Raw genomic sequence first — 57671 nt, 5'->3', positions numbered from 1 at the left:
ACGGCGCGGGCTACTTCGGCTGCGCGGGCGGGTGCGTCGTCGAACGTCGTGGCGCGCGAGAGTCGCACCACCGGGATACCGGATGCTTCTAGTTGGGCGAGGGTGCCTTCCGCCCCGCGAATGGTGCCGTCGGTGAGAATGAGGGTGGGTGCAAGGCGCAATACCGCTTCGGCATTGACGGTGTGCCCGCTTTCGGTGACGACCGGCACGCTCGCGAGGCTCGGCTCGGTATCGGATATGGTGCGGCCCGCGATGGTGTGGCCCAGCCCGAGGGCGAGAAGCGTTTGCGAAATCGCGGCGGACATATCGAGCGTGACAACACGCGATGCATCGGTCACGGTAACTTTCGCGCCGCTGGCATCCGTGATCGTGACGGGAAGGTTGACCGCTGCCGGTACGGTCGGATGCGGTTCGGGGAGCGGGGCAACGGTCGCCATCCCGGTGAGGCTACGCGGATCGGATACGGGCGCCGCGGTGGTGGGCGTGGGCGCCGTTGCCTCCGCCTCCGCTGCTGATGCGCCGGGCTGCTGCGGGGCATGTCCCTCTGTTGTCGCGGTTGTCCCGCATGCGCTCAAGGCGAGTGTGAGCACCGCGCACAGCGCTCCCCAACGTTTCATTCTTACCTCCATTTCTCCTCTACCTTAGGGTACGACGACGCAGCTAAGCCCCGCGAGCAACCCCGCGAGTATGTCGCTATCCAGGGCTGCGCCAATCATGTATCGGACGGTACCACACCCATCGGGCAAGGTTGAGCCCTGGCGACGCATCCGCCTAACTGTCGCTATGTGAGCGCCTCTTTCGGGCTGTTTCCGCCTTATAGGCCGGTTTTTGGGTCAGCCTCGTTGCTGGCCCCTCATAAGCATCGTTCCGAACGCGTGTGTTCTCACTAGTTAAACGCGTGTGGGGTGTTACCCAACCAGGCAACACCCCACACACTAAGAAACATGGCGGCAGCAACCTACTCTCCCACACCCCACCGAGTGCAGTACCATCAGCGCAAACAACCTTAGCTACCCGAGTTCGAACCCGATTCGAGCCTGCTAGCAAGCCGAAAAGTCCGGATAAAACCAACACCAAGTGTCCTATAGGCCACATATTGAAAGCATTATCGTAAAAGTGGGCCATATCCTTGCCGAGGCAGGGTTACGCGATCACGAGAAAGAAAAAGGGTGAAATACTGAGATGAGTCCGCACTATATTAACGAAAAGTATGGAGCGAGTGAGGAGAATCGAACTCCCATCATCAGCTTGGAAGGCTGAGGTTTTACCACTAAACTACACTCGCACGCGGCCGCTTGCGCGAACGCTACCCGAAGAGAATACCACCCCACCCCCAAGACTTCCACCCCGGTGGCGCCCACTAGCCGCATGGGCATTGCGGGCCAGAATCCATTACACTAGGCACGTTGCCTAGGTGCGGCTGGAAACCTTCAGTTTTAGCGCATGGCAGCTACATACAATAACTAGCACGGGACGTGGCGCAGTTTGGTAGCGCACCCGCTTTGGGAGCGGGGGGTCGCGGGTTCAAGTCCCGCCGTCCCGACCGTGTGATGTTCCGAACGTGCACTGTTCCTTTTCGTGGAGCCTCGCCTTATTTTTATGAACGACGCCGCCGCAGGCCGCCGCCAACACCCGCCGCACACGTGCCGTAAAATCCACCCCGCCGGGACATACGTCCTTAATTTACGCACCCACCCTTCGGGAGCTACGTCAACCGATCACACCCACCATCCAGCCCACTTTTCCGCGTATTTTCACGTAATTCTTATACAGCACTCGCGTGATCAAACTTACACAACCCACCGTGGCACACCCTTTCCATAGGTCTTTCGTCCCGCTAGATTGGATTGCGTGGCGCCAGTCACGGCACCGCACTTACCAGAGCGACTCAATGAGGAGAAAATTATGAAGGCTCTTGTCTACGGAGGTCCGGGAATTAAGGAATGGAAAGAAGTTCCAGATCCGCAAATCCAGCAACCCACCGACGTCATCGTCAAGATGGAAGCAACCACGATCTGCGGCACCGACCTCCACATCCTCAAGGGTGACACCCCGGAAGTCGAACCCGGGCGCATTTTGGGCCACGAAGGAATTGGCCGCATCACCGAAGTCGGGTCGAACGTGACAAATCTCAAGGTCGGTGATCGGGTCATCCTCTCCTGCGTGAGCTCCTGCGGGCATTGCTCCTACTGCCGCACCGGCATGTACGCCCACTGCATGGATCCCGAAGGCATGCCCGGCGTCGGCTGGATTTTCGGCTACATGATTGACGGCACCCAGGCCGAATACGTGCGCGTGCCGTTCGCGGAAAACTCCGTATACAAGATTCCGGAAGGTGTGAGCGATGCGGAGGGTATTCTGCTTTCCGATATCCTCCCCACCGGTTTCGAAATCGGGGTGCAGAACGGCAAAGTCAAGCCGGGCGACGTCGTCGCGGTGGTCGGCTCGGGTCCCGTGGGTCTGGCCGCGGTGATGACGGCGCGCCTGTACGGGCCGGCCAAGGTTATCGCCATTGACCTGGATGATAAGCGCCTGGATCGCGCCCGTGATTTCGGCGCCACCCACACGGTCAATAACAGCTCCTCCGATTGGAAGGAGCAGGTTATGGCCCTCACCGATGGTTTAGGGGTCGACGTCGCCATCGAAGCGGTGGGCGTGCCGGCTACCTTCGATACCTGCCTCCAGATCGTGCGCCCGGGTGGCCACGTGGCAAATGTGGGCGTGCACGGTAAGCCGGTTGACCTGCCTATCGACAAGCTGTGGATCGCCAATATCAATATTTCTATGGGTCTGGTGTCCACCAATACTCTGGAAATGCTGCTCAAGCTGGTGGCCGCTAAGAAGCTGCCCGCCGATAAGTTCGTCACCCACGAGTTTGCCTTCGAGGACATCCTGGAAGCCTACGAGGCTTTCGCCCACGCTGCGGATACCAACGCCCTCAAGGTTCTCATCCACTAAAGTAACTGGCCACCCATGTGACCTGTCCCCTCGTATAACCAGAACTGTCCTCGGGTTCCTAACAGCCTTCCCTCGTTTAGTAGCCCGAGGACGCATCCCCTACGGCCGGGCGCTCCCGTAAGCGCCCGGCCGTAGGTCCGCGGTGGCGCCCGAGGAGCTGCTCCGCCCCGCTCAGAAGCGCGAGCCCGGCCAGGTCATTGGGCTGATAGGGGATGGAGAGAAGCCCGCCATCCAAGGCGCGGTCGGTTAGGAAACTGGTGGAGGAAGCGGTGGCCTCCGGATGGTGCAGATCCCATACCAGCAGACCAGCGAGGAGAGCCGCTGCGGTATCCGCGGCGAGGGGCGGGTATCCCAGCCGCTCCAGGCCGGCGTACCCAGCGCGCAGCGGCTGGGAAATGAGCACCGATTCGGTGCGGGACATCGGGGCAATCGTGTAGGAAATAGTGCGGCCGGCTTCCCGCTCCACGGTGGCACGCCACCGTCCGATGCGTTTCGCGGCCGCGTAATTGGGGCCCTGGATATCTTGGAGCAGATTGACGACGCCGCCCTCGCGGGCGGGCCGCGCCCCGGAAAGTTTCGCCCAGCTGCGGATCGCCGTTCGGGAAACCACCCCGCCGGGGAGCTCAGCGGCGCCAGCCGCTGCGTCGTCGTTCCCCGGAATCGGGTAGGCATCCGTGGGCGAACCGTACCAGGCGAACGCAGCGTTACTTTCCTCCCCTACCATGCGCAGCACGGCATCCGCTCCCGCTTCCACCAGCAGGAATTTATATCCGGGCGCGTAAAGGGTATCCACCACCACGAGGTCACCGGGCAGCGAGAGGAGCCAACCGGCCACCGCGTCCGGGGCTGCGGTCACGTCGCCGAAACCCGCGGGCGCAATATGGAGATCACCGGCAGCTTCCAGCGCCCGGGCTCGCAAGGTGCGCATGCGCCGCGACTCGCTGCGCCCCACTCCCGCCACCTGCGCTCCGGTGGCCAGCAGCGTAGGCGCGGGGGATAGCTCCGCACCGGCACCCAGGACCGCCACAGTGCGCCCCTCCAAGCGCATCATCTCCGGGTGATGCACCACCTCGGTGAGCGCGGCGAGCACCCCGGGCTGCACCCGCCCCTGTTCTTCCCACCGAGCCAGGTGGTCAAGGAGCTCCGTGCCGCTCAGGTACACGTAGTCGCCGCGAGCATCCCGACGGGTCGCGGCGCGCCAGCGCTCGGGAATCTCCCGGCCCCGGAAAGGAACCGTGAAGGGGCAGGGCACCGTGGTACCCCGGACGATTTCGCCCCGGGGTGTCCCGCCGCGCGGGCGCAGCTTGGCGAGCGGCGTACCGTCATGCAAGGTGAGCGTATGGTGCACGAAGTTCAACCCGGCATGCGCCGCATCCGCCCCGCGGGCCGGATCGTCGAGGCGGGTCAGCTGCGCGTAGGGCTCCCGGTAGGTACGGCGCCAAGGAATAGCATCCTCGAGGGCCGTGGCAAGCGCGGCGTCCCCGGCCGCGAAAACCTCGACCATGCCCCGCGAAACCGCGGTGCTGGAGGGTTTCCCATCCCGAATGGGGAGCACGATACCTCCCTGCGCCTCATGTAATTCCGCACTGGTGTAGCGCAGATGGACGAGGTCGCGCCCCGTGCGTTCCTCGACAACGGCGACGGCGCCTTCCTCCCCCACGGCGCGCAGTACCACCTTTTGAGGCAGTACCAGGGGCGCACGGAAGGTAACTTCCCCGCGGCCCGGTGCATCCCCGCGCAGGCCAAGCTGGCCGCAGGCCCAGGCGTCGGTAGCGGCACCGTGCAGCACCGCCCCGCTAAAGCCGAAGAGGCGGGCGGTTGCTCCGGAGAGGTGAATCGGGTTGATATCTCCGGTCAGGCGGGCCCAGTGGCGCGCATCCGCGGCAGTGAAGCGCCGTTCCGCCAGCGCGTGGGGACTGGCGTAGCGCAGATGCCCGGCCTCATCCACCCCGAATTCGGTGCGGAAATCGAGATCAGCGCCCCCGAGCTGCGGTTCTTCTCCGGTCACGCGCACGGGACTCCCGGTGCTGCCCCGATCCAGGTAACGTGCGATTTCTCGGTAACACACTGCGCCGTCGTACGAAATATCAGCCGCGAGGCGCAGCGCCGTACCTTTTTCATCACGCTCAAAACTGGCAGCCCACGCCCGCACCGTAAGCGGGCGCCCGAAAGGAACGGGGCTGAGAATCTCCCACCGCAGGTCGGTGATAACGGCACCGGTGGCGACCAGGGGCAGGCTGGTATCGGCAAGAATATCGAGAGTGGGCCCCAGGCATAGTTGGTGCAGCAGAGCAGCCGGGGCATGCCCGCCCACTCCCCCGCCGGCAAAACGGGCAATACCTTCCCCCACGGGGCGCTCGGCAACCGCGTGGACCTTCACCCGCGGCAGCTCATCAGCACGAGGAACGGCGCGGCGGCTGAGTTTTTGGCGGGCCGCGGCGGCAAGGATAGCGGCGTAGCGACGGGCTTGCATGGGAACCCCTTTCGTCGGTGTCCCTTCCATTTTAGGAAAAGAGCCGCCCTGCTGCCGGCAGCGCGCTCGCGGCCAAGCGTGCAGCCCCGTCGCCCCGTCGCACCGTCGCACCGTCGCCCCGTCGCACCGTCGCCCCGTCGCACCGTCGCACCGTCGCACCGTCGCACCGCGGCGGCACCGAAACATAAAAATACCCTCGTGAGATAACCTCACGAGGGTAAGCAAGCTTGAGCTTCCCGCGGACTTAGTCCGAGAGCAGACCCTTCTTGTAAGCCTTGGCCAGCTTGCGCGGGATGCGCACTTCGCGGCCCCGCACGCGGACGGTCTGGAGCTCGGTGAGCTCGGCCTTCCACTGGGAGCGACGAGAGCGGGTGTTGCTGCGGGACATCTTGCGCTTAGGTACTGCCATGTCAACCGCTCCTCTCTACTTTCCGGGCCGCCCTGCGCAGCCGCTACGAATCTTCGTGAATATCCACGCCGAAACCGACGCTTCAATAACACACAGCGAATGAGTCTACCTCATCACCTCCACGCCGCGCCAGAGCGAGCATGTGAGATATCAAGCATCGCCACGCCACGCGTCAGCACCGGTGATGAGACAATACCACTATGTCGGATGTGCTATTAGAGGCCGGGGCGCGCTACGAAACTGAACTTGAGATCAAACGTTCTCGTTTTATTACAGTGCTGGCGCGGGTTTCCACCGAGGCGGAGGCGCGCGCTGTGATTGACGGCGAAAAGCGCCGTTTCCCCGATGCCCGCCACCATTGCAGCGCCTACGTGGTCTCCGTTGCCGGCAGCGCTCCGATCCACCGTTCTTCTGACGACGGTGAACCCTCCGGCACCGCCGGGCGCCCCATGCTCGACACCCTCCTCGGCGCGGGAATCACCGATGTTGTTGCGGTAGTCACCCGATATTTCGGGGGAACCCTGCTGGGCACAGGAGGACTGGTGCGGGCGTATTCGGATTCGGTCACCCAGGCACTCGGCCAGGCCCGGCTGGTGGAACGGCGCATCGTGCCCCGTTATCGGGCTTTTCTCCCGCACTCCGACGCCGGCAGATATATCGCCACCCTCTCAGGCGCGGGTTTCACCCCGGAGATGGACTACCACAACGATGGTGTTGAACTGCGCATATCCACTGAGCGCGGGGTATCTCTGGCCGCTATGATGGCAGAGTTGTCCGCGGGGAATGTCGGCGTCGAACAAATTGATGACGCGATTATCGAGGTTCCTTACCTGGATAAACATGACGACTCTTCTATAGCGCGTTAAAATAAACAAAAACGGCCGCATCGTGCAGTGCCGTATCGACACACGTCAACCACTGAATGCGGTGATGCCATGAGAAGCCCTTTACGGTCACACAAGAAAACCGGCCCCAAACCGACTTTCACTGCCGATGAAGCAATCGATGCAGTCTTCGAGATCGGTTTGGATCGGTTCACGCTCGGCCAGGTTGCCGAGAAGCTCGGCGTAGCGACCTCGGCTCTCTATCGTCTCTTCAAAAGCCGCGAAGATCTCATGGAAGCGTGTCTGGCGCGCGTTTCGAGCGAATATCCTCCGCCCGAAGGAGAGAGCGCGGATGCCCTGCTGCGTGATTATGCGAATAAAGTGTGGGAACTTATGGATACCCACCCGGGGCTTGATCTGCTTTTCGTGCAGTTCTCCGCAACCTCGCGTTTTATTGCCCCGCACCTCAATGCCCTTATTAATGCGCTCGAAGATATCGCCGGATGGGATGTGGAAATCGGGCTGCTCGCGGTAGACACCGTTACCAATATCATTATGGCCACCCACGCGGCGGCGGCCTCTTTCAACAACGTCAAAGACGGTACCCATATTGCTCAGCCTGCCCGCGGGAATATCGTGCTATTCTCCCGCCTGAAATGGCGCGACCGGGCCAATCTCGATACCAAACTCGACTTCCTTATTCCCGCTTTCACCGCGGAGGCCGAACGACGCGCGCGGGAATCGGATACCACTCCCCGCGATTAGCGGTTAGATGGGGTATCTGCCCAGGTCTATCCATATCTCGGGCCACGCCGAGCCACTCGCGTTCCAGAAAATAACATGGAGCCGCGGGAACAATATGGCTCGCAGCCGCGTTAGCGTACCCGAGGAGGAACTATGACCATTTTCAATGACGCTACTGAACTTGTGGGGCATACGCCCCTCGTCCGTATCAATAAGCTCGCGGAGGGTAGCTCCGCGGAAGTCCTCGCCAAGCTTGAGTTTTACAATCCCGCTAATTCGGTGAAAGACCGGGTGGCGGTGGCCATTATCGATGCCGCGGAAGAGTCTGGCGCGCTGCGCCCCGGTGGCACCATTGTGGAAGGAACCTCGGGGAATACCGGGATCGGCCTGGCCTGGGTGGGTGCCGCGCGCGGCTACAAGGTTATTTTGACGATGCCGGCCTCCATGTCCGTGGAGCGGCGTATGCTGCTGCGGGCTTTCGGGGCGCGTCTGGAGCTGACCGACCCGAAGGAAGGCATGCGCGGGGCGGTGGCCCGCGCCGAAGAAATCGTGGCGAATACCGAGAACGCGATTCTGGCCAGCCAGTTCACCAACGTGGCCAACCCCGCGATTCACGAAAAGACCACGGGTGAGGAAATCTGGGCGGATACCGAGGGCAAGGTGGATTACTTTGTGGCGGGTATCGGAACCGGCGGCACCATTACCGGGGCGGGGCGGGCACTGCGCCGCCATAATCCGGACGTGAAGATCATTGCGGTGGAGCCGGCCGAATCGCCGCTGCTCTCCGAGGGGAAGGCCGGTTCGCACGGTATCCAGGGCATCGGCGCGAATTTCGTTCCCGAGGTGCTCGACACCGAGCTGTACAACGAAGTTTTCCCGGTTCCCACGGCGACGGCGCTTGAGGTGGCGCGCGCGGCTGCCACCTCGGAGGGGCTGCTCCTAGGGATTTCGGGAGGCGCCGCTCTCCACGCCGCACTCGAGGTCGCGAAGCGTGACGAGGCTGCCGGTAAGCGCATCGTCGTCATCATCCCCGATTTCGGGGAGCGCTACGCCTCCACTCCCCTTTTCGATCCCTACCGCGATTAGGGAAAGGATAGGTACGACGGCGCAGGCCCACGTGGCGCGGGGACTCAGCTCACGGCGCGGGGCCGGCTAGAGTAGGTTCTATGGGTTTATCTCGAGCACTCCGGATGATGCGGGAAGATATTGATACCGCGCGCCGGCGCGATCCGGCGGCGCGCTCCCGCCTGGAAGTAGTACTGGCTTACTCCGGCGTGCATGCCGTGTGGGGGCACCGGGTGGCACACGCGATGTGGGAGGCGACGCCGCGGCTGCGGCTACCGGCGCGCCTCCTCTCGCAAGCCACCCGGTTGCTCACCGGGGTGGAAATCCACCCCGGTGCTCGCATCGGCCGCCGTTTCTTCATTGACCACGGCATGGGCGTGGTCATCGGAGAAACCACAGAGATCGGCGATGATTGCATGATCTACCACGGGGTGACCCTGGGTGGGTCATCAGCCGAACCGGTCAAACGCCACCCCACCTTGGGAAATGGCGTCATGGTGGGAGCGGGCGCGAAAATACTCGGCCCTGTCCGCATTGGGGACGGTTCCCAGGTGGGCGCTAACGCCGTCGTCGTTCATGATGTGCCGGCGGAAGCGACCGCGGTGGGAATCCCCGCACGGGTACGCACCCCGGCCCATCACGAACCGCTCATCGATCCGGCGATCTATATTTAGGGCTTTTTAGGCGCCTTCGTAACGCGCGATCTGGTCGATGCGGCGCTGGTGGCGCTCATCTTCGCTGAAGGGTGTTTCCAGGAAAAGCTTGACGAGGTTCCACGCCTCTTCCGGGGTATGCTGGCGCGCTCCAATGGAAATAACGTTGGCGTTATTGTGTTCGCGCCCGAGCTTGGCGGTGGCCTCATTCCAGGCGAGGATCGCGCGCACGCCGCGCACTTTATTCGCTGAAATCTGCTCGCCGTTCCCGGACCCGCCCAATACAATTCCTAGCGACCCGGCATCATCTACGACGCCCTGCCCGCAGGCAATACACGGGGCGGGGTAATCATCGAGCGCGTCATAGGTTTTAGCGCCGTGGTCCACCACTTCGTAGCCACTTTCTTCCAGTTTCTCCACCAGGAATTCCTTGAGCTCGAAACCGGCATGATCTGTTCCAATATGTACTCGCATGCAGCAATCCTATCCTATTGTGCCGCTTGTCACTTTTACTTTGGGGTGGTGCGCCGGTGGCGATGCGCTATTTAAAGTGTCGTAGGCGTCCACTACCCTGGACACATGACTGATACTGCTTTGCATGCTGTGCTTTCGGGTGCCGATACGTCGGTGCGCCCCCAGGATGATCTTTTCCGTGCCGTCAATGGCACCTGGTTGCGTGAGAAGGAAATTCCAGCCGATCAGGTCTCGGTCGGTTCTTTCATTGATCTACGCGATGAGGCGGAACTTCACGTACGTGAACTTATTGAGAAAGCTGCGGATGCCGCGGGCACTGCCGGTTCGGAAACGGCCGCTGGCGATAAGGCCGCCGCTGCGGATGCCGCACCGGGCGTTCCTGCGGAATCCCTCGCGAAGGTTGTGGCCCTCTACCGTTCTTTTATTGATACCGCTGCAATTAATGAGAAGGGCACCGCTCCCCTCACCGCTGATCTTGATCCGGTAGCCCAGGCGGAAACAAAGGAGGATCTGGCCCGCGTTATTGGCGCCCTCATGCGCACCGGGGTGGATAGTTTCTTCGGGGTGGATGTGGCCCCCAGCCTGGTCAATCCCAATGTCCATGAGTTCTCCATCGGCCAGTCCGGCCTGGGTTTGCCCGATGAAGCCTATTACCGCGAAGCGCAATTCGCTCCGGTCCTGAGCGCCTACCGGGATTTCGTGCCGCAACTGGCCCAGCTCGCTTTTGATGAGAAGGCCACCGAACCCAGCGCTGCTATCACAGCCGCCGCCGGGCGCGTCATCGATGTGGAAACAAAACTCGCCGCCGCGCATATGAGCCGCACGGATGCCCGGGATATGGATAAGGTCAATAACCCGATGTCCTTCGCGGATTTCGTGGCTTCGGCCCCGCAGTTCCCCTGGGCCACCGCGCTGCGCGCTATCGGTTACGATCCTGATGGGCTCGGTACCATTATTGTCACCACCCCGCAGGCGTTGCGGGCCGCCGCGCAGCTGTGGGAAGAAACTCCGCTGGAAACCTTGCGGGAATACACTCGCTGGCGCATTCTGCTCGCGCGTGCTTCCTACCTGCCCGAAGTGATTGATGCCAAGAACTTCGATTTCTACGGCAAGGTGCTCGCCGGTACCACCCAGCAACGTGACCGCTGGAAGCGTGCGGTGCAATTGGTCAATGGCGTGCTCGGTGAGGCAGTAGGCCAGCTTTACGTGGCCTCCTACTTCCCGCCCGAACACAAGGCCACCATGGATCAGCTGGTGGCTGACCTCTTGGATGCCTACCGCCTGTCCATCCGGAATCTGGATTGGATGAGCGATGCCACCAAGGAGCGCGCCCTGGCCAAACTGGATACTTTCGCCCCGAAGATCGGCTATCCCGATAAGTGGAAGGATTATTCCTCCATGCAGATCGGTACGGATCTGCTGGCCAATATTCGCGCTGCGTGCGAATTTGAGGTGGAGGAAAACATCGCGAAGCTCGGCAAGGAAGTTGACCGCAGCGAATGGCATATGAATCCGCAAACGGTCAATGCCTACTACAACCCGCAGTGGAATGAGATCGTATTCCCGGCGGCGATTTTGCAATGGCCTTTCTTCGAGCAGGATCGCGATGCGGCTTTCAATTACGGCGGTATTGGCGCGGTTATCGGCCACGAAATCGGGCACGGTTTCGATGACCAGGGCTCCAAGTTCGATGCGGATGGTTCCCTCAATAACTGGTGGACGGATGAGGATCGGGCGGAATTTGAGAAGCGCACCGCGGCTCTTATCGCGCAATTCAATTCCTATATCCCGGCCCAGTTGAACGGTGATGAGGCTTTCCACGTCAACGGTGAACTCACCCAGGGTGAAAACATCGGGGATCTAGGTGGCCTGTCCATCGCGCTCAAGGCTTATGAAATCCACTTGGCGCGCGAAGGTCTCACGCTGGAGAGTGCTCCGGTTATTGATGGCTACACCGGCGCGCAGCGCGTCTTCCTCTCCTTCGCCAAGATCTGGCAGGGGAAGAACCGTGACGAATGGGCCCGCCAGCTCATCGCCATTGACCCGCATTCCCCCTCCGAATTCCGCTGCAATGGCACGGTGAAGAATATCGATGCCTTCGCGCAGGCTTTCGGTTTGGAAGAAGGCGACGGCCTCTACCTCGCCCCGGAAGAACGCGTGCGTATTTGGTAAACGTGCTTCGTGCCTCCGTGCGAATACGTGCGGAAGTAGTACGACGCCGGCGCTAGCGCGCGCCTAGTTGCCAGAGTGCCACGGCGGCGGGGTGCCGGACTGACCAGGCCACCTATCCATGACATCTGTCATGAAGAAGTGGTGATTCTTGGCAGTTCCGGTACCCCGCCGCCCATTTTTACACTGATGGCATGAACACAATACCCGGGGCCAACCCGCCCCATCCGGTCCCTACCGCGCACCCCGTTGTTGCGGCCCGCGCCCTCAGCCGTTCTTTCGGACAAGTGCGCGCCGTAGATAATCTGTCGCTCACGATCACTACCGGGGAAATCGTGGCACTCCTAGGCCCCAACGGAGCCGGGAAAACCACACTCCTCGATATGGTTCTCGGCTTCACCAAGCCCAGCAGCGGCACCCTTGACGTTCTCGGCCAGGCTCCCGGCTCCCCGGCCCTCACCGGGCACATTGGGGCCATGTTGCAGACCGGCGGGATGCTACGCGATCTCACCGCCGCGGAAACCCTCCATTTCCTTGCCGATTGCCTTCCCTCCCACCTACCGGTCGCTGATGTCATTGAGCGCGCCGGCATGAGCGACTTCGCCTCCCGGAAAATCGCGAAATGCTCCGGCGGCCAAATCCAGCGCATCCGTTTCGGTGCCGCACTGCTATCAGACCCGGAGCTGCTTATCCTCGATGAGCCCACCGCGGGGCTGGATGCCACGGCGCGCCGTGACTTCTGGGCGCATATTCGGGCCGACGCCGCCCGCGGGCGCACCATTATCTTCGCCACCCATTACCTCCAGGAAGCCCAAGACCTTGCCGAGCGAGTCATCCTCATGAATAACGGACGCATCGTCGCGGACGGGAGCGTTGCTGATATTACCGCCCAGCAACGCCACCACCTCACCGTCACCTGGAATCCGCAATCCAGCATCACCCCGGAGGAACTGGCCCGGCGCACGGGCGCTGACACCATAGAGCGGGACGGGGAGCTGGTGCGTTTCACCGTGGCAGATTCTGATCGGCTTGCCGCCGTGATTCTCAACGAAGGTCTCGGCTCCCATCTTCAGATTTCTGCCGCCAGCCTCGAAGATGCTTTCTTCACCCTCACAGCCTCCCCGCACACCGATTCACCCGCCACTGCGGCACCCGAAGGAGCCCGCTCATGACCACTCCCGTAACCAGTCCGGCTACGCCCCGTTCCCGCACCAGTATTTTCTTCTCCTATATCCGACACGAGCTCTGGCGTAATTTGCGGATGGTGGATTCCCTGATCTTCCTTATTGCCCTCCCCCTCGTGATCTTCGCGGTTTTCGGGGTGGCCTCACCGGGAACCGATAAGCACATTCCTGGCGGCACCATCGCCGCCTACGTCATGGTGAGCTTGGCCCTCTACGGGGCGGCAACCGCCGCGACGTCTATGGCGGGGGCTGCCGCCGTGGAACATGACAGTGGCTGGGGCCGCCACCTAGCCCTCACCGGGATGCGCCGCGGGGACTATCTGGCAGGCAAAATCATTGTCAGCCTCCTCATCGCCTGCCTCCCCATCGGCGCGACCTTCCTCCTCGGTATTCTCACCACGGCGCAATTTGATACCCCCGGAATCTGGCTCGCGAGCGCCGGACTGTGCCTGGTAGGCGTATTTCCCTTCGCGTTCTTCGGTCTGGCCGTAGCCCTGGCATTACGCAGTGAAACCGCGGTGTCCATTGCCTCCGGCGTGGTGGTGCTTCTCGCTTTCCTCGGTAATCTTTTCATGCCGCTGAGCGGGGCAATGATGGAGATGGCCCGCTACACGCCCTTCTACGGGGCAGGCGTGCTGGCCCACTGGCCCCAGAACGGGGAGGTTATTATTACCGGTGCTTTCGCCACGCCGGGTATGCCAGAGATCCTTCCCACCGAATCCTTCGCCTGGGCAATCGGGAATGTGGTGGTGTGGACGCTTATTTTCGCGGCGCTGGCATTCCTCGCCCTGCGCCGTTCGACGGTGCGGCGCTAGAGTACGGGCGCTAAGGTACGGCTAACGTGCGAGCACAGCACCGGGCACGAGCGGCGGCCGCGGAAGAGCTTCGCGACCGCTATGCTCGTTCTATGGCCCCATCCCCCGCCGCGTCGTCTCCCACAGTCTCATCGACCACCGCCGCGCCGCGGACCTCCGCGCCGTCCCCAGCTAGCCATTATCTAAATCGCATGTGGCGCACCGCCAACCAGATACCGGCAGCCCCCACCACTCGCCGCGAGCGCCTGACCATGCTCTTCGGCAGCGGGATCTGGCTCATCTTCCTGGTCTTTCCTTTCGCTGGAGTTCTCTTAACGCCAAGTCTCACTCCACTTGAGCGCGGCCTCGGTTACGCGGGAATCTGTGGGTTTGGACTGACATATATTCTGATTTTCCAATTTCCGGATATGCGTCCCTCGTGGCCCCGCTGGGTATCCCTAACGTTATGGAGCATTCCGCTGCTTGCCTGCGCGGCACTTATCCACCCTTTCCCCTTTGGCTTCGCCTACACGGCACCTTTCTTCGCGGCAATATGGATTTTTTCGCTCCCGCTCATACCCGGGATTCCGTGCGGGCTTCTCTGTTTCGCGGGCGGAGCGGCGGCCCATATCTTGGCGCCGTATGATTTCGTGTGGGCAGCGTTTCTGGGCAGCATTATTATCCCAATGATCCCCATTCTCATCTCTCGCTTGCTGGAAGAATTTGCCGCGCGGTCGGCACGGATGCGCGCAGAGCTCATCCTTTCGGAGCAACGCTCCGAGCTGGCCTCCGTGGTTCATGATGTGCTGGGGCATTCGCTGACCGCCATCACCGTGAAAACTCAATCGGCCTCGCGACTAATGGAGACCAACCCGGATGCGGCGCGTGCCGAATTAGAAGAAAGTCTCAAAATTTCGCGCGATGCTATCGACACGGTGCGGGCCACCGTGACCGACCTGCGCCAGCCCACTCTTGATGCTGAGCTGGATTCCGCCTGCGCACTGCTCCGTTCCGCGCGTATCGCCGCGCATGTCACGCCTCCCCCGGAACTTCCCCTCCTCACCGCCCAGCTTTTCGCGTGGGTGGTGCGGGAAGCGGTCACGAATACGGTGCGCCATTCGGGTGCGCACACCTGCACCATCACTATTGAGGACAGGGAGAGTGGCACGCGCTTGCGGGTGGAGGACGACGGCGTAGGTATCCCCGCGGAAACTTCGGCAGGTACCGGACTGACCGGACTGCGCGAACGTGTTGAAGCTGCTGGTGGGACCCTATCGATCACCCGGCTAGAACCGGGAACTCGCGTGGAGGTACGGCTATGACTGGTAGTACGGGAATAAGCAACGGGGCGTGGGCAACCGCCGATGCGCAGGCGGCGGGTACGCCCATCCGAGTAGTTATCGCTGATGATCAGCGGATGGTGCGCGAAGGATTGGCGGCGCTCCTCAACTTGGAAAAAGACATCGAGATAGTGGCGCAGCTGGAAGATGGCAGCGCCGTCGTTCCCACCGTGGCGGAGACCGGTGCCGATATTGCGCTCCTTGATATTGAAATGCCGCATGTGGATGGAATCGCGGCGGCGCAAGCACTGCAGGAGGCGGGAAGCGACTGCGGCATCGTTATTGTGACGACGTTTGGGCGCGCCGGGTATTTGCAACGTGCCATGGCGGCCGGGGCGCGCGGTTTTGTTGTTAAAGATGCGCCGGCCGAGGAGCTCGCCGCGGCGCTGCGCACCGTTGCCGGCGGCGGCTATGCTATCGATCCGCAGCTAGCCGCGCAGGCATTGCAGATGGGACCCAATCCGCTCACCGAACGCGAGGGCGATGTGCTGCGCCTGGCGCTCAGCGGGGCGACCGTGAAAAGCATGGCGGCGCAGCTGTATCTATCGCAGGGGACGGTGCGTAATCACCTCTCGGCGGCTATCGGGAAAACCGGGGCGCGCACCCGCACCGAGGCAGCGCAGCTCGCCCGGGCCCGCGGGTGGATCTAAGAGAGCACCCGCGGGCAGAGCTGCGCAGTGGCTAGCTAAAAATTGGCCCCGTGGTGCGTGAGCGCTTGAGCTCGAAGAAACCGGGGGTGCGAGCCAGGGCGAGGCAGCCATCCCAGAGGGCGAGGGCGGCCTGCCCGTGCGGGGCCGGGGAGATGACGGGCCCGAAGAAGGCTGCGCCGTCGAATGAAATAATGGGCACGCCCACCTCATTGCCCACGAGGGCCAGCCCGGCCGCCACGCTCTCGCGTAGTGCGGCGTCGTAATGGGCGGCGTCGTTCAAATATTCGCTACCTTCACCGAGAGCCGCGAGCACTTCAGCGAGGATTTCGCGCCCCACGGGGCGCCGATCTTCGTGAATAGCCTGCCCCAATGCGGTGTAGAACTCGTCGAGTTTCTCGTTACCTTCGAGCTGGGCAATTTTCATGGCGACGAGCGCCGTTTCGCGCCCCTCCTCCACGTGAGCGCGGTACTCCACGGAAATATCTTTCCCCTCGTTGAGGATGGCGAGGGAGAAGGGGCGCCATGTGACGGTGAAATCGCGGGCGGCGGCGACCTCCGCGACCCAGCGGGAAGTAATCCACGTCCACGGACATGTTGCATCAAACCAGAATTCAACCTGAGTAGTCATGGTTCTATCCAAGCGTGAAAGCGGGCGCCGCGGGCCTCCTCGCGCCATAAGCGAAACTGGAACGGTGCGACAACGGCGCGACAACGGTGCGGCCGAAAGCGGGCACGGCGGGCACTGGCGCGCCAGAACCGGTAGGATTTCACGTAAATTGTGCTGAAAGCCAAGGAAAGGAAGCTTGATGGCCGGGACTAATCTCACCCGCGCAGAAGCTGCGGAGCGCGCACAGATCGTAGCGACGCAGAATTACCGCATTGAACTTGATCTAACCACCGGGGAGGAAACCTTCGCGGCGGTGACCGAAATTGATTTTGAAGCAACGCCGGGTGCCGATACGTTCCTCGACCTCATCGCGAAGTCGGTGGAGCGCGTGGTGCTCAACGGTGCGGAGCTCGACCCGGCCAGCTACCAGGATTCACGCCTGCCGCTGCCGAACCTGGCTGCACAGAATACGGTGCGGGTGGAATCCACCCAGTACTACTCGCGCACCGGCGAGGGCCTGCACCGCTACGTGGATCCGGCCGACGGTGAGGTCTACCTCTACTCCCAGTTTGAGGTGGCGGACGCGCGGCGGGTCTTCGCGAATTTCGAGCAGCCTGATCTCAAGGCGAATTTCACTTTCACGGTGACCGCGCCGGAAAACTGGAAGGTCTTTTCCGTCTCTCCCACCCCCGAACCGGTGGCGCTGGGAGAAGGCAAGGCCCGCTGGGACTTCACCCCCACCGAGCGCCTATCCACCTACCTGGTGGCGATTGTGGCCGGCCCCTACGAGGGTGTGGAAGGCGAGCCTTTCCATTCCATCGACGGGCGCGATATTCCGCTGGGTGTGTACGCGCGCAAGTCGCTGGCACCCTACCTGGATGCGGATGAGATTTTCACCATCACCCGCCAGGGATTTGACTACTACGAAGCTAATTACGGCCATCCCTACCCGTTCCGCAAGTACGACCAGGTGTTCTGCCCCGAATACAACGCGGGCGCCATGGAGCATCCGGGCCTGGTGACCATCGTGGAAACCTATGTGTTCCGCACCAAGCCCACCGGCGCGATTATCGACCGGCGTACCATCACCATCCTGCACGAACAGGCCCATATGTGGTTCGGTGACCTGGTCACCATGAAGTGGTGGGATGACCTGTGGCTCAACGAATCTTTCGCGGAGTTCATGAGCCACCTGGCCGCTGCCAATAACACCCGCTGGAAGGATGCCTGGACCACCTTCCTCGCATCTGAAAAGACCTGGGCGATCCAGCAGGATCAGCTTCCCTCCACCCACCCGATTGCCGCGGATATTCGCGATCTGGAAGATGTGCTCGTCAATTTTGATGGCATCACCTACGGCAAGGGTGCCTCCGTGCTCAAGCAGCTGGTGGCCTACGTGGGTCAAGAACAATTCCTGGCCGGGGTGCGTGCCTATATTGCTAAGCACAAGTGGGGCAATGCCACGCTCAGCGATCTGCTCACCGAACTGGAAGCGTCCTCCGGGCGTGACCTCAAGGAATGGACCCGGGTGTGGCTGGAAGAATCCGGTGTTAACACCCTGCGTCCCGAAGTCGAATCGAGCAGCGGGGTGATCGACCGCCTCACCGTGGTTCAGACGAACGACGCGAACTCCTCCCTGCGCCCGCACCGTATCCGCATTGCCGGGTATGACCTGGACGGTGACGCGCTGCGTTGCGTGAAGTCCGAATGGGTGGATATTGCCGGCGAACGCACCGAGATCGCCTCCTTCGCGGGTGCTGAACGCCCCGACCTCATCCTCCTCAACAGCCAGGATTGGGGTTACGCCAAGATCCGCTTCGATGCTGATTCCTTCCGGGTAGCGCTGGAGAACCTCGACAAGTTCGATAACCACCTGGATCGTTCCGTGGTGGTCTTCGCGGCGATGGATATGATGCGCGACGGCGAGCTCGATGCGCATACCTACGCCGATATCGCCTTGGCAGTGCTGGCGGACGAAACCGATGGCACTGTATTGCGCGTGGTGCTCGGCTCCCTGCATTCCGCGGTTGAGCTGTACTCCAACCCGGCCACCCGCGCGGAGTTCGCCGCTGCCGTTTCCGAGCGTATTTTCGAACTGGCGCTCACCGCGGCACCGGGTTCCGACCGCCAGCTCCAGCTCATGGGTGCGGCGATGCGCCGGGCCGTGAGTGACGAGCAGCTCGCTCTTATTGCCGGGTGGCGCGACGGCGTGGCCGTTCCGGAAGGGTACGACGTCGACCAGGAAGTGCGCTGGAATATCCTCATCGCGCTGGCAGCGAATGGGCGGGCCGATCAGGCCGCCATCGATGCCGAATTCGCCCGCGATTCTTCCTCCTTCGGGCAGATTTTCGCGGCCCAGGCCGAAGGTGCGCTGCCTGATAGCGCGGCCAAGGAAAAGGTCTGGGAAGAAATTGTGCATCCGGAGACCAATACCCGCCAGCGCAACCTCGCCCTGGGCACCGGGCGATCCTCCGCGGAAAGCGTACGGGCGTACGCGGAGAAGTACTTCGCGGTTGCCAAGGAAATGTGGGATAACAACTCGGTGGAGATCGCCTCGAATATGCTCGAGTACGCTTACCCGGCCCAGCTGGCCGGCCGTACCGATCTTGGGGTTGACCTGCTGGCCCTCGGTCAGGAATGGCTGGCCACCACGGATGCTGCTCCGGCCTGCCGGCGCATCGTCTCCGAAGTGGTCGATGGTACCGCTCGCGCGGTGCGCAACCAGGAAGCCGACCGGAAGGCCGGGAACTAGGAGCTCTAGCTCTGGCAAGATAAGCCGCGTGCAAAGCGCATAAATCGGCGCGCGAGCAGGTTATACAAGCGCATGGCGCAAACGGTGGTGCGGGAACTCCTGATGGGTTTCCGCACCACCGCAGTTAACTGGTGTGCCACTGGCGCTAGTGTGTTCGCTTTCTTGAATATTTATATCGTCACACTTATTAATAGATTTTCATTAACTGCTTATAAACTTGTGGTGCGTACCGTATATATCCAAGGAAGAGGAAGGTACCCCGATGAAGCACCCGAGTTACCTGGCTGTTGCCGCCGCCGCGGCCACAGCCATTTTTATTCCCACCGTGGCACTTGGTGCCCCGGCCACACCGAACGCAACGACGAGCAATCTTTCCCGCATGGATGCGGACAAGGATAAGGTTGCACAAGATAAGGCCGCCGCGGAAGCCGAACTGGCTCGAGTAACTGCCGATCTCGCCGCCGAGCAGGCGAAGATTCCGCAGCTCGAAGAATCTCTTGCGGCCGCACGCCAGCGCTTGGCGGATCAGGAGGCACCGCTCGCCCCGCTCCTCGCACAGCAGCAGGAACTGACAACCGCATGCGGCAAGCTGGACACCGCCGTAGCCAGCCAGGAGGAAAAACTGGCCCAGCTGCGAACCACACTGAAAGAAGTTCAGGAAACCGAGTACGCCACCATTGATGAGAAAAACGCGCTGGTGGTCAAGCGGACAAAGATGCAGCAGGCCGGCGCGGATGTAACGGAGATCAGCGCTCAGATCGACGCCCTGGAAAAGAAGCTTGAGCAGCTGCGCACCCAACAGCAGCAGCTCAATACCCAGATTTATGCCTTGCAGCCGCTCGTTGAGGAGCTGCGGGCCGCGCAGCAGCAGTGCCCCGTTATGCAGGCTGAGCTTGCCCAGCAGATTAAGGATGCGCAGGCGGCGGCAGACCCGGCCCGCGCGGAGGTTGCCGAGCAGGAGAAAGCGCTGAGTGAGGCGCGCACCCGGGTGGCGACGCTCACCGAACGCGCCGCCGCGCTCAACAAGAAGATCGCGGAGCTCGCAGAGATCCTCGCGCGCCCGGTGCCCGCCCCGCCCTCGCAGCCCGACCGTCCGGTCCAACCGGGGCAGCCGGCCCCGTCTGTTCCGGCAGATCCGGCCCAGCCTTCCTCTCCCGTTGTTCCGACGACGCCGCCCGCCGGTCCGGCGGCCAGTCCGGCCGGCACCGGTGCCCCGGCCACGCCCACCGCACCTGCCGGGGCGGCAGCGAGCAGCACTCAGGCAGGAGCGGCGCCCCAGGCCACATCCCAGAAAAAGCAGCTTGCCAACTCCGGCGCTGAACTGGGTGGTGCCATCGGCGCGGCCGTTGTGCTTCTCGGGGCTGGCGGCGTGCTCATGACCCGGCGAGTGCGCGGCTAAGTAGCGGGCCAGCTATCCAGCAACCGCTGGATCCCCATCATGATAGAAGCGGCGGATACACACCGGTATCCGCCGCTTCTTCTATAGGAATGCTGGCGTTTTCACACCATACTGGCGCTTCCACACCACGCAGCTGCTTTTATGCCACGCGGCCATGTTTTACCCACGCGGCCGCGCCGTCCCTTAGCGCAAGGCGCGCGGGAGCCGGGCGCCGTCGTCGTTAAACGCGGAGAGCGGGTAGCACGTGACCTGAAGATCGCCGCTCACCTCCATCCGCACCTGCCCGCGCGGGTAAATGCGCTGGGTGAAGGAGGCGGTGTTCTCCTGGAAAAGCTCCACCAGAGAGCCGTCCATCCACAGCGAGGCCGGCGCGTTCACCGCCGCGGTGAAGAGTACTTCGTTCGTTTCCGAATCGCGCAGCGAGATGGTGCCGCTACCCGCCAGATCCAGGGAGAAGGAGTGCAGCTCGGGCAGTTCGGTCACGACCTCGCCTTCGCCTTCACGTAGCGCGAAAATTTCGGGGGCCGGCTGGGTCCACACCCGGCCCTCGGTGATACGCACCTGGCGCGGGTAGGTCAGCGCACCGTTGTAGCCCGAAGCGTCAATATCCGCGTCGGTGCGATCCGAACCTTCCCAGGTCCAGCCCCACGCAAGCACACGGTCCCCATCCACCACGCACTGGGGCGCGTAGAAGTCGGGCCCGGCGTCGAATTCACCGCCGGCGCGGGGCACGAAACGCGGGTATCCGGCGCTCATATCGAGATCGCCCACCAGGTAGGCCACACCCGTGAGATGATCCATGAGCGTTTCCGCTTCCACCCACTGGGAAACGATAAGCACCCACGCATCCCCCACCTGGATGAGCTGGGGGCATTCCCAGATGGAGGCCGGGGCGTAGATGGAGGCGAGCGGGTCGTCGCCCACCAGCAGGGTGTCCAGGTAGAGCCAGTTGCGCCAGTCGGAGCATTCGTAGAGGAAGATGACGGGGGTGCCGTCCTCGAAGCCGCCGCCGTGAATGGCGTAGGTTGTGCCCTCCACCTGGAAAATGAAGGGGTCGCGCATAGCGCGCACGTTTTCGATGGGCGGCATGGTGGCGACGACGCCGGTGGGCTCCCAGCCGCTCCGGTCGGCGTTTTCCTCTGCCAGGACCGTCACGGAGGGGCCATCCCCGCGGGTGACGGCGGTGTAGAGCAGCGATGATACCCCCTCGTGCACGGTGCCCACGCCGGACCAGCAGCCGGCCGAATCGGGCTGACCGGGGCGCGGCTTGAGGGCGATGGGCTGCGCCGTCCAATTGACGAGGTCGGCGGAGGTGGCATGCCCCCAGTGGATGTGGTCATGCCAAGGTGCCTTGGGGTTGTACTGGTAGAACATATGCCAGGTATCGCCCACCTTGTGGATGCCGTTGGGGTCGTTGACCCACCCGAAGTTCGGGCGCACGTGCAGGGCGGGGAAGAAACGGTCGGGGAAGTGATCGAGCTGTGTCATGATTGCCTCCTTTGTTGCGGGGGTTGGGGGCGGCGTGGCGGCCAGCGGGGAACGGCTGTGTCCCTCATCGTTGAGGAGGGCACGGTCGGGTACCCAGCCGGCGTGACGGCGCCCGTGGGCTGCGGCGTAGAGCCGATGTTGGTCGGTTCCCGCCGTTGAGCTTTCCTGCGGCGCCGTGGGGCAGCCGCAGCTCGGCCCGGTGATGACGGTGCAGGGCACCAGTCGGGTACGGTGCCGCGTAGCGGCGGCATCCGGTTCACCAAGCAGGCGGGTTATCTCGGTAATGGCGCGCTCGGCAACCTCTTCTACGGGGTCCACGGCGCGCAGGAATGATTGGGCTTCGGGCAGGTGGGAATCGTCGAAAACTGCCAGGCGGATATCGCGGCCGGGTACCAGCCCGCGGCGCCGTATCTCCGCCATGGCGGGCACGCACATGGCGGAGCTGCCCAGTACCAGGGCGTCAATATGGGCGCAGGAATCGAGTACCTGAGCGATCTGGCGGCGCAGCGCCCGCGGGGAGGAATGGGCCCCCACCAGCTGATGGCGGGTCACCCGGTGGCCCCGTTCCACCAGGGCCTCCTCGAAGCCGCGCATATGCTGCGAGCCGTTGGCGATGCGCCGGTCCGGGTAGAAGAGCACCGGGTAGCGCACCCCGTGGTCGAGGAGGTGTGCGGTGATATCGCGGATCCCCTGCTGGTAGTCCGTGCTTACCTGCGGAGCCACCACGGCGGGATCATTCCCGTTAACCACCGCGAAGGGGATGGCGTGGCGGCGCAGCCGGGGCAGCGAATGCCGGCGCCATCCGGGCACGGGGCTGATAATAACCGCGTCCAGACGGTGCGCGATGAGGGCGCTGAGCGCCGCTTCTTCGGTATGCACATTCGCCCCGGTATCCAGCAGGAAGGGCACCAGGCCGGCGTCGGTGGCCTGGCGGGCAAGCTCCAGGGCCACCGCCGTGCCCCCGGCGTTACCCAGCAAGGTTCCCACAATGGCGATTCCGGGCGACGCCCCGGCACGCAGGGAGCGGACGGTGCGCGGGCTGGAGTACCCCAGTTCCGCCGCCGCTTCAAGGACCCGCATCCGGGTGGATTCGGCCACCCGCCGGGTTCCGTTGAGCACGTGGGACACCGTGGTGATCGACACCCCGGCGCGGCTCGCCACGTCTTTCATCCCTACGCCCGCCATTGTTCCTCCTTCTTATTTTTTACGACGACGCCGGCGGCCCGCTGCGCGGCCCGCGCGCACCTGCCCGCGCGCCACTCGGACGGCGCACGGTGCGCACACGGTGCGTGGGCACCGTACCTGGCGCGGGGCGCACACGGTGCGCCGCCGTCAGCGCCGTCCGGGCTATACGTCTTCGAGAAGAGTTCCCTTCGTCTCCGGCATCATAGTCCGTGACCAGATGACCGCGCCGAGCATGCACGCAGCGTAGAAGAGGAATGTGAAGGTCATCGAGGCTTGGAACATCACCGGGAACGTGCCAGAAATGATCGCGGCAGACACCCAGTGGGCGGCCGAACCAACGGCCTGCCCGTTCGCACGGTGGGCCGGCGGGAAGATCTCCGAGATGAAGACCCACAGTACCGAACCAATACCAACCGCGAGCGCGGCGATGAACACGATGATGAGCACCAGCACAATAATGCCGGTGGTAGTGGACAGTTCCGAGCCGTTGAAATAGAAGATTCCGGCGATAGCCAGCAGGGCCACCAGGTCAATGCCCGCACCGAGCGTGACCAGCGGGCGGCGCCCCACCTTATCCACGAGGGAGCGCCCCAGCAGGGTGAAGGCCAGGTTGGTCAGCCCCACCAGGATGGAGGAAGCGAAGGCGGCATCGCCGGCGATACCGGCCGACTGGAGCAGGGACGGTGCGTAGTAGAGCACCGCGTTGGTGCCCGCGAACTGCGAGAAGAAGGCAATGAGGATGGCCATGGTGATGGGGCGGGCGGTGCGCTTGGAGAAGAAGGGCTCCGTTGCCGCGGCGTGCGGAGCAGCATTATGCATATTTTCCATCACCTGAGCGGCCTCGTGCTTGCCCCACAGGTCTTCCATCACACGCAGGGATTCGGCGTCGCGCCCGCGGGTGTAGAGCCAGCGCGGGCTTTCCGGGATGAAGTAGCACACCGCGAGGAAGATGAGTGAGGGTACCGCCTGAATACCGAGCATCCAGCGCCAGCCCAGTTCCACCGGCATCATCTTGACGATGATGTAATTGGAGAAGTAGGACACCACAATGCCGATCACGATATTGAGCTGCACCGTGGCCACCAGTTTTCCGCGCCGGGCCGCTGGGGAAATCTCCGCCGTGTAGAGCGGGGCAATCACCGAGGAAGCCCCCACTGCGATCCCGCCAAGCATGCGGAAGATGAGGAAGAAGACCCAGCTATTGGCCACCGCCACGCACACCGAGGTGATGAGGTAGAGGGCCGCCACGCCTTTGAGCACGGGGCGCCGGCCCCATTTATCGGCCGGAATGCCACCGAAGAGGGCCCCGATAATGGTGCCGATCAAGGCGCAGGACACCGTGAAGCCCAGCTGCCCGGCACTCAAATCCCATTTATCTTGGAGCGCTGCCGTGGTTCCGGAAATCACCGCGGTATCGAAACCGAAGAGGAAGCCACCGAGTGACGCGGCGGTGGCCGAAAATGGTACGAGATGTTTTTTCATGTTCTCTCCTCACCGTTGAGAATGCTAATCGTGGCCGGTGCGGAGACGGTGGGAACGGTGCGCTTCCATTGCGCCTCATCCTCCCCTGCCCCGTACCCCATTCCCCACTCAGGGACGAGGCAGACCGGCCGGTGCATTCACTCTAAGAAGAAGTGCTGGCAACAGATAGGCCCGTCTCCTAAAATTTGCGCAAATTTTAGGAGACGGGCCTAGCTGCGTCGTCGTACCTTTAAAGCCAGTCGCACAACCGCTTGTTCTAGCGAGCCACCTTAGCCGCTTAGCCGCGCGGGTGACAGCGCTCATATTCCGCCGTATACGCGGCGATAAGGGAGCGCAGCCGGGGGTGCTCGCCCAGGTCCTCGGTGAGCACCACATTTTCGGTGCCGTCCGCCAGCGGAATCTTCCAATTCGGGTACTCGGTATCCGTGCCGGGCTGGTTTTGGGTGCGCCGCTCGCCCACCGCATCCACCAGCGCAATGGCCTGCAGCTGGGCGGGGGTGCGGGCAATATAGCAGTGCATCGCCTCAATGAGCTCGCGCTCGGTAGGATCACCATTCTCCAGCAGGCCGCAACCGCACAGGGTCTCGATAAGTACCTGGCGCTCGCGGCGGGCTTCTTCGCGCACCTGCTCCACCGGCTCCACCAAGATATTCAGGGAGGCGCGCAGATCCACGTGTTCGCCGGCTAGGTAACCAGCCAGCGGGGGCAGGTCGTGAGTATCCACCGTGACCAGGGAAGCGCTGCGGTAATGTTCGGGGGCGCGGAAGGATTCCCCTTCCTTTTCGAAAAGCATTACGGAGGTGCCGAAAATCCCGCGTTCGGTGAGGAAATCACGCACCCAGGGCTCCACGTTGCCTAAGTCTTCCCCGATGAGGAAGGTCCCCGAACGCACCGCTTCCAGCATAAGCACCCCGATGAGCGCTTCGTGGTTGTAGTAGACGTAGGTGCCGTCCACCGGCTTATTGCCCGCCGGAATCCACCACAAACGGAAGAATCCCATCACGTGGTCGATGCGCAGCGCGCCGGCATGGCGCATAACGGTGCGGGCCATATCGCGCACCGGGGCGTAATGCTGGCGATCCAGCTCCACCGGGTTGAAGGGCGGCGGGGACCAGTCTTGGCCGAGCTGGTTGTACATATCGGGCGGGGAACCCACGCTCACCCCGCTCGCGAAGGCATCCGGGTTGGCCCAGGCGTCCGCGCCGCAGGCCTGCACCCCTACCGCGAGGTCGTGCACCACGCCGATGCCCATACCGGCATCGCGCGCCACCTTCTGGGCGGCCTCCAGCTGCTGGTCCATCACCCACTGGCACCAGCAGTAGAAATCGATACGTTCGCTCAGCTCAGCGCGTTCGCGGCGCGCCGCCAGGGTATCGGGGCGCTCGCACGCGGCGGGGAAATGCTTGCCGTAGCGTTCATACATGGCGCACCAGAAAGCGAAATCTTCCAGGCCCTGCCCTTCGGCGGCACGGAAAGCATCGAAATCGGCCTGGCGGGCGTGGCTGCGCGGCTCGCGGTAAATCACTTCGAGGGCGCTGCGCTTGGCTTCCCAGCAGGCACTGCGATCCAGCAGCGTATTGTGCAGCGAGGATTCCTTGGGGGCCTGCCCCGCCCACGTGACCATGGAGCGCTTGCCGGAGTCCATATAGGCCACTTCGCGGATATCCTCCGGGCGGATGTAGAGGGGGTTGAAGAAGCGGCGCGACGTCGGCAAATACGGCGAGTTGGTGAGCTGCCCGCACGGTTCGGCGGCGTGCAACGGGTTAATAAGCACGAATTGCGCCCCCAGCCCGCCGAAAAGCGAACCGAGTTCGGCCAGATCCGCGGTGTCCCCCGTCCCCCAGGATTCACGCGAACGCACCGAGTAGAGCTGACTCATCACGCCCCAGCCGGCCACGCCCCTGTCGGCCGGCGCGGGCAGGCGCGCGGGCACCACGATAAGCGCCCCGCTGTGCCAGGTGGCGGCCTCCTCCCCCGCGGCCGGCGGGGTCACCTTAGCGCGCACCGTATGGTAGCCGAGCGGAAGATTGCCCGGGATCACGAAGGCGGCGCGGCCGATCATGGCGCCGTCGATGAGGCGCGGCAGTTCAAAATCTTCAGCCTGGACGGCGGGAAGTTCCCCGCCGTCTTCCAGTTCGTAGGTGAGGGTAACGGCGGCACCGTGCGGCACGTGCACGCGGATGATCTGCTCATTTCCTTCGCGCACCACCGTGGTGGCGGGCAGCACGTGGCGCCATTCGCGGCTATCTACCGTGTCCAGCGCCGCCTGCGCCGCTTCCGGAGTGGAGGTGTCAATCCCCATGGCCGCGAGCACCGCGACGAGCGTATCGGCATCCACCGTCACGTATTCGCCCGCGAAACTCCAATAGTGCGTTGCCACTCCGTATGCATCAGCGATGCGGTTGAGCATATCTTGCGGTGGTGAACCCGCCATGGTTCCCTCCTTGTGTCTCCCCGTGTGTCCCCGGTTGCTCGCCTCCGGTGGCGAGCCCGGTTACTAGAATATCTGCTCTCTTGCCTTTGCGTGGAATCTGGCGCCGTGGCGGGAATGGTGCGACGACGGCGCCAGCTGGCGCCCCTCCCCTGAGCCGCGCACGGACTCGCCATCGCGGTATTTTTCGGGTGTGAAAATTCGGGCCCCGCCTCACGCTGTTCGCGCGGGGTAGGTGCGGCGGAGGTAGCCGAATGCGAAGACGATAGCCACCGCGATGAGCAGCCATGTTAGTGCGTAGGGCAGCGCGAATACCCCCTGATGCGCTGTGAAGGCTGTGGCGACGATAGAGGTGGTGAGCGGTATGAACATGGTGGAGGCGAGGGATTCTACGATCACCGCCGAGCTTGCCATGGTCTCGATGGTGATGCCGTCGGGGACGTCGGGGTCATCGAAGAAAATATTGAGGGTGTCCAGGTACGCAATTCCCATTCCGATCCCGGCAATGGTCCATACGGTGCAGAACACCGCGGTGGGTGATGCGAGGTGCCACCCGGAGAAAATCCAGGCCGCGAAGAAGAGTGCCGCGAGCGCGATGCAACCGAGTCCGCTTATCACGCGGAGTCGATATCCGCGCCGGGTGGTGGCCGGTTTGATGCCGCAGAACACGCCCACGATGGCCCATCCGAGGCCGCCACCCATGATGATGACGCCCAGCGCATCCGGGCCGGCCCGGTAAAGGTCATGCGCCGTGAGAGAGACGAGTTCATTTCCGGCAAAATACCCTCCGGTGAGGAAGAGCATGCCGGCAAGGGCGGCGCGGCGGGGTGTTGCGCGCGTGAAGGTGCCCTGCGGCATGAGGAGCACGGCCACGTAGCCGAGCACCGCTACCCCCGTCACCATGAGCACGATCTTGAGCGCACCCGCCGCGGGGAGCACCGTTATTCCCACCCCCACGATGATGAGGAGGAGCGCTGTAACGGAGAAGGGCGATTTTTTACGTTCCCCTTCGGTTGTGAGATTGAGGGCGATAACGAAGCGGGCTACCAGCAGGAGCGGGAGGTAGAGCAGCATGGCCCAGCGCCAGGACAGCAGGTGTGTCACCCACGCCGCGTAAGCGGGGCCCAGCACGGAAGACACCACCCAACTGGCGGAGGAAAAAGCTAGGGTGAGCCGCCGGGCGCGCCCGGAGAGTCCGAGCGCCACCGCCCCGATGGAGGTCATCGCCAGGGTGGAGCCCGCCAGGCCCCGGATCACCGCCCCGCCAAGGTAGACCGAGATATGCGGTGCCGCCGCACTGGTGCAGGCTCCCACCACCAGGAATACCGTGGCTCCCATGAGGAGGCGCGGTAGCCGAATCCGATTCATGAGCGCCGCCCCGATGGGTAGTCCCGCCATGGAGGACATTGCGGATACCCCCATGATGACGCCGTAGAGGTGTTGCGCGTGCAGGTCCTTCGCCAGGATCGGCAAAATCAGCTGATTGAGGTAGGTCTGCATTCCCCCGATAAGTTCGAGGACGATCACGGCAATGGCAATAACAAGCCCGGCGCTTCGCTTTTTCATGGCCTTACTTTAACGGCGTGAAGAACAAAAAGATACGGGAAGCCGCATCACAATACCGTCTCAAAATATGGACAACTGTGCTATGGTGGCTTCGTTCGACCACACGCATCTTGACGCCCACCCGTGCACCCTCGCACTATTTGAGCGCCAAAATCTCCACATATGCGCGATACGGCCTGTTCAGATGCTGAGATTATGAAAGGTTTCTGAAGGTTTCCGTGCCCGCTATTGTTACGCACCTGCGTTCCCTCCTGCCCTGCGCCGCTGACCTGCGCGCCACGAAAAAATACTGGCGTCAAGATATCGCTGCCGGCATCACGGTGGGGATCGTGGCCCTCCCCCTCGCCTTGGCTTTCGCTATTTCCAGTGGACTCAGCGCGGAGGCCGGCCTCATTACCGCGATTGTGGCGGGGATTATCGCCGCGGTTTTCGGTGGTTCCAACTATCAGATTTCTGGACCCACCGGCGCCATGGCGGTGATCCTTGCCCCCATCGTTGCCGCGCACGGCGCACGGGTGGTGCCGCTCCTATGCCTCATGGCGGGACTCATGATTCTGCTGGCCGGGGTGCTGGGTTTGGGCCGCGCCGTCTCCCTCATCCCCTGGCCGGTGATCGAGGGTTTCACGGTGGGGATTGCCGCTATCCTTTTCTTCCAACAGGTGCCCAATATTATCGGCGTGGAGGCGCGGGCAGGCTTGAGCACCCTACCAGCGGCTTTCGAAGCACTCACCCGAATAACTCCGACAACGGCGCTCACCACGGGGCTGCTCTGCCTGACCGCCGTCATCATTATCGCGGCATGCGCGAAGATCTCGAAGAAGCTGCCCGGTTCCCTTATCGCGGTCGTGATAGTGAGCGTGGGCGCCTGGGGCGCCGGCCTCACGGTGCCGTCCATCGGCACCATCCCCGCTGCTCTCCCCGCCCCAGTCGTCCCCGAAATATCCGTGGGCCTGCTCAGCGCGCTGGCGCCGGGCGCGCTGGCGGTGGCGGCACTGGCGGGTATCGAGTCGCTGATCTCCGCGCGGATCGCGGCGGGGATGGTGCGCGGCGGCAGTTATTCGCCGGACCGGGAACTGGTGGGCCAGGGCCTAGCGTCGGTGGGCTGCGGACTTTTCGGTGGGATGCCGGCGACGGGCGCCATTGTCCGCACCGCTGTGAACGTGCGCTCGGGTGGGCGTTCGCGCCTGGCCGCGATTATTCATTCGGCGGTGCTTCTCGGGGTGGTGTACGTGGCTTCCGCGACTGTTGCGGTTATTCCACTTTCGGTTCTTGCGGGTGTGCTGGCGGTTACCTGCTACCGCATGATTAATCCCGCCACGGTGCGTCAGGTGCTGCGTTCCAACCGCGCGGACGCCGCGGTTTTCGTTATGACGGCGATTATTACGGTGGGCCTGGATATTATTTGGGCGATCACCGTGGGAATTATTATTTCCGGCATTTTGGTGTTGCGGCGCATGGCCAACCGTTCAGGTATTTTCCGTGAAGATCTCCCCTCGGATCCGAAAATCGCTATTTTGCGCATTGACGGCACCATGTTCTTCGGTGTGGGTGACCGTATCGAGCGTGAAATTCCGCGCCTGGCGGGAGTGGATGTGGTGATTTTGCGGCTTTCCCGAGTGGGGATCGTGGACGCAACCGGGGTGCGCGCTCTGGCGCAGGTGGTAGATCGCTTGGTAGATGCCGGAAATACCGTGCTGGTCAAGGGTTTGCCCACGCAGGTGCAGGAGATGGCCCAGCGCATGGAGCTGGGCCAACTCAGCATCGACGATTATCTTTTCGCGGATATGGACAACGCCCTGGCGCAGGCTCGCCAGATCGTGGCCGCGAACGGCGGCGCTGACCCAAGCGGCCGTTTCCGCGCGGTTGCGGAATAGGTACGACGACGCCGCCTACCCCCTACTGCCTAAACGAAGGGTGCACCGTACTCATAAGAATGCCCAGTGCCAGCAGCACCACGCAGACCACAATCGGGAGCCACGGTGCGATGCCGTAGAGCGCCGTGGAGCCAACGGGGGCCAGCACGTAGGCCATCCCGTTATTGGCGTTGATGAGCCCGGCCATGCCGCCCTGTTCATGCGGTTCCATCTTCAGGGTGGGCGCGGTGTTATAGCCCGGCATCGCCAAGCCGGAACCAAAGCCCGCCAGAACGCAGGCCACTACGAAGACCCACAGGTGCGTCGGGTAGAGCAGCAGCGCCACTGCCACGAAGAAAATGATCAGGCCGCGGCGGAAGAGCTGCACCGCGCTCCAGCCGAGCCGCGGCGCCACCCCGGCCTGGGCAATAATCATGACCACTCCCATAATGGACATGCACAAGGCCGTGAACCCTGCGGTGGCCGCAGCCTCCAGTCCCAAGGCATCTTGAAGCAGGAAGCCGAATACGGTGGTCAGGGTGGAAAATACCGTGAACATGAGGAAACCGCAGGCCAGGAAGGCAAATGCCCGCGGGTCAAAATAGCTAACTTTGGCGGGTTTCTCCACTCGCTTTTCACCTCGGGTGGGTGTGAAGGTGAGGAGCAGCACCGCAATTCCCGCCAGAATCATGAGTGGCATAACCACGAGTGGCAGCATGAATCCGCCGAGGGCCGCCAGGCTCCCGCCCACCAGCGCGCCAAGAATGGTGGCGAAGCCTTGTGCGGCACCGAGCATACCCACGCCTTTGACTCGCTGCGCCTCACTGTGGGTATGGGTGATGATGTAGGTCTGCGCGGCTGGTGTAATGGCGGCGATGGATCCGCCGTAGAGGAGCCCCCGGGTAAACACCACCCCGATCACCAAGGCACTTCCAGCAAGCGCACCTTGAAGCCCGAACCAGGCCACTACCACGAAGGCTGCCAGTGCCGTGGCAGCGCCGAGCATGCCCGTCACCAAGATGGGGCGGGTGCCCCGCCGTAGGGATACTCTCCCCCAGGTGGTTGAACTGAGCGAGAGCACGATGGCAGCCAGGGAGATCGTCGCCCCAATATGCCATTCCTGCAAACCGATTTCCCGCGAGAGCGGAGCAATAATCGGGTTGAGAATCATCTGCCCCATATAGGCCAGCAATACAGCCAAAAATAGCGGGAATAGACCCGGTATCTGGTTCTTTTTCGATGCAGATTGAGATGTTGATCCGCGCCCCGTTTCCGGCTTTAGCTCAGATTCTGATCGCGATTCCGATACCGGTTCCGATCCTGATTCCCATGCCGAGTGCGGGTGAGCATTAGCTTCGGTCATAGCAGTTCCCTTTCAGACGTTATGAGTGAACTGCACACACACTAGAACACTGTTCTAGTAGTGTCAATGCCGTGTGGCGATATGCTGGATATATGCACGCTACATCCGTGAATACCGGCAGGCGCGTCGGCCTGAACCAGGATAAAATTCGCCGGGTCGCTCAGTCCCTGACCCGCGAACGCGGCATAGAAAATTGGTCAATTCGCGATTTAGCACTTGAGCTCAAGGTCTCGCCCTCGGTGATCTACCATTACTTCGCGAATCGGGATGCCATTATTGATGCCGTTATCGCGCAGCTCATTGGCTCCATCGCTCTACCCGAAAAAAGCCTGGAGTGGAAAGAGTGGTTTATGGCGCTGGCTACTAACGCCCGGCCCGTGCTGCTGGAGCATCCTGGGGTGACCGAGCGGATGATGCATGGTAATTTCAGTGCGGAGATGCTGCCGCTACTTGAGGCTTCTTTCGAAAAATTGCACGAGGCCGGTTTCCATCACCACGCCCCGCAGGCCTACACGATGATTATCAATACGATTTTGTGGGCGATTACGGCGAGGAATTTGCGCAGCCCTACCCGCCGGGAGCAGCGCCACGACCTGGGCCGCATGGTGGCGCAGGCCCAGCCCCTGGCCGCAGGCTCGGCCGCGCTCACCGATATGCTTGATAACTACCTGCTGCCCCTCACTGATCCTCAGAACGAGAACCAGATGAGCCAGGAGTACTTCACCATCATGGTGAGAGCACTCCTGGTCGGCCTGGAAGAAACGCTACTCCCCCGCGAAAGCAGCAACTAGCGCCAGCGACGCCGAGCTCCTAGTACTCCGCCCATACCGAGGAGCACAAGAAGGGCCGCGAGGAAGGCGGTTTGGGAACCATGAGCGGCCCCGGTTGCAGGCAGTTCCCGCGCCGGCATTCCACTCGCGTGCGGCGTTGGGGTGACCGTGAGCGTAGGAGTCGCGCTCGGCGTCGGAGAAGGCTCTGACGTAGGTCTACCACTTGACTCCGGCGTCGGCGAGGTACGAGGAGTTTCTGTCACGGAAAGCGTCGGAGAAGGCTCGGGATCCTCCGGTTCGCCCTCCTCTTCTTCCTCTCCGGGGCTCGGTTCTGGCTTCGGATCATCATTGTGCGGTTGAGGCGGGCACAGATCGCTCTCAACGAGCGTGAGATTGCTGACGACGTCACTACCGCTCGGTCCTGTTGCGATGACACTGACCGTTTGCCCCGCTTTCGCATCGGGAACGGGAATAGTCATATTCGCATCCCCCGAGGTCACCGGCTTCTCCAACAGCGGCTTGCCCGCTAACGTCACTTGATACTCCGGCATGCGGCTCGTGAGGTGCGGAGCAACCTGTGCGATGAGTTCCCAGGAACCCGATCTCGTTTCCCTACCAAGGACCTCAACACTTACCAGAGAATCGTCCAGCTGCGATGCGCGAGTAATATCCAGCTCACTCGAGCAATCAAAACGCTGAGTTGAACCAAGCGTAACCTTCGGATTACCTTCCTCATCCTTAAAAGTGAAATGTTCTATTGTCGGATTTGCCGGCACCCATCTACAGTTATAACTGTTATTGACACGCACCTTCAAAAACGGAGCTGCGAAATGCGGACGCTTCAATTCTCCCGTAATCTTTACCTTGACTAACAAAGAAAAGTGAAACTTTAACTCCGTTTCCGTCACCGATATCTGCGGCGTGCCCGCCACGCATTGCGAGCTAATAGAAATCTTCGAGGACTTCTCGACGTAGCCGCTACCTTGCTCCGTCTCGATGTCTGCGCCGACCGCGTGCGCGGCCCCGATCCCAAAACCACACAATCCACCAGCTACAACGAGCGTGGTGGCTATTCGTTGCAAAATCTTCTTCATGGCGATTTGTCGGGGAAACTAGCCCAGAATCACCCCCCCCCCCCGCAAGGAAGGCAACCCAAAGGATTACATCCTTTTTCTACACTATTGAGAAAGCAATTCTCAATATGTTTCTAAATATCTACACATGTGAACTTATCGACAACGTGCGGCAAATACCAGAAAAATCCAGGTAAACGCCCTAACACTTGCCCCGCCTATGTTTGCCATCTGCGTCACTCGCCCAGCCAGTACCACCAACCACTGAAAACTGAACAAGCCGGCCATAAAAGATGAACCAGTCCGATTGAGAGTCCGGGCCAGGTCGCGATCCCAGGGCCACCCCCTAAAATAGACCCATACCGCCCCGGCCGCTCTCTTGCGCCCGGGCCCGCCGTGAAAGGAGCCGCGCGTGGCATTGACCCTATCCACCATCGAGGAAAGCGTGCGCGCACTGGCCGGCCAGCCCAGCTACACTCGCGATTTCTTCTTTGATCTGCTACGCGCCTACGGCATCTCAAAATCTTCTATCGCCCGCCTGCGCTCCACCACCGCCAGCTCCATCAACGTCGCGGCAAATCCGGAACGCGAGGTCGTGTGGAAAAACAAGCTCTATATCAGCGAAACCACTGGTGACCTCGCCGCCGTGGCCCTTGAACTCAAAACCAGCGAGACCGCGATCCGCTACAACACCCGTTTCGTCATCGCCACCGATTACACCGACCTCGCCGCGTTCGACACGAAAACGGGCGATTCCCTCATTACCCCGCTCGCGCAGATCGACAAAAACGTCACGTTCTTCCTGCCGTGGGCAAATATGGAACGCCTCGACTTCACCTCGGATACCAAGGCGGACCGCCGCGCCGCCGAACACATGAGCAAGCTCTACGACGACCTGCTCGAGGCCAGCCCGGATATGCTCACCGACACCGCCTCCCGCCACGGCCTCAATATTTTCTTCACCCGTCTCCTCTTCTGTTTCTTCGCGGAGGACACCGGCATTTTCGCGCGCGGCCAGTTCACCAGCGCGATCGGCTCCTACACTCAGCGCGACGGCTCGGATACCGCGGAATTCTTGCGCACCCTCTTCCGCGCACTGGACACCCCCAGTCCCGCCGATAAACCCGTTTATTTGCAAGATTTCCCGTACGTCAACGGTCGCCTTTTCCGCATTAATAACGACGACGACGCCTCGCTGGCTGTCCCCCACTTCACCATGGCGGCCCGGGATTCCCTCTTGCGGCTCGGCACCTTGGATTGGTCGGAAATCAACCCGGATATTTTCGGTTCCATGTTCCAGGGGGTGGTCGATAAGCAGCAGCGCGCTAACCTGGGCCAGCACTACACCTCGGTGCCCAATATCTTCAAAACTATCCGCCCGCTCTTCCTGGATGAACTGGACAAAGAATTCGACGCCGCAGCCAACTCGGTCAAGAAACTACGGGCTTTGCTGGCTCGTATCCAAAGCATTAAGGTATTCGATCCCGGGTGCGGCAGCGGTAATTTCCTCGTCATTGCTTATAAGGCACTGCGCCAGCTCGAGCACCGCATCCTCGAACAGATCGACGCGATCTCCACCCGCGGCTCTTTCGGCGCAATCGGCAGTAAAACCGACGAAGAGGTCGGCCAAGGCTCCCTTGGCCTCACTTCTTCGGTCATCAATATCGAGAACTTCTACGGCATTGAGATCGACGACGTTTCTGCCGAGATGGCTGTTTTGGCACTCTGGCTGGCCAAACACCAAATGAATGAGGAATTCGCTGAGAAATTCGGCGTGGATATCCCCCTCATTCCCCTCAAGGAAACCGGGCATATTGTGCACGGCAACGCCACCCGCCTGGATTGGAACGAGGTGTGCCCCAATAACGGCACCGACGAAATTTATTTAATCGGAAACCCACCCTATGTAGGAAGTACCTACCAGACGAAGGATCAGAAGGATGACTTCGCCTATGTTTTCGATAGCGCGAAGTACCCGAAGAAACTCGATTACGTTGCCCTATGGTTCATTAAGGGCGCGAACTATATCCGGGGCACGAATGCCCAGCTCGCTTTCGTGACCACGAATTCCATTACCCAGGGCGAACAGGTCGCCCTCCTCCACCCTCATGTGTTCACTAATGGAATCGAGATCGGCTACGCCTACACCTCCTTCAAGTGGAGTAATAATGCCTCCCATAATGCCGGAGTCACCGTCGCCGTGATCAGCCTGCGCAATGAATCCTCGGAGCCGAAATATCTGTTCACCGGTCCGGTGAAAACCCCTGTCGAGAATATCAACGCCTACCTCATCTCTGGTAGCGATACCTACGTGACCGCACGTACCAAGGCTCTCTCCACTGCGCTTCCAAAGATGAGCTACGGCTCCAAACCCACCGACGGCGGCAACCTCATCCTTTCCGATCAGGAAGCGGAAAATTTACTCACTAGCCATCCCGAACTATCTGAAGTGATTAAGCAATTCGTGGGCGCCGATGATTACATCAATGGGAAAGACCGCTATTGCCTGTGGCTCACGGAGGAAAACCGGCACGAAGCAGCCAAGATTCCAGAAGTGAAGCGGCGCTTGGATCGTGTTTCCGCCATGCGTTCGGCCAGCACGAAGAAGCAGACGCAGGAATTCGGCGCTGTCCCATGGCGCTTCGTAGAGATCCGTTATAAGCCCACGGATTCGATTATCGTGCCTAGTGTCTCCTCCGAACGGCGTGACTATGTTCCTATCGGGTACCTGGGTCCGGACACCGTGATTTCAAACCTAGCGTTTGCGATTTACGACGCCGATCCCTGGCTGTTCAGCCTCCTCACATCAAGAATGCACATGGCTTGGCTACGTGCTGTCGGTGGCTATATGGGGACTTCACTCCGTTACTCGAATACCCTGGTCTATAACACCTTCCCCGTGCCAGAGTTATCGGCGTCGTCGCAAGAAGAACTCACAAAACGCGCGCTACGCGTACTCGATGTACGCGAATATCACTGCGAAAAAACACTCGCGGAACTCTACGACCCCGACCATATGCCACGCAATCTACGCGAAGCACACGAAAAAATTGACGAGGCAGTCGATAGACTTTATCGCAACAAGCCCTTTGCCTCTGACGAGGAGCGGCTGGCCGTGCTATTTGAGAAATATCAGCAGCTAGTCGCGGCGGAGGGAAAGTAAGCGTGGCGCGCGCCGCCGGGAGTGAGGAAGATATGCACCACATTGATATACCGGAAACACACACTGAGCCCTTGGCGTCGATTCTCAATAATTTGCGGCTGGAACGCTGCGGGACGGGCCGGTATCGCGGTCAGAACCTCGTGCAGATCACCGGGAAAGTGTACGGCGGGCAGGTGCTCGGGCAGGCCACCATGGCGGCGGCTGACGATGTGCAGCGCTCGCTCGGCATCGGTGAGGATGAGCGGCTGGCGCATTCCATTACCGCGGCTTTCCAGCGGGCCGGGCACCTGGATGAGCCCATCGAGTTCCAGGTGGAGGAGATCAATGATCTGCGGTCTTTCTCTACCCGGAATGTTACGGCGTATCAGGGTGACCGTTTGATTTTCACGGCGCGGGTCTCCTTCCAGCTGCGCCAGCCCGGGCCTACCTTGGCTTCTCCAATGCCGGATGTTCCCGGGCCGGAGGGGCTGGCCTCCTCGGTGGATTTCTTCGGGGCGATGGATAACGTGTACGCGAAAGTGATGTCTTCCACGAACGGGATTGATATGCGGCGGGTGGAAGGCGATATTTACCTGCGGCCCGATCCTTCCGGTTCCCCGCGCCAGCACCTGTGGCTACGTGCGCGCTCACCCATGCCAGCGGGGACCTCGCGTACTCTCCAGCGGGCGATGCTCGGGTATTCCGCGGATCAGTTCATGTTGGAGCCGGCGCTGCGGGCCCTCGGGCTGGCCTGGCTCTCCCGCGGAATTTCAGTGGCCACCCTCGATCACGCGATTTGGTGGCATCGCAATTTTGACATGTCGGAGTGGATTTTGGCGGAGATGAAATGCGTTTCCGCGCAGAACGGGCGCGCCCTCGTGAACGCGAAGTTCTTCCAGGACGGGCGCCATATTGCCTCTATGAGCCAAGAAGGCATGGTCCGCGTGCCGCTGCCGGCCCTCAACTAAGGAAAGTAGTACACCTGATTCCAGGGTGCCGGTAGTAATCTCGCGCCTTGAGGATGGGGAAACAGGAGGAGTTAGGTACCGGCTAGGCGCGATATTTCGCCATATCCGTATATCCGTATATCCGTAGCGAAAGCACTACGAGTTCCCCTCTTCCCTAGCTGTAAGCAACGGGGGTAGAAGTTATCCACAAAATCGGCTCGCGTTGCACTTTTCCACACGGCGGTAAATAGCTCTTTTTTGTGGCTCTGTGCCATGCAAGAATGGCGGAAAAGGAGAAGTAACTACTTCGCCACTAGGCGATCAGAGGAGTGAGACATATGGATATCGCCGAGGATAGGTTGTGCATTCCGGAGCTTACGTTTAACTCGCTTGAAGATGTTCTCAAGCGCAAGGAAGAGATCTTGCAGGAGGTCAGAATGACCCGCGAAGAATTCGACCTACGCGCTGATAACTACCAGCTCGGGCCACAAGAGTCTGACGCTTATTTCGAGATGATAGGCCTGGATCGCTTCGAGGAGTTGTACCGTGGTGAACGAACGTTTGAATGATTATACCGATAAGTTTGCGGCACACTTACAGCTTGTTGGGGAGCTGATGGACCCCGGATTTTCGCTGCGGAGACAAACGGCTCCAAAGGAAGATCTTCCCACAATAAGATTGCTTGGCGATATTCGCGTCGCTCCTCTGCTCATTGTCCGTTTCGATTACGAAGTTTTCCTTAATCCGGAAACCGGCTCTCTCACGGTCAATGAATCAACATTCTCGGTCATCCGAGGAGCAAAAAACAGTGAGCCTTTGGTGCGCTGGGATTATATTCGCTCACCACGCTCAAATATCCCCTGCGCACATGTCCAGGTACATTCCCACCGCGACGAATGGACGCACGCTTTACTCCTGGGTGGTAATCATTCTCGCCGCTCACGCCGGCGCATCAAGAATGAAGCCCGCACTCCGCGTATTGCTGATGTTCATTTCCCCGTAGGCGGGCGCAGATTCCGGCCCTGCCTGGAAGAAATCATCCTTTTCGTTATTGACGAATTCGGAGCAGCGTGCACGCCGCAAGCACGCAAAGCACTCCAGCATGGTATCCGGGAATGGGAGGAGAACCAGCTGCGAGCCGCGGTACGCAATAACCCCACCATCGCACTCCAAGCCCTCGAAGCATAACCACCCGCACTTAAATCGGTACCCGCCCTATAACAGCGAATGAGGTAGCTGTTCGGCTATCACAATAACCGAACAGCTACCTCATATCCGTATACTTATCGCTGCTAACTGGCGGCACTAATCCGCGCTCCCGCCTGCATCCGGCAGGCTCCGACGCACTAGCGTGGCTCGGAACTCGCCTGCGTCGCACGCTATCTGCGAGCGGGCGGAATAGCAGCTAGCCTTTAGCGCGTCAGCTTACGATGAGCACCGGCACCAGGATTGAGTGCGGCTTCGCCCAGGCGTTCCACCTTGTTCTTCTCATAGCCTTCGAAGTTACCTTCGAACCAGTACCACTTCGAGGGATCCTCATCGGTGCCTTCGTAGGCGAGGATGTGAGTGGCTACGCGGTCGAGGAACCAGCGGTCGTGGGTGATAACCACGGCACAACCCGGGAATTGCAAAAGCGCATTTTCCAGAGAAGACAGCGTTTCCACATCCAAGTCGTTCGTCGGTTCGTCAAGGAGAAGCAGGTTGCCGCCCTGCTTGAGGGTGAGAGCCAGGTTGAGGCGGTTGCGTTCCCCGCCGGAAAGCACCCCGGCTTTCTTCTGCTGATCCGGCCCCTTGAAACCAAAAGCGGAAACGTAGGCACGCGATGGCATTTCCACTTGGCCGACCTGGATGTAATCCAGCCCGTCAGAAACAACTTCCCACAGGCTCTTTTCCGGGTCGATACCGGCACGGTTCTGATCCACGTAGGAGATCTTCACCGTTTCCCCGATCTTCAGCTCTCCACCGTCGAGGGGCTCCAGACCAACGATGGTCTTGAAGAGGGTGGTTTTACCCACGCCGTTCGGACCGATAATACCGACGATGCCGTTACGCGGCAGCGAGAAAGAAAGTCCGTCGATGAGCACGCGGTCCCCGAAGCCCTTCTTGAGGTTCTTCGCTTCGATAACCACATTGCCCAGCCGCGGCCCCGGCGGAATCTGGATTTCTTCGAAGTCAAGCTTGCGGGTCCGTTCGGCTTCCGCCGCCATTTCCTCATAGCGTTCCAGACGTGCCTTCGACTTGGCCTGGCGGCCCTTAGCCGAAGAACGCACCCACTCGAGTTCATCCTTGAGGCGCTTGGCGAGCTTGGCATCCTTCTTGCCCTGGATTTCCAAACGATCTTTCTTCGTTTCCAGGTAGGTGGAGTAGTTACCTTCATAGGGGTAAAGGCGGCCGCGGTCCACTTCCGCGATCCACTGCGCCATATTGTCCAGGAAGTAACGGTCGTGCGTGATGGCAATAACCGCGCCCGCGTAGGACTTCAGGTGCTTTTCGAGCCACAGCACGGATTCGGCATCTAGGTGGTTCGTCGGTTCGTCAAGGAGAAGCAGGTCTGGGGCTTCCAGCAGCAGCCGGCACAGGGCCACACGGCGACGTTCCCCACCGGAAAGTACGGATACCGGTGTATCCCCGGGCGGGCAGCGCAGCGCGGCCATGGCCTGCTCCAGCTGAGAGTCCAGATCCCAGGCGTTAGCGGCATCGATTTCCGTTTGCAGCTTGCCCATTTCTTCCATGAGGGCATCGAAGTCAGCATCCGGATTCGCCATTTCTTCACCGATGGCGTTAAAACGGGAGATCTTGTCAAGAATGTCCTTGCGGCCTAGCTGGACGTTCTCCAGGACAGTCTTATCTTCTTCGAGGGGAGGTTCCTGGAGGAGGATACCCACCGTGTAGCCCGGGGAGAGGCGCGCTTCCCCGTTGGAGGGCTCATCCAGCCCTGCCATGATTTTCAAGATTGTTGATTTACCGGCACCGTTCGGACCGACCATGCCGATCTTGGCTCCGGGGAAAAACGCCATGGTGACGTCGTCAAGGATGGTCTTATCCCCCACACGCTTGGAAGCGTGGATCATCTGGTAAATGTATTCAGCCACTTATCCCGTCCTGATTCGCGATTCAGTGCCGCGCACCGCGCTAGGTGTTGCGCGAGCGGCCCAGACCAGTGTACCGAGCCGCCCGCGAAAAGTCCCCCCGATGTGACTGGAACCGGGGTGGAATTGGAATTTCTCAGGCCGAAGAGCGCTGCGCGGCCAGCGCTTCAAAAACGTTCACGCCGATGGCTTCCTCCGGGGCTTCATCCCCTGGCATCGATTCGGAGGGATCACCATTTTCGGTGAGCCAGCGGCTGTCCCCCGGGGTGCTTTCTCCCGCCGCTGTATCCGCGGAATTCACCGCGCCAGCCGATCCGCCATTTGTTTCCGCACCCGGATCCGGGCGAACCTTAACGAAACTAGCCCGCCCGGTGGTGAGCTCTACTCCCACGGCATCGGCAAAGATGGTGAGCCCACGCATGGTGGAACCGTCCTTACCTGTCCATTCGCGCATGTCAAGCCGCCCGCGCACCAGTAGCGGGGTGCCGGTAGTCACCGATGTTTGGATATTGCGCCCGAGGGTGCCGCGCGCCCGCACCGTGTACCAAATAGTATTGCCGTCCTCAAAGCGGTTAGTTTCACGCGAGAAATAGCGCGGTGTCACCCCGAGATTGACAGTAGTGACATCCCCACTGGTGGCATTCTCATAAACTTTCGGGTTGCCGCCGGCATATCCGCGCACCGCGACGATGGTGTCATTAACCATGATGCTGTCCTTTCCCACCGCCACGGGCGGGCGGTGGACACCATCATGACCCGCTGATACACGGGCGGGGAGACCCCTTCACCTGGCTGTGGATAACCACGGCGTTTCGGCAAGATGTGGATAGTGGAGCTACTCGTCTTGCGTAACGCTATCGACTTTCAACCGAATCCCTGAATCCAGGAGCAATCCCAGGTACAGACAGTCAGCGCAGTAATAGCTCGTAGACCGACATCGAGATGAGAAGAGAGCCTAGCAGCGCTTGCGTCCGCTAGACCCTCTCTCAGACATGATGGGAGACCTTGTTCCCACCTTCTGCGCTATTTATTTTACCCCAGCGCTCATATAGAACCCGACGCCGCGAATTATCGGCGGATTATCGATTGTTTTGCCCATATAGATAGTTCTTTTCCGGGGAGTCCACAACACTCGACACATCACGGGCTTAGCTAAACCCGCCGCAGTCGCTACTCCCCGCGCACCACCTGGCGCACCCGTGCGTACTGCTCCAGTACCTCCCGCGCCGGGGCAGCGCAGTGCTTCTCTACCACTGCGATAAGCTGCTCGTTCACCGCGCGTTGGTAGCGGCGTGCCCGGGTGGCCGCGCTGCGGCGTCGTGCCCACCATCCCAGGGCGAAACCGCACAGCACCGCGAGCACCGCTCCGATACCCGCAGCCCACCACGGCACCGCCGCCGCGATACCGGCAGCAACGCATGCCGCCGCAAGCGCCACCCCGGCCAGCACGCCACCCAGCAGCGCCCCGCGCCCGGCGGGCCGCACCGGCACGGCGCGCAACGCCCCACCAATGGCGCGGCGCAAGGAAGCTGCGTCACTCACCTGTTCGTCCAGGCGGCGCGCCCACAGCCGCGGCAAACCGCTACTCGCGTGCGCGAGCCAGGCTTCGCGGTGCGCATCAACCACCGCGGCGGCGGGTTGTTCGGGCGGCGCCACGGCCCGCGAATGCCACCCCACCCCGGCAATAGCCTCGGCCACGGCGGGCACCCCGGAAGCCACCGAGAGCCCGCGCGCGATCTCCTCGGCCTTCTCCGCCTCCAGACGCACCGGCGGCTCCTCCAGCCCCTCCCCCAGGCGCGCCCCGATCTCATCAAGATACGCACCGGTGGTTTCCAACGCGGCATTCGTCAGCCCGGCCGCCTTTTCCAGGGCGTCGCGCAGCGGCTCCAGCCCGCGCCGGTGCAGCGCGGACACCGGGAAAATCGGAACAGAATCAGCGATGCCGTCCGCGCGCAGCAGCTTGCGGATATCCGCGGTAATGGCCTCCGTGCCACCCGCGGGGAGGGTATCGATCTGGTTGAGCACCACGATCATGCGGTCAGCACGTTCGCGCATCGCCGCGATATACGAATCGTGGATGAGGTGATCGGCGTATTTTTGCGGGTCGAGCACCCACACCAACACGTCCACGAGCGGCAAAATGCGATTGACAAGCGCGGAATTACCCAGGCTCACCGAATCGTGGTCGGGCAGGTCAAGGAACACCAGGGAATCAAGCTCGCGCTTCGAGCTGCTCAGCAGCGAATTATGGGAAATGGTGCGGTCCTTTTTCACGCCGAGGGCTTCGAGCACGGGGCGGGCCGCCGGGGACCACACGCACGCGGTGATATCCATGGTGGTGGGCCGCACGTCCCCCGCGTCCGCGAAATTGAGCTCGGTAAGCGCATTGAACAGCGTGGATTTCCCCGAACCGGTACCCCCCGCGAGCGCCGCCACCGTTAGGCCGAGCCCGGCCTCCAGGCGCCCGGAAATTTCCTCCAGTTCCCGCTCGGCACGCTGAAGCACATACGGATCGAACAGATCTTTTCCTGTTGCGACGACGCCGCGCAGCTGCTCCAACCGCTCGGTCACGGTGCCTGTGTCCATGAGCTTCTTTCCTTCCTCCACTAGAACCTGTCTTTAAATTCGACGGCGCGCAGCCGGAGCGTGCGCCCCGAACCGAGCTCCACATCGCCAAGCTGGCTGCGGAACACCTCCGTGACCTCGGTGATTGCCCCGTCGAGGAGCCGCGCGAGTTCTTCGCGTGCCTCGCGCACGGCCGCGCCCCGGTAGAGCCCGTCGGCTAGGGCGCGCGCCCCGTTCACTCCCCCGGCCGCAGCCCCGAGCACCGCGGCCATCCCGGCGATGCCGAACCAGCGGGTAGGCGGTGCGGCGTGGGCGGCACTTTTCAGGTAGCTCATCCACGCGGAGAAAGCGCGGAAACGGATGGCATCCAGGTCGAGGGCGGCGCGAGCGCTCGCTGCGAGTTCGCGGGTGTCAATGACCCCGCCGGCCCAGGCGGTAAGGATAGCTTCGCTGGCATCGCTGAGCTGCTGGGTGAGGGTGACATCCGCGGCGGTGCGCACCGCTTCAAAAACAGTGGTCATGGCAGCGTCACGCGCCCCGCTACGCCTGCGGGCCCCCAGGCCGGGGGCGGCGGCCGGGTTAATGCCGGCCAGCGGCCCGCCGCTCGATGCGGCGGAAAGCCAGGCGGTGGTGGGAGCCCCGGCCCCGAAACGCCCGCTGAGCGCGGCTTTACGCAAGGCACCGCGCGGCGCGGCAGCGGATTTCTCCACCACGGTGCGCAGGTGCTCCACCGCTTCGGCCTGCATTTCCACCGCCGCAGCGATATGTTCTAGGCGCTCACCCATATGCGGGAACATAGCGGCATCCGCCCGGGTGATGAGCGCCCTACCGAAGCCGGTTTCCGACATGGATGCAAGCCACTGGCGCAGCTCGGCCACGCTGGCGGGGGGCAGTAGCCCGGCGGTGGGCCCGTTATCGGCCACAATGAGGAGCGGGGAGTCCCCCAGCCCTGAGCTTTCCATGCGGCGCGCCAAGTCCGCGCGCACCGTGGGGGCGGCGCTCGCGGGGACCCGGTTGAGCACCACCGCGGTGGTCACTCCGCGCCCGTGCGCATCGGTGAGCACCGACCAGGCGGTGGCATCCCCGTAGCGGGAGGCGGTGGTCACAAAGATCCACAGGTCCGCGCTATTGAGAAGCGTGCGGGCCAGGGCGCGGTTATCGGCATCCACGGAGTCCAGATCGGGAGCGTCCACGAGCACGAGTCCGGGAATCGCACCCGCGCTTTCCCGCACGTCCGCCAGAGTGGTGAGCACGTGGCCTTCCAGCAGCGGAGCATCATCCGGGTGCACGGCGATAACCGGGGTGCGGGTGGTGGGGCGCAGCACCGAGGCGGCGGAAAGTTCTTCCCCGAAAAGCGAGTTGAAGAGAGTGGATTTCCCGGCCCCCGAGGAGCCACCGAGTACCACCACCGCCGGGGTGGCCTCGCGTTCCATCCGTGGGAGCACCCGGTTTTTCAGCTGAGTGATGAGCTGGGTGCGCTCCGCTTCGATATCGCGCGAGCCGGGCAAGGCAAGGGGGAAACGCGCTTTATCGAGCGCGTCGATAGTGCGAGCGATAAGACGAGGAACATCACGATATTGAGCCACCCCTCTATTGTTCACTATTTTGACGCGGGCGCGTAGTTTTAACCCCGCCGCCGATTCGGGTACATTAAGAGCGCTACTTGCAGATTTGGTACGTTCTTGCATATTTGCACGTTCTTACCGATTTTGCAGATTTTGCGCATTTGTGCAACTCGTGCATAATCTGCATGTTATGCCCCTGTAGCTCAGTGGATAGAGCACCGGACTTCTAATCCGTCGGTCGAAGGTTCGAATCCTTTCGGGGGCGCTCTTGTTTCGAGCCACTGCGCGGCGGCTGTTTCGAGCCACTGCGCGGCGTCGTCGTACCTTCCTTTCCCCACGCGGACCGCAGCCACCCGCCCGCGTGCGTGTGCTTAGAATGGAGGGGTGAGTTACCACGATCTAAACGATCCGATTGTCTGGATCGATTGCGAAATGACAGGTTTGGATCCCCAGCGTGATGAGCTGGTGGAAATTTCCGTTGTCGTGACGGACGGCAACCTCCACCCGGTAGACGCAGGCATCGATATTATTATTAAGCCCTCCGCCGCGGCGGCCGCGCAGATGAACGATTTTGTGCGCGATATGCACACGTCCTCCGGCCTCATCGAGGAGTGGGAGAACGGGGTAAGCGTGGCGCAGGCGCAGGAGCAGGTGCTCGCCTACCTCAAGGAGCGGGTGCCGGAAGGCAAGGCGCCGCTAGGGGGTAATTCGGTGGGCACCGATAAGACCTTCCTCACCGCATACATGCCTGAGCTGGTCGATTACCTCCACTATCGCATTATTGACGTCTCCTCCATTAAGGAGCTGACGAAGCGCTGGTACCCCAAGGCGTATTTTGTGTCCCCGGAGAAGTTCGGGCACCACCGGGCCCTCGGTGATATTTACGATTCCATCGACGAGCTGCGCTATTACCGCGCGGTGCTCTTCCCGGAAAGCGTGGACACCGAGGTCGCCCAGCAGGCCGCACGCCAGGTAGAAGGCGAAACGAAGCGGCTGGCCGCAGCCGGCGAATAACTACGCCTCTACGCCCTCCCCGATGAAGCCGCCAATGGCGCGCAATTCGGGCAGGTGCGGATTCCGGCACGAGTGCGCCGGGCACAGATCGAACCACGGGCCCATCTCGGTGAGGTGGGCCCGCTGCGCGCGCGGACGCCCCTCCAGGCGCTCCTCCACCAGATCGGCCAGGCCGGCCACGAAAGCCGGATGCGTTTCCGGGGTGGAGACCCGCGCGAAAGCCAGGCCGCACTGCTGCGCGGTGGCCCGGGCTTCGTTGTCCAGATCCCACAGCACTTCCATGTGATCGGATACAAAACCGATAGGAACGACGACGACAGCCCGCCGCCCGCGCCCCGGCAAAGTTTCGATCACGTCATTAATATCGGGTTCCAGCCACGGAATATGAGGCGGGCCGGAGCGGGACTGGAAGACCATCTGCCAGCTCAGGCGGGCCCCCACCCGCTCCTCTACCGCGCTACGGATAGCATCGCGCACCGCTTCGTGCTGGCGCAGGTAGAGTCCGCCACCCAGTTCGGGCGGGCCGGATAGCTCATTGGCCCGGTTGGGGATGGAATGCGTGGTGAAGAGGACTTCGACCTCGTCCGCCGCGAAACCACGCTCGCGCATCTGGGTATAGGCAGCCGCGAGCCCCTCGATAAAGGGGGTCACGAAACCGGGGTGATCGAAGAATTCCCGGAGTTTATCCACCCGCATATCCTCGGGGATCTGCGCGTATTCGAGCGCGTCCGCGAAATCCTCCCGGTACTGCCGGCAGGAAGAATATCCCGAATACGCCGAGGTGGGAACGGCCAGGAGCGTGCGGTGGCCGTCCTCGTAGGCATCGCGCACCACTTCCCAAATATAGGGTTCCCAATTGCGGTTGCCCCAGTAGACGGGGATAGCGTGGCCGCGCCGGGCCAGCTCGCTTTCCAGGCGGGAGCGCAGCGCCGCGTTTTGCCCGTTGATGGGCGAGCTGCCCCCGTTGAGGCGGTAGTGCACCGCCACTTCTTCGAGGCGGTCATCGGGGATGCCGCGCCCGGCCGTGACATTGCGTAGGAAGGGCAGCACATCTTCCTGGCCGTTGGGCCCGCCGAAGGAGGCGAGCACGATGGCGTCATAGGCGGTCGGTTCACTCACCCAGTGTTCCCCGCGCGCGGCGGCGTGCTGCACGGCGGGGCTTCCCGCCAGAATATGCTCGCCCGGGGCGCGGGTGATGCGCGTGGCACGCGGAGCTTTCCGTTCGGCCACCAGGGCGGCGCTGGTCTGTTGGCTGGCTTGGTAGTCCATGAGTCTCCTGTGTCAGCGCTGTTTAGGCTTCGTACCGCAGAATCTTGGCTAGTTCGCTCGTTTCGCAACGGCGCCCGAAGAAGAAGGGAGTTTCGTGCTTCATCCACCGGCGCGCCTGGGTGTAACGCATGGCGCGCATGAGGTCCACGATCTGGGTGGGATCTTCGGCTTCAAAAGCGAGCATCCACTCGTAATTCGACATCCCGAAGCACGCGACGGTATTGGCGAGGATCCCCTCAAATTTCGAGGCGGCCATCCCGTGTTCACGCAGGTGCACGGCGCGTTCCTTGCCGTCCATGAGGTACCAATCCGCGTGGCGCACGAAGGGGTAGGTGCACAGCCAGGTCAGCGGCTTATCACCGACCAGGAAAGCCGGGGCGTGCATGCGGTTAAATTCCGCGGCCACGTGCACCCCGGGAACCTGCCAGGTCACGTCAAGATTCTCGAAAAGCGGGGTGGTACGCAGGTCACGCATGAAATCTTGGAGCGGGGCAAGCTCTTTTCCGTGCACCCACACCATGAGATCGGCATGCTCATGCAAATTGGATAGATCGTAGAAGCCACGCAGGGTGACCTCCGGGTGCGCGGCAATAACGTCATCGATGCGCGCCGTGGCACCGGAAAGATCCGCGGGGGCCGGGCTGCCGGCCGGGCGATGAACAACAGTGTAAATCGTGTATTCGGTATCAGGATGGTGGTCGCCGCCGGAGACGCTCCAGTTCGGTTCCACATCTGCGGGTCGTTGAGTCATGTTCCCCATCGTACTGTCTCCTAAGTCTTTCGTCACTTGACACGCGCAGAAAAACTGTATCAGATTTCGGAGACTGCCGATTTTCGCCCGGTCCGGCGCGGGTGGTACCCCTCCAGTATGGCCGAATTTCTATGCACGGGGCGATTATTTTGCAGGGCGCCGCACGCGCGGGTGTCGCCATCTTGGTACGACGACGCCGCCCCGCCGCCACGCCCCCGCCGCGCAGCGCTGTTCACCCGGCGCGGGGCTCAGGCTCGGCTACCGCTCCGCACCTCGTACTGGCGCACCCCGGAGCTGACCCCGGCGAAGCGGAAGGGGGCGGTGGTCTGCGGCGGCGTCGAAAAATCGGCGGCGTCGGTGCGCAGGGAGCCGTGCAGGACGCGGTAGGTGGGGAAATCGATGGTTTCGCGCGCGGCGAGCAGCGCGGCCACGCCCTCGGCATCGGCCCCGGTTTCCCGCAGCCGCTCGCGGTAGCCGGCCACCGGAATACCGGTGAAGAATTCCGCCACCGCTCCCGAGCCGTAGGAGAACAGCCCGATAGCAGTATCGGTGAGGTCGGCCGGGTCGGTGCCGAGCAGAGAAAGAATGCCAATGTAGAGGGCGGCCGTATAGGAGTTGCCGATCTGGCGCCCGTAAGCAAGGCCGCTTTCGATTACCTCATCCCCGCGCGAGTCACCCGTGTGAGCCATGAGGCGAGCGTGAGCCTTGCGAGCCATTTTCCCGAAGGGCTGGTGATGCACAAAACGAGCCAGTTGAGCTGCGGGAATGCCGCCCTGTTCCAGGTAGTCATCGTAGGCCCCGGTAAGGGCATCCATATAGGCGTCCATGGAAAGGTGGCCGTCCACCAGCGGGGTGCTGGAATCATTCGGGCGCCAAAAATCATTAATATCCGCGGTGTATACGCCGCTTACCGCGGGGATGCGCAGCAGGCGCGGCTCCGCGCTGACGAGGAAAGCCACGGCACCGGCTCCCTGGGTGGGCTCCCCGGATCCGCCCGCCGCGTAGCGGGCGATATCCGCGGCGATGACCAGCACCTTTTCCTTCGGGTGGCGCGCCACGATACCCAGGGCGCTTTGCAGCGCCGCGGTGCCCCCGTAACAGGCTTCTTTCATTTCCACGGTGCGCACATGGCGCGGCAGCTCAAGGAGAGCATGGAGGAAAACCCCGGCGGATTTCGATTGATCCACCCCGGATTCGGTAGCGAAAATGACGGTGCGGATTCCCGCGGTACCGGTGGCGGCCAGGAGGCGTGCCCCGGCCTGGGCCCCCAGGGTGACGGCGTCCTCATCGAGGGCCGGGATGCTCATATGTTCTTGGCCGAGCCCCACGTGGTACTTACCCACGGGCACATCCAGGGCCTCCGCCATATCCGCGAGCGGCAGGCAGTAATGCGAAGTAGCGCAAGCGAGTGCGTCAATGCCGATATTCACTTAGTCCTCCTTAGCGCGTGAGTGCTGCTCCGCTGCGCGGGCACCGGATTCACCCGCGGGAACACTGTTCACCGAAGCACTGTTCACCGGTGCGGGCGCTCCGCCGCGTTCAAATTTACGGTGCGCGTGCATAAGCTCACCCGGATTCGTTTGCGCGGCCAACAAGGACAGCTCCCCGCACAGCACGGTAGCCGCGATCATGGCCGCCAGGCGCCGGGAGTTTTCCCCGGCCGGCCGGCTCCGGTCCGCCAGGTCCATGCGCTCCATGACCGCTTCAATGCCGGGGAGGTCCTTACCGTTCCCCACGGTTCCCACAATGAGATTCGGGAGGGTGCAGGACACGTAAAGCCCGCCTTCGCGTTCTTCCACGTGGGTGAAGCCCTGGGAGCCCTCCACAATATTGGCGGCATCCTGCCCGGTGGCCAGGTAGACAGCCAGCAGCATATTGGCGTAGTGGGCATTGGCCGAGCGCACCGCCCCGGCGAGCGTGGAGCCCACCCAATTTTTGCGGTAATTCAGTTCGGCGATCCGGTGCGCATCACTGCGCAGGCGCCGGGCGATCACCTCGTCCGGAATGAAAATATCAGCGATGGTGCGCCGCCCGCGCCCCAGAATCCCGTTGACGGCGGAGGGCTTTTTATCGATGCAGTAATTCCCGGAAATGGATCCGTACTCCAGCTCCGGGCATACCGCTGCTATCGCGCTCATCAGCGCCTCGGCGGCCTGGGTGGCCATATTGTGGCCCGAGGCATCCCCGGTGGAGAATTCGAAACGCACAAAAAGCAAATTCCCCACCACTTCGGGGTGGATATCCAGCAGGCGCGCGAAGCGCGACTGCCCGGCCACCACCCGCTCCCACTCGGAGCGCCGCGCCGCGATGGCGGTGACCGCGCGGAGAGCCGCCGCGGCGTCGTCGGCAATAAAAAGCACCGAGCGGGACATGCGCTCATCGGCCACGCAGACGCGGATACCCCCCTCCACCATGCGCGAGACATCCGCGCCGCGGTTGCACGAAGGCCACAGCGGCGTTTCATACGTGGCGAGCGGGACTTCCACGGCGCCGCTCAGCACGGGGCCGGAGATGTGAATGGGGCCCACCCATTTGGTGGGGATGGGGGTCTGCGAGTCCGGGGTGATTCTCGAGTCAGTCACGCCGCTCAGTCTACCGGCTCAAAAACGAATGTCTTGAGGAAGGCGCGGGCGCGCGCCGAGGCAGGACTGGTGAAGAAGCGCTCGGGGCTATCGATTTCCACGATCTTCCCGGCATCCATAAAGACCACGCGGTCGGCAATGGCCCGCGCAAAACTCATTTCGTGGGTGACGAGCAGCATCGTCATCCCACCGCCGGCTAGCTCCAGCACCACATCCAACACTTCGCGCACCATCTCCGGATCCAGCGAGGCGGTGATTTCGTCCAGGAGCAGCACCTCCGGCTCCATCATGAGGGCACGCACAATCGCCACCCGCTGCTTCTGCCCGCCGGAAAGCTGGCTGGGGCGCGCATCGGCGCGGCTCGCCAAGCCGACGCGGTCGAGCAACGCGAGGGCGCGTGCGCGGGTGGGGCCGGTGGGTGCCTTGCGTACCACGCGCGGGGCGAGGAGCAGATTCTCGAGGACCGACAGGTGCGGGAAGAGCTCGTAGTTCTGGAAAACCATACCGATGCGGGCCCGCGCCGCGGTCCAGTCCGTGCCCGGTTCCGCGAGGTTCTGTTCACCGTAGGAGATGCTGCCGGATTGGATATCCTCCAGTCCGTTGATGGTGCGCAGCAGCGTGGATTTGCCGCATCCAGATGGGCCGACGACGACAACAACTTCGGAGGGCGCCACTTCCAGCGAAATACCTTGGAGGGCATGCACGCCATTTGGGTAGGTTTTGTCGACGTCGACCAAACGCAGCGTTTGTACATGCCAGGCCGCGCCACGCAAAGCGAGCGGGCTGGGTGCGAGGGCAGGGTCAAGGGGCTGTGAATATGCCGGGCTTGTCATAGTGCCAGTTTCCTTTCCAAGTGGCGCGAATAAGCGGAAATCGTGTAGCAAACCACGAAGTAGATGAGGAAGACCGCGCCGTAAATCCACAGTGCGGCATCCGGGTAGTCGAAGCGTTCCCGGTCGATAATCGACTGGGCAACTTTGAGGATTTCGATGACGCCGATGAGGGAGACGAGCGCCGTCGTTTTAATCATGCGGGTTGTGAGATTGACCGTGAGGGGGATGAGCTGGCGGATCGCCTGCGGGAGAATCACGTGGCGTTGCAGCTGGCGGGTGGAGAGCCCGAGCGCACGGGCGGATTCGTATTGGTGGGCGGGTACGGCGGCAATGGCGCCGCGCACCAGGTCCCCCATCTCCGCCGTCCCCCACAGGGTGAAAACGATAATCGCGGCGAGCTCGCCGGACATATCGAGGTGGAAGGTGCGGGTGGAATCGAAGTAGACGATGAAGAGGAGAACCACTTGCGGGATGATGCGTAGCACCTCCACGTAAGCGCGGGTGAGGAAACGGACCAGGCGCGAGCGCACGTCCATGACCAGGCCCAGGAGGGTGCCGAAAACGAGGGAGAGCGCCATTGCGATGAGGGCGATGCGCACTGAAACCCACAGCCCTTGGAAGAGGAGGGAGATATTTTCCGGGTCGAGGAGCGGGCGCCAGCCTTCCCCGCCGGTGGTGGAGGTGGTGGGCGTGAGGGCGTCGGGCGGCGTCGTTACATACGCGGATACGGAAGCGAAGGTGGCGTTAGCGAACGGCAGCATAGCGGCGCATCCTCCCTTCCAGCCAGCGTGCCCCGAGGGCCACGGGAAGCAAAATAATTGTGTAGCACACCGTCAGGAGCAGGAGGGATTCCTGCGTGGTGGATTGCAGGCCCATGTGTTCGCGGGCCAGGTACATGAGGTCCGGAACGGCGACGACGTACACCACCGACGTCTCTTTGACGAGGAAAATAATATTCGCGGTGAGCGCCGGCATCGCTACCGCAACCGCCTGCGGGAGCAGTATCCGGGTGAGAACCTGGCGGCGGGTAAGCCCGAGGGCAAGGGCAGATTCACGCTGGATACGCGGCACCGAGTCCAGGCCGGAACGGAAAGCTTCCGCCATATAGGAGCCACCCAGGAAGGTCAGCCCGATAATCGCACAGGTTTCCCCGGTGAGGGTAAGTCCAATTTTCGGGAGGCCGAAATAGAGAAAGAAAAGCTGGACAAGGAGCGGGGTATTGCGCGATAGCTCGATGTAGACAGCCACGAGCTGGCGTGCAATAGGAACCCGGAAATGCACGAGCGCGGCGCACACCCATCCGAGGAGGAGGGAGGCGGCCACGCCGATGGCGCCGATGCGGAGCGTGACAAGCATGGCCTGCATATACAGGGGCCACGCTTCGCTCAGTACTGATAGATCCATGAAATATCCTCGCTGGGGTTTGGCTGTGCTAGAAGTTCTCTCCGCGGCGCGGGCCGCCCGCTCGGTTCACGGCGGGCGGCCGGTTGAGGCCATTAGGACGGCCCGCGCCTGCGGGAGGAGGGAACTCTTAGCGAGCCCCGCCTTCGATCACGAGTTCATCGGGCGAGATCGCGGTGCCGTAGACCGGGGCGAGGGTCTGCTCGAAGTTCTTGTGGAAGAAATTCTCTTTGCCCAGCTCCACAAGGTTGTTATTGATCCAGTCGCGCAGCTGGGTATTCCCCTGCTGGACAGCCGCCGCGATGGTGGATTCTTCTCCGAAAGAGGAAATACCTGTCACGAAATCCTTGTTTTGTTCGGTGAAAGCAAGGGCCTCGGTGTTGTCTGTGATCCACACGTCCCCGCGCCCATCGGTGAGGGCATTCGTGGCTTCGGTGTACTGCTCGTACTTCGTCACCTTCCACTCCGGATGGTTGGCGGTAATCCACGCGTCCTGACTGGTGCCCTTGACGATAATAATATTTTTATTCGCGAGTTCCGTTTCCGAACGCACCGGGTTCTTCGCGCTGGAAACAGCACCGAAAGATACCTTCATGTACGGGTTGGCGAAGTCCACCTGCGCGGCACGTTCCGGAGTCACCGTGAAGTTCGCGAGGATAATATCAACCTTCCCGGATTTGAGGAATTCCACCCGCGAGGAGGCATCCACCGGGACCCATTCAACCTTGACACCCAGGTCTTTACCGATGCGTTCCCCGTAAACGATGTCGTAGCCTTCGTAGGTGTTTTTCCCAACGAGAGAGCCAAAAGGTGCCTTATCAGCAAAGGTGCCGATCTTGATGGTTCCGGCTTCTTTGATCTGTTCGGGGGTGCGGGCCCCCACGGTGGCGCTTTCTGCGCCGGCCCCGGAACCGGAGGCAGTACCGGCGGCGGAGTCACCCGAGCCGGATATATCCGGGCTAGAGCACCCGGTAAGGGCCATGGTGAGCGCCGCCAGGGCGGAAAGCCCGCCCAGGACGCGACGACGAATACGTGAGGTTTGTGCAGATGCCACGGTTCTTCCTTACTTGGTGTTGGGTTGACCGTGGATAATGCGGGATTTTGGGAACGAGACGCAAGGCCGTGCCACCGCGGACATCGCATTATCCACAATTGTGCTAATCCCCGGGAATCGAGCGCCGGGGTGCCGCTTGTCCGCGCTGGCTATCCGAAAATGCCCGGCCGTTAGGTATGAGGGCAGCTAATTTTCGGGTTCCGCTGGCGAACTAGCGACAGCAACACATGCAACACATGGGGCACATGCAGGTACGCACGCAGGCACCGCGCATCGCGGTGTGCATCTGAGTGGTCCTGTTCGCCATGGGAATTACGTTAGGCGCTCGCCGCCCAGAAATCCAGTTGAGGAAAGAACCACCTCTGTGGGACATATCATAAGCCGGTGTGGGAGTGGGGTTATTAGGGCAGGTCAGATACGGTGTCGGTGCGGCGTCGTTTTACAGGGACGCAACGCTGAGATGCGGCAACCTCACGTACCTCAGCAGTCACATGAGCCTCGGCGGGAGACGGTATGTTTTTCACAGCTGTACTTCGCATGTCGTACGAGCGCAGTACAGTTCCCGAGAACTACCACACGAAAAGAGCGAGTAATACCATCCGCTACGTCGCGTCAAAGAGAAGAGGATTTGACGGTCATCACATTACCTTTTGATCTGAATGGATTACGCGCAATGCGTATCCGCAGATCTCGGCCTTTACTACTTTTTACATCTTATACATCTTAGGAAGACGGATCGTTGGGTGCGGCATCGCTATCGCGTGCGCCCGGCAACAGCACTGCGTGAGCGCGCCCCCAAGAGTCGAAACTTTGCAATGACGGCAAATACGCTCACGAATCCACCCACTAGCCAACCAGGGCCTGCAGTTTTGGTTACACTAGGCGTGCAGATTCAACTCGCGCCTAACAGTAAATTAGGCAACAAGCGGATTAATACTCTCGACTTCAGATGCATCAAAAGAGAGAACGTCAAAATCGCGCTGCAAATTCACCCAAAATTGCGGGGTTGTCCCGAGAGCCTTCGATAACCTAAACGCCATAGGAACACTGATAGAACGCTTACCGGAAATAATCTCCCCAATGGCCGTTTGAGATGCCCCAATAGTCTTGGCGAGGCGGTAAGGAGTGATTCCCAGAGGTTCAAGAAATTCTTCTTTCAGAATCTCGCCCGGGGTCGAAAGATACTGGTTAGTGGTAGTCGCAGAAATAGACATCATAAGCCTCCTGTGTTTCATTATCCCAGCGGAACACAACCCGCCATTGATTATTCACGCGGATACTCCAATACCCGCGAAGATTACCCGAAAGTGCCTCAAGTCGGTTTCCCGGCGGCTGGCGAAGATCGTGCACACTTCTCGCAGCGTTCAACATCTGCAATCGCCGGGTAAGTTGTTTTTGCAAACCGGCCGGATAACGCCTCGGGTAGGGACCTCCTCGGAAGAAAGCGTACAGATCAGGATCGCGCACTCTCATTTCTCAATACTAACGTGGTGCGAGAGTATTAGCAATGCTATATATCTGTTGCATGACACAAACTCGTGTGCGCCGCACCACGCCGCGCGTACGACTCAAGATCGACGCCGCGCAGCCGGGCCCGTTCGGCCAGCTCCCCGGTAATGAACACCTGGCACTGCCGCGCCGCACTGACCGTCCGCACCCCGAGCAGCGCCAGCAGCGCGCGCACCTGATCGCGCCAGGAACGCAGCCCAGCCACCGCAGCGGCCTCCCCCTGGATAGCCAGCTCGAGGAATTGGCGAGCCACGCCAGCCGCCCGGGCACCCAAAATAAGCGCACGGACGACGTCGAAAGGAGTGCGCACCCCGCCCGAGGCCAGCAGGTCAAGCCCGCTTTCGGCCTCCGCTTCGAGGAGGCAGAGCGGGGCGGATTGGCCAAATCCATCCAGGTAGGAGTACTCGCGCGCTTCCCGCCGGGAGTTTTCAATACGGGCGAAGTCCGTGCCGCCCACTCCCCCGACGTCGACCACCTGCACACCTAGATCCGCGAGAACACGTTGCGTTTCCCGCGAGATCCCGAATCCCACTTCTTTGACGATCACCGGCACTCCGGCCTGCGCCACGATTTCTTCCACCGAGGCACGCCAGCCGGAAAATTCGCGTTCCCCTTCGGGCATAACAATTTCTTGCCCGGCATTGAGATGGAGCTGGAGTGCGTCCGCTTCCAGAAGTTCAACCACGCGCCGGGCATCCGCGCCGCTGCGCCCCACCCCAATATTTCCCATGACGAAACCGCGCGGATTTTCTTCCCGAATCACGGTAAAAGAAGAAGCCGTGCTCGGATCATCAAGGGCCACCGAGGCGGACCCACTTGCCATCGGCACGCCTACCTCCCGCGCCGCGATGGCCAACACTCGGTTAATCTTCCCGGTTGCCTCCGTGCCCCCGGTCATCCCGTTGATATAAAAGGGCACCGGCCAGCTAAACGTCCCGACCCGGGTAGACAGGTCCACCGCCGCCACATCACAAGCGGCCAAAGCGTGGTGAACAGGGTTCACACAGTCGAAATCATTGCGACGGATTTCCTGCGCACGCGCCAGGGCTACGTGCTCGTCTTTGCGCGCCGCCCGGGAAGTATCCTGCCGCGCACCAACCCCATCGCCCGCACCGCGCGAATCTCTAGCCCCAGCCGCGCCGGCAGCATTCGCCGGGCTCATCCTTCCACCACCGTAAGGTCGAGCGGTTCGACGCCACCTGCGCGCCAGCCCCGATATACCGCGTCTTTATCCACATCGCTTCCTACCAGGGCGATCCCGCAATCACCCCCGCCAGCTCCGGATGATTTGGCAGCTCCCCCCAGCCCGGCGGCGACGTCGCACAAATGAGTCAGGCTCTCGGTTTCGATAGTGATACCCGAGCTGGCGCCCAGCTGGCGCAGAAGCCGGCGCGCGGCGGTAACCTCGGCACCGATGCGGCCACCAGTGCGCAACTGGGTGGCCAGGCGCTCCACTACATCCTCGTATTCGTCTAGGAAACCGGGGAAGTAGGCGCCGCGAGAACGAGCCTGTACCCCGGAAACCAGATGCTCGGTGGAGGCAGGCAAGCCGGTCCACCCCACCAGGAGTTCTTCGTGGACGGGAGCGGGCAGCGATTCCACCGCCCAGCAATCCCACGCCGGGGCGTTCAACGTTTCGGTCACGCTGTGGCTGCGCGCGTATTCGCTCAGGCCCGCGCGGTCCGGGGAACGGTAGTAGACCCAACCGCGGTAGGTGGAGGCGGCAATATCCCCACCCGAGGCCCGCGGGGCCCGCTCCAAAACGGAAAGCAGCGCGATCTTATAGCGTTCCTCCAGGGTGAGTTTGAGATGGTAAAAACGGTTGAGCACATCCACGATTGCTACCGTTACCGCGGCCGAGGAACCCAGGCCGTATTTGCGGCCGTCCTCTTCGACCAAACCGGAGGTGATATCAAGGTTGTAGTGGCGGGCCTCGAGGCCGCGTTCACTGCGCAGCGCCTCAACAGTGCGGATCGCATTGGCAGCGTAATCGGAGCCAATATCATCAAAAACAGGGAGCGCGTTTTCGTGGCGCCAGTAGAGAGGTGCGAAACCGTTGCCGTGCGAACGTACCAGCCCGGAGCCTTCCGCCGGGGTAAGAACGACGTCGATAAAACGGTTCACCGCGATAAGAATCGCTGGCCGGCCGGCCTCCACCACGGCGTACTCCCCCGCGATATAAAGCTTGCCCGGCGCATTGGCATGGATGCGTACGGGAGCCTCCTGCATCTCTGTTTCGCTCAC

46 protein-coding genes and 3 tRNA genes (1 of these 49 running past the window's edge) are annotated in these 57671 nt (G+C 61.8%); 21 read left to right on the top strand and 28 right to left on the bottom strand.

Going from position 1 to position 57671, the window contains the following annotated elements; translation table 11 throughout:
• Together ACTFPK_RS07800 and ACTFPK_RS07795 are read right to left on the bottom strand one after the other, a co-directional pair.
• Nucleotides 1-617, bottom strand: the 5' portion of a protein-coding gene (locus ACTFPK_RS07800) for a heme/hemin ABC transporter substrate-binding protein (protein ID WP_274735097.1). Its footprint begins 472 nt before the window's first position; 617 of the gene's 1089 nt are visible here — the first part of the coding sequence; the start codon lies at nucleotides 615-617; its stop codon lies beyond the left edge, outside the window.
• A 594-nt stretch (nucleotides 618-1211) separates the two neighbouring features.
• Nucleotides 1212-1285, bottom strand: a tRNA-Gly gene (locus ACTFPK_RS07795).
• Between the two features lie 184 nt (nucleotides 1286-1469).
• Here ACTFPK_RS07795 and ACTFPK_RS07790 point away from each other — a divergent pair.
• Nucleotides 1470-1543 (top strand) — tRNA-Pro (locus ACTFPK_RS07790).
• 362 nt (nucleotides 1544-1905) lie between these two features.
• On the top strand, nucleotides 1906-2958 hold the full coding sequence (locus tag ACTFPK_RS07785) for a zinc-dependent alcohol dehydrogenase family protein (protein WP_126134964.1): 1053 nt from the start codon (nucleotides 1906-1908) through the stop codon (nucleotides 2956-2958).
• A 76-nt stretch (nucleotides 2959-3034) separates the two neighbouring features.
• Here ACTFPK_RS07785 and ACTFPK_RS07780 read toward each other — a convergent pair whose 3' ends face one another.
• On the bottom strand, nucleotides 3035-5431 hold the full coding sequence (locus ACTFPK_RS07780) for a MaoC/PaaZ C-terminal domain-containing protein (protein WP_439911402.1): 2397 nt from the start codon (nucleotides 5429-5431) through the stop codon (nucleotides 3035-3037).
• A gap of 244 nt (nucleotides 5432-5675) precedes the next feature.
• Nucleotides 5676-5840 carry a 50S ribosomal protein L32 gene (rpmF, locus tag ACTFPK_RS07775; RefSeq protein ID WP_016442420.1) on the bottom strand — a complete coding sequence of 55 codons (165 nt, stop codon included), beginning with the start codon at nucleotides 5838-5840 and terminating at the stop codon, nucleotides 5676-5678.
• Between the two features lie 200 nt (nucleotides 5841-6040).
• Here rpmF and ACTFPK_RS07770 point away from each other — a divergent pair, with 200 nt between their 5' ends.
• The 4 genes from ACTFPK_RS07770 to epsC all read left to right on the top strand — a co-directional run bounded on the left by ACTFPK_RS07770 (nucleotide 6041) and on the right by epsC (nucleotide 9147).
• Nucleotides 6041-6706: an IMPACT family protein gene (locus tag ACTFPK_RS07770; protein ID WP_274732757.1), complete on the top strand. Its 666-nt coding sequence runs from the start codon at nucleotides 6041-6043 to the stop codon at nucleotides 6704-6706.
• A 69-nt stretch (nucleotides 6707-6775) separates the two neighbouring features.
• Nucleotides 6776-7429 carry a TetR/AcrR family transcriptional regulator gene (locus ACTFPK_RS07765; RefSeq protein ID WP_274732755.1) on the top strand — a complete coding sequence of 218 codons (654 nt, stop codon included), beginning with the start codon at nucleotides 6776-6778 and terminating at the stop codon, nucleotides 7427-7429.
• A gap of 132 nt (nucleotides 7430-7561) precedes the next feature.
• Nucleotides 7562-8494, top strand: coding sequence for a cysteine synthase A (gene cysK, locus ACTFPK_RS07760; RefSeq protein ID WP_274732753.1), 933 nt, complete (start codon nucleotides 7562-7564; stop codon nucleotides 8492-8494).
• A gap of 80 nt (nucleotides 8495-8574) precedes the next feature.
• Complete coding sequence (gene epsC, locus ACTFPK_RS07755; RefSeq protein ID WP_126135518.1) at nucleotides 8575-9147, top strand: serine O-acetyltransferase EpsC; 573 nt, start codon at nucleotides 8575-8577, stop codon at nucleotides 9145-9147.
• 6 nt (nucleotides 9148-9153) lie between these two features.
• On the opposite strand, the gene ACTFPK_RS07750 is transcribed toward epsC, so the two are convergent.
• Complete coding sequence (locus tag ACTFPK_RS07750; RefSeq protein ID WP_126135519.1) at nucleotides 9154-9600, bottom strand: ribose-5-phosphate isomerase; 447 nt, start codon at nucleotides 9598-9600, stop codon at nucleotides 9154-9156.
• Nucleotides 9601-9705: 105 nt separating this feature from the next.
• Here ACTFPK_RS07750 and ACTFPK_RS07745 point away from each other — a divergent pair, with 105 nt between their 5' ends.
• The 5 genes from ACTFPK_RS07745 to ACTFPK_RS07725 all read left to right on the top strand — a co-directional run bounded on the left by ACTFPK_RS07745 (nucleotide 9706) and on the right by ACTFPK_RS07725 (nucleotide 15737).
• A complete protein-coding gene (locus tag ACTFPK_RS07745; RefSeq protein WP_274732752.1) occupies nucleotides 9706-11772 on the top strand; it encodes a M13 family metallopeptidase in 2067 nt (688 codons plus the stop codon).
• 191 nt (nucleotides 11773-11963) lie between these two features.
• Nucleotides 11964-12941 carry an ABC transporter ATP-binding protein gene (locus ACTFPK_RS07740; protein WP_274732751.1) on the top strand — a complete coding sequence of 326 codons (978 nt, stop codon included), beginning with the start codon at nucleotides 11964-11966 and terminating at the stop codon, nucleotides 12939-12941.
• Nucleotides 12938-13768: an ABC transporter permease gene (locus tag ACTFPK_RS07735; RefSeq protein ID WP_274732750.1), complete on the top strand. Its 831-nt coding sequence runs from the start codon at nucleotides 12938-12940 to the stop codon at nucleotides 13766-13768. The genes ACTFPK_RS07740 and ACTFPK_RS07735 overlap by 4 nt, the downstream gene beginning before the upstream one ends.
• A 191-nt stretch (nucleotides 13769-13959) precedes the next feature.
• Nucleotides 13960-15069, top strand: a complete 1110-nt coding sequence (locus ACTFPK_RS07730; protein ID WP_439911401.1) for a sensor histidine kinase — start codon at nucleotides 13960-13962, stop codon at nucleotides 15067-15069.
• Nucleotides 15066-15737: a response regulator transcription factor gene (locus ACTFPK_RS07725; RefSeq protein WP_274732748.1), complete on the top strand. Its 672-nt coding sequence runs from the start codon at nucleotides 15066-15068 to the stop codon at nucleotides 15735-15737. The genes ACTFPK_RS07730 and ACTFPK_RS07725 overlap by 4 nt, the downstream gene beginning before the upstream one ends.
• A gap of 31 nt (nucleotides 15738-15768) precedes the next feature.
• On the opposite strand, the gene ACTFPK_RS07720 is transcribed toward ACTFPK_RS07725, so the two are convergent.
• Nucleotides 15769-16365, bottom strand: a complete 597-nt coding sequence (locus ACTFPK_RS07720; RefSeq protein ID WP_274732747.1) for a DsbA family oxidoreductase — start codon at nucleotides 16363-16365, stop codon at nucleotides 15769-15771.
• Between the two features lie 178 nt (nucleotides 16366-16543).
• Here ACTFPK_RS07720 and pepN point away from each other — a divergent pair, with 178 nt between their 5' ends.
• Together pepN and ACTFPK_RS07710 are read left to right on the top strand one after the other, a co-directional pair.
• Nucleotides 16544-19096, top strand: coding sequence for an aminopeptidase N (pepN, locus tag ACTFPK_RS07715; protein ID WP_126135525.1), 2553 nt, complete (start codon nucleotides 16544-16546; stop codon nucleotides 19094-19096).
• A gap of 262 nt (nucleotides 19097-19358) precedes the next feature.
• A complete protein-coding gene (locus ACTFPK_RS07710) occupies nucleotides 19359-20495 on the top strand; it encodes a hypothetical protein (RefSeq protein WP_274732745.1) in 1137 nt (378 codons plus the stop codon).
• Nucleotides 20496-20678: 183 nt separating this feature from the next.
• On the opposite strand, the gene ACTFPK_RS07705 is transcribed toward ACTFPK_RS07710, so the two are convergent.
• The 4 genes from ACTFPK_RS07705 to ACTFPK_RS07690 form a co-directional block, all read right to left on the bottom strand.
• Complete coding sequence (locus tag ACTFPK_RS07705; protein ID WP_274732744.1) at nucleotides 20679-23168, bottom strand: LacI family DNA-binding transcriptional regulator; 2490 nt, start codon at nucleotides 23166-23168, stop codon at nucleotides 20679-20681.
• Nucleotides 23169-23330: 162 nt separating this feature from the next.
• Complete coding sequence (locus ACTFPK_RS07700) at nucleotides 23331-24650, bottom strand: sugar porter family MFS transporter (protein ID WP_274732742.1); 1320 nt, start codon at nucleotides 24648-24650, stop codon at nucleotides 23331-23333.
• Nucleotides 24651-24927: 277 nt separating this feature from the next.
• Nucleotides 24928-27084, bottom strand: a complete 2157-nt coding sequence (gene malQ, locus ACTFPK_RS07695; protein ID WP_274732740.1) for a 4-alpha-glucanotransferase — start codon at nucleotides 27082-27084, stop codon at nucleotides 24928-24930.
• A 210-nt stretch (nucleotides 27085-27294) separates the two neighbouring features.
• Complete coding sequence (locus ACTFPK_RS07690) at nucleotides 27295-28647, bottom strand: MFS transporter (RefSeq protein WP_274732738.1); 1353 nt, start codon at nucleotides 28645-28647, stop codon at nucleotides 27295-27297.
• A 218-nt stretch (nucleotides 28648-28865) separates the two neighbouring features.
• Here ACTFPK_RS07690 and ACTFPK_RS07685 point away from each other — a divergent pair, with 218 nt between their 5' ends.
• Nucleotides 28866-30521, top strand: a complete 1656-nt coding sequence (locus ACTFPK_RS07685) for a SulP family inorganic anion transporter (protein ID WP_274732737.1) — start codon at nucleotides 28866-28868, stop codon at nucleotides 30519-30521.
• A 22-nt stretch (nucleotides 30522-30543) separates the two neighbouring features.
• Here ACTFPK_RS07685 and ACTFPK_RS07680 read toward each other — a convergent pair whose 3' ends face one another.
• The gene (locus ACTFPK_RS07680) at nucleotides 30544-31701 is read right to left on the bottom strand and encodes an MFS transporter (RefSeq protein ID WP_274732736.1); all 1158 of its coding nucleotides are present in this window, start codon (nucleotides 31699-31701) and stop codon (nucleotides 30544-30546) included.
• 254 nt (nucleotides 31702-31955) lie between these two features.
• Here ACTFPK_RS07680 and ACTFPK_RS07675 point away from each other — a divergent pair, with 254 nt between their 5' ends.
• Nucleotides 31956-32654 carry a TetR/AcrR family transcriptional regulator gene (locus ACTFPK_RS07675; RefSeq protein ID WP_274732734.1) on the top strand — a complete coding sequence of 233 codons (699 nt, stop codon included), beginning with the start codon at nucleotides 31956-31958 and terminating at the stop codon, nucleotides 32652-32654.
• On the opposite strand, the gene ACTFPK_RS07670 is transcribed toward ACTFPK_RS07675, so the two are convergent.
• Complete coding sequence (locus tag ACTFPK_RS07670; RefSeq protein ID WP_274732732.1) at nucleotides 32651-33727, bottom strand: LPXTG cell wall anchor domain-containing protein; 1077 nt, start codon at nucleotides 33725-33727, stop codon at nucleotides 32651-32653. The two genes, ACTFPK_RS07675 and ACTFPK_RS07670, sit on opposite strands and share 4 nt — an antisense overlap.
• Before the next feature lie 391 nt (nucleotides 33728-34118).
• On the opposite strand from ACTFPK_RS07670, the gene ACTFPK_RS07665 reads away from it, so the two are divergent.
• The 4 genes from ACTFPK_RS07665 to ACTFPK_RS07650 all read left to right on the top strand — a co-directional run bounded on the left by ACTFPK_RS07665 (nucleotide 34119) and on the right by ACTFPK_RS07650 (nucleotide 38983).
• Nucleotides 34119-36869: a DNA methyltransferase gene (locus tag ACTFPK_RS07665; protein WP_274736481.1), complete on the top strand. Its 2751-nt coding sequence runs from the start codon at nucleotides 34119-34121 to the stop codon at nucleotides 36867-36869.
• 32 nt (nucleotides 36870-36901) lie between these two features.
• On the top strand, nucleotides 36902-37816 hold the full coding sequence (locus tag ACTFPK_RS07660; protein ID WP_284911970.1) for an acyl-CoA thioesterase: 915 nt from the start codon (nucleotides 36902-36904) through the stop codon (nucleotides 37814-37816).
• Nucleotides 37817-38133: 317 nt separating this feature from the next.
• Complete coding sequence (locus tag ACTFPK_RS07655) at nucleotides 38134-38364, top strand: hypothetical protein (protein ID WP_274732668.1); 231 nt, start codon at nucleotides 38134-38136, stop codon at nucleotides 38362-38364.
• On the top strand, nucleotides 38345-38983 hold the full coding sequence (locus ACTFPK_RS07650; RefSeq protein ID WP_274778572.1) for a hypothetical protein: 639 nt from the start codon (nucleotides 38345-38347) through the stop codon (nucleotides 38981-38983). Before ACTFPK_RS07655 ends, ACTFPK_RS07650 begins: the two co-directional genes overlap by 20 nt.
• Before the next feature lie 224 nt (nucleotides 38984-39207).
• Here the strand turns inward: ACTFPK_RS07650 and ettA are convergent, their stop codons facing one another.
• The 4 genes from ettA to ACTFPK_RS07630 form a co-directional block, all read right to left on the bottom strand.
• The gene (ettA, locus tag ACTFPK_RS07645) at nucleotides 39208-40887 is read right to left on the bottom strand and encodes an energy-dependent translational throttle protein EttA (protein WP_126135664.1); all 1680 of its coding nucleotides are present in this window, start codon (nucleotides 40885-40887) and stop codon (nucleotides 39208-39210) included.
• Nucleotides 40888-41020: 133 nt separating this feature from the next.
• Entirely contained in the window at nucleotides 41021-41590 is a 570-nt protein-coding gene (locus ACTFPK_RS07640) for a single-stranded DNA-binding protein (protein ID WP_274733507.1), read from the bottom strand.
• A gap of 464 nt (nucleotides 41591-42054) precedes the next feature.
• Nucleotides 42055-43470 carry a GTP-binding protein gene (locus ACTFPK_RS07635; RefSeq protein WP_274733505.1) on the bottom strand — a complete coding sequence of 472 codons (1416 nt, stop codon included), beginning with the start codon at nucleotides 43468-43470 and terminating at the stop codon, nucleotides 42055-42057.
• Between the two features lie 20 nt (nucleotides 43471-43490).
• Nucleotides 43491-45035 carry a GTPase domain-containing protein gene (locus ACTFPK_RS07630; protein ID WP_274733504.1) on the bottom strand — a complete coding sequence of 515 codons (1545 nt, stop codon included), beginning with the start codon at nucleotides 45033-45035 and terminating at the stop codon, nucleotides 43491-43493.
• A 171-nt stretch (nucleotides 45036-45206) separates the two neighbouring features.
• Here ACTFPK_RS07630 and ACTFPK_RS07625 point away from each other — a divergent pair.
• Together ACTFPK_RS07625 and orn are read left to right on the top strand one after the other, a co-directional pair.
• Nucleotides 45207-45279 (top strand) — tRNA-Arg (locus ACTFPK_RS07625).
• A gap of 119 nt (nucleotides 45280-45398) precedes the next feature.
• On the top strand, nucleotides 45399-46028 hold the full coding sequence (gene orn, locus ACTFPK_RS07620; protein ID WP_126135659.1) for an oligoribonuclease: 630 nt from the start codon (nucleotides 45399-45401) through the stop codon (nucleotides 46026-46028).
• Here orn and ACTFPK_RS07615 read toward each other — a convergent pair whose 3' ends face one another.
• The 12 genes from ACTFPK_RS07615 to ACTFPK_RS07560 all read right to left on the bottom strand — a co-directional run.
• The gene (locus ACTFPK_RS07615) at nucleotides 46029-47297 is read right to left on the bottom strand and encodes a ferrochelatase (protein WP_274733503.1); all 1269 of its coding nucleotides are present in this window, start codon (nucleotides 47295-47297) and stop codon (nucleotides 46029-46031) included.
• A gap of 22 nt (nucleotides 47298-47319) precedes the next feature.
• Nucleotides 47320-48048: a hydrogen peroxide-dependent heme synthase gene (gene hemQ / locus ACTFPK_RS07610; protein WP_274733502.1), complete on the bottom strand. Its 729-nt coding sequence runs from the start codon at nucleotides 48046-48048 to the stop codon at nucleotides 47320-47322.
• 248 nt (nucleotides 48049-48296) lie between these two features.
• On the bottom strand, nucleotides 48297-49478 hold the full coding sequence (locus ACTFPK_RS07605) for a hydroxymethylglutaryl-CoA synthase (protein ID WP_274733501.1): 1182 nt from the start codon (nucleotides 49476-49478) through the stop codon (nucleotides 48297-48299).
• Nucleotides 49479-50630 (bottom strand): hydroxymethylglutaryl-CoA reductase, encoded by a 1152-nt coding sequence (locus tag ACTFPK_RS07600; RefSeq protein ID WP_274733500.1) that lies wholly within the window; start codon nucleotides 50628-50630, stop codon nucleotides 49479-49481. It abuts the gene before it with no gap.
• A gap of 5 nt (nucleotides 50631-50635) precedes the next feature.
• Nucleotides 50636-51463, bottom strand: a complete 828-nt coding sequence (locus ACTFPK_RS07595; RefSeq protein WP_274733498.1) for an amino acid ABC transporter ATP-binding protein — start codon at nucleotides 51461-51463, stop codon at nucleotides 50636-50638.
• Nucleotides 51460-52224 carry an amino acid ABC transporter permease gene (locus tag ACTFPK_RS07590; protein ID WP_274733497.1) on the bottom strand — a complete coding sequence of 255 codons (765 nt, stop codon included), beginning with the start codon at nucleotides 52222-52224 and terminating at the stop codon, nucleotides 51460-51462. The genes ACTFPK_RS07595 and ACTFPK_RS07590 overlap by 4 nt, the downstream gene beginning before the upstream one ends.
• Complete coding sequence (locus ACTFPK_RS07585; RefSeq protein WP_126135654.1) at nucleotides 52208-52867, bottom strand: amino acid ABC transporter permease; 660 nt, start codon at nucleotides 52865-52867, stop codon at nucleotides 52208-52210. Before ACTFPK_RS07585 ends, ACTFPK_RS07590 begins: the two co-directional genes overlap by 17 nt.
• 127 nt (nucleotides 52868-52994) lie before the next feature.
• Nucleotides 52995-53918: a transporter substrate-binding domain-containing protein gene (locus tag ACTFPK_RS07580; protein WP_274733495.1), complete on the bottom strand. Its 924-nt coding sequence runs from the start codon at nucleotides 53916-53918 to the stop codon at nucleotides 52995-52997.
• Nucleotides 53919-54832: 914 nt separating this feature from the next.
• On the bottom strand, nucleotides 54833-55135 hold the full coding sequence (locus ACTFPK_RS07575) for a HigA family addiction module antitoxin (RefSeq protein ID WP_274733493.1): 303 nt from the start codon (nucleotides 55133-55135) through the stop codon (nucleotides 54833-54835).
• Nucleotides 55107-55385, bottom strand: coding sequence for a type II toxin-antitoxin system RelE/ParE family toxin (locus tag ACTFPK_RS07570; RefSeq protein WP_274733492.1), 279 nt, complete (start codon nucleotides 55383-55385; stop codon nucleotides 55107-55109). Before ACTFPK_RS07570 ends, ACTFPK_RS07575 begins: the two co-directional genes overlap by 29 nt.
• 43 nt (nucleotides 55386-55428) lie before the next feature.
• The gene (fni, locus tag ACTFPK_RS07565; RefSeq protein ID WP_274778571.1) at nucleotides 55429-56589 is read right to left on the bottom strand and encodes a type 2 isopentenyl-diphosphate Delta-isomerase; all 1161 of its coding nucleotides are present in this window, start codon (nucleotides 56587-56589) and stop codon (nucleotides 55429-55431) included.
• The coding region (locus ACTFPK_RS07560; RefSeq protein WP_439911400.1) for a phosphomevalonate kinase at nucleotides 56586-57671 on the bottom strand (1086 nt) is incomplete at its 5' end. The genes ACTFPK_RS07560 and fni, both read right to left, overlap by 4 nt.

The sequence above is a fragment of the Actinotignum sp. UMB0459 genome, from assembly GCF_051905915.1.
GTDB classification, from domain to species: domain Bacteria; phylum Actinomycetota; class Actinomycetes; order Actinomycetales; family Actinomycetaceae; genus Actinotignum; species Actinotignum sanguinis.
Note: the sequence above shows the minus strand (reverse complement) of the source record. Positions and strands in the feature narration are given on the sequence as shown.

What these genes read in the sequence shown, in the direction of transcription:
- ACTFPK_RS07785 (WP_126134964.1), top strand. Translation starts at nt 1,906, where the DNA reads ATGAAGGCTCTTGTCTACGGAGGTCCGGGAATTAAGGAATGGAAAGAA.
- ACTFPK_RS07780 (WP_439911402.1), bottom strand. Translation starts at nt 5,431, where the DNA reads ATGCAAGCCCGTCGCTACGCCGCTATCCTTGCCGCCGCGGCCCGCCAA.
- rpmF (WP_016442420.1), bottom strand. Translation starts at nt 5,840, where the DNA reads ATGGCAGTACCTAAGCGCAAGATGTCCCGCAGCAACACCCGCTCTCGT.
- ACTFPK_RS07770 (WP_274732757.1), top strand. Translation starts at nt 6,041, where the DNA reads ATGTCGGATGTGCTATTAGAGGCCGGGGCGCGCTACGAAACTGAACTT.
- ACTFPK_RS07765 (WP_274732755.1), top strand. Translation starts at nt 6,776, where the DNA reads ATGAGAAGCCCTTTACGGTCACACAAGAAAACCGGCCCCAAACCGACT.
- cysK (WP_274732753.1), top strand. Translation starts at nt 7,562, where the DNA reads ATGACCATTTTCAATGACGCTACTGAACTTGTGGGGCATACGCCCCTC.
- epsC (WP_126135518.1), top strand. Translation starts at nt 8,575, where the DNA reads ATGGGTTTATCTCGAGCACTCCGGATGATGCGGGAAGATATTGATACC.
- ACTFPK_RS07750 (WP_126135519.1), bottom strand. Translation starts at nt 9,600, where the DNA reads ATGCGAGTACATATTGGAACAGATCATGCCGGTTTCGAGCTCAAGGAA.
- ACTFPK_RS07745 (WP_274732752.1), top strand. Translation starts at nt 9,706, where the DNA reads ATGACTGATACTGCTTTGCATGCTGTGCTTTCGGGTGCCGATACGTCG.
- ACTFPK_RS07740 (WP_274732751.1), top strand. Translation starts at nt 11,964, where the DNA reads ATGAACACAATACCCGGGGCCAACCCGCCCCATCCGGTCCCTACCGCG.
- ACTFPK_RS07735 (WP_274732750.1), top strand. Translation starts at nt 12,938, where the DNA reads ATGACCACTCCCGTAACCAGTCCGGCTACGCCCCGTTCCCGCACCAGT.
- ACTFPK_RS07730 (WP_439911401.1), top strand. Translation starts at nt 13,960, where the DNA reads ATGTGGCGCACCGCCAACCAGATACCGGCAGCCCCCACCACTCGCCGC.
- ACTFPK_RS07725 (WP_274732748.1), top strand. Translation starts at nt 15,066, where the DNA reads ATGACTGGTAGTACGGGAATAAGCAACGGGGCGTGGGCAACCGCCGAT.
- ACTFPK_RS07720 (WP_274732747.1), bottom strand. Translation starts at nt 16,365, where the DNA reads ATGACTACTCAGGTTGAATTCTGGTTTGATGCAACATGTCCGTGGACG.
- pepN (WP_126135525.1), top strand. Translation starts at nt 16,544, where the DNA reads ATGGCCGGGACTAATCTCACCCGCGCAGAAGCTGCGGAGCGCGCACAG.
- ACTFPK_RS07710 (WP_274732745.1), top strand. Translation starts at nt 19,359, where the DNA reads ATGAAGCACCCGAGTTACCTGGCTGTTGCCGCCGCCGCGGCCACAGCC.
- ACTFPK_RS07705 (WP_274732744.1), bottom strand. Translation starts at nt 23,168, where the DNA reads ATGGCGGGCGTAGGGATGAAAGACGTGGCGAGCCGCGCCGGGGTGTCG.
- ACTFPK_RS07700 (WP_274732742.1), bottom strand. Translation starts at nt 24,650, where the DNA reads ATGAAAAAACATCTCGTACCATTTTCGGCCACCGCCGCGTCACTCGGT.
- malQ (WP_274732740.1), bottom strand. Translation starts at nt 27,084, where the DNA reads ATGGCGGGTTCACCACCGCAAGATATGCTCAACCGCATCGCTGATGCA.
- ACTFPK_RS07690 (WP_274732738.1), bottom strand. Translation starts at nt 28,647, where the DNA reads ATGAAAAAGCGAAGCGCCGGGCTTGTTATTGCCATTGCCGTGATCGTC.
- ACTFPK_RS07675 (WP_274732734.1), top strand. Translation starts at nt 31,956, where the DNA reads ATGCACGCTACATCCGTGAATACCGGCAGGCGCGTCGGCCTGAACCAG.
- ACTFPK_RS07670 (WP_274732732.1), bottom strand. Translation starts at nt 33,727, where the DNA reads ATGAAGAAGATTTTGCAACGAATAGCCACCACGCTCGTTGTAGCTGGT.
- ACTFPK_RS07660 (WP_284911970.1), top strand. Translation starts at nt 36,902, where the DNA reads ATGCACCACATTGATATACCGGAAACACACACTGAGCCCTTGGCGTCG.
- ACTFPK_RS07655 (WP_274732668.1), top strand. Translation starts at nt 38,134, where the DNA reads ATGGATATCGCCGAGGATAGGTTGTGCATTCCGGAGCTTACGTTTAAC.
- ACTFPK_RS07640 (WP_274733507.1), bottom strand. Translation starts at nt 41,590, where the DNA reads ATGGTTAATGACACCATCGTCGCGGTGCGCGGATATGCCGGCGGCAAC.
- ACTFPK_RS07635 (WP_274733505.1), bottom strand. Translation starts at nt 43,470, where the DNA reads ATGGACACAGGCACCGTGACCGAGCGGTTGGAGCAGCTGCGCGGCGTC.
- ACTFPK_RS07615 (WP_274733503.1), bottom strand. Translation starts at nt 47,297, where the DNA reads ATGGACTACCAAGCCAGCCAACAGACCAGCGCCGCCCTGGTGGCCGAA.
- hemQ (WP_274733502.1), bottom strand. Translation starts at nt 48,048, where the DNA reads ATGACTCAACGACCCGCAGATGTGGAACCGAACTGGAGCGTCTCCGGC.
- ACTFPK_RS07595 (WP_274733498.1), bottom strand. Translation starts at nt 51,463, where the DNA reads ATGACAAGCCCGGCATATTCACAGCCCCTTGACCCTGCCCTCGCACCC.
- ACTFPK_RS07590 (WP_274733497.1), bottom strand. Translation starts at nt 52,224, where the DNA reads ATGCTGCCGTTCGCTAACGCCACCTTCGCTTCCGTATCCGCGTATGTA.
- ACTFPK_RS07585 (WP_126135654.1), bottom strand. Translation starts at nt 52,867, where the DNA reads ATGGATCTATCAGTACTGAGCGAAGCGTGGCCCCTGTATATGCAGGCC.
- ACTFPK_RS07575 (WP_274733493.1), bottom strand. Translation starts at nt 55,135, where the DNA reads ATGATGTCTATTTCTGCGACTACCACTAACCAGTATCTTTCGACCCCG.
- fni (WP_274778571.1), bottom strand. Translation starts at nt 56,589, where the DNA reads ATGAGCCCGGCGAATGCTGCCGGCGCGGCTGGGGCTAGAGATTCGCGC.